Raw genomic sequence first — 57061 nt, 5'->3', positions numbered from 1 at the left:
TCGGTCGTGAGCAGCTCGCCCTCGGGCCAGGCCGCCGCGAGCGCGGCACCCACGGGGTACGGGACCTCCTTGTCGGCGCGGTCGTGCACGACGAGCGCCGGCGGCACCGGGTGGGTGCGCAGCGTCTCGCGCACGTCGAGCTCGGGCAGCGGGCGCCCGGCCAGGTCGGAGAGCCGGCTCTGGAGGAGCTCGCGCGTCGGGCGCGACAGGCCCAGCAGGTCGGCGAACCCGTCGAGCTGGCCGAGGACGTCGGCGATCGCCGCGACGAGCACGAGACGCCCCGCGGGCAGGCCGTCGCGCACCGCGAGCACGGTCGTCGCCGTGCCGAGCGAGTGCCCGACGACGGCCGTCGCCTCCCCGTGCTCGCGCACCACCGCGGCGAGGGCGTCCGCGAGCTCGGGCATCGTGCTGCGCCGCGGACCGAGGCGGCCGGGCCCGGAGTCCCCGTGGCTCGGCGCGTCGAACGCGACGACGCGGTGGCCCGCGGCGCGCAGGGGCTCGACGAACGCGCCGAGCTGGCCACGCCGCCCGCCCCACCCGTGCGCGAGGTAGACGACGCCGGTCCCCGTCCTCCGGCCGACCGTCCCGTCGTGCGCGTCGTCCGCGGAGGCGTGCGGGTCCCACGTCTCGACGACGACCCGCGCGCCGGACGACGTCGTCACGGTGCTCAGCGCACCGGCGACGGCGCGGTCGTCGCGGCGACGACCTGCGCCGTCGGGCGGGGTGCACCACAGGTCGAGGGCGAGCCGGGCGGCACGCCGGGGCGACACCGTCTGGAGCACCGCGAACCGGGCGCGCACGAGCGCGAGTCGAGCCGCGGCCTTCCGACGACGCGCGGCGCGCCGTCGGTCCAGGCGAACGGTCGTGCTTTTCTCGGCTCGCGAGGTGGTCACGAGGATCCTCTCCGTCAGGATGGGTCGGGTGCGGGGCAGGTGCTCAGGCGACGGGCACGGGTGCGCGCGACCCGTCGAGGAGCGCCTCGAACGCGCGACGCGCCCGGTCCTCGGCCAGCGGGTCGGCCATGAAGACGTGCGCGTGGTGCAGCGCGAGCATCACCCCGTACAGCTCCGACGCGAACTGCTGGGGGTCTACGTCGTCGCGGAAGCCGCTCTCCGCGACGCACGTCCGGTAGACCTGCGCGACGGTGTCGTACAGGTCCTGGTGGTCGCGCACGAGCTGGTCGCGGACCGGCCCCTCCTGGGCGGCGAGCTCGGTCGCCGCCTTGACGAACAGGCAGCCGCCGGGCTGCTGCCGCAGGTCGCACACGAGCCAGCGCTCGAACAGCTCGCGCAGGCGGCGCTCGCCCCGAGGTGTGCGCAGCGCGGGCGCCACGACCGTGTCGACGAACTCCGCGCGCGCCTGGTCGAGCACCGCGAGCTGGAGCGACTCCTTGGAGCGGAAGTGCGCGTAGAGCCCGCTCTTCGACATGCCCGTGGCACGCGCGAGCTCACCGATCGTCAGGCCCGCGAGGCCGACGCGGTACGCGGCCTCCACGCCGCGGTGCAGGATCGCCTGCCGCGTGTCGTCGCCCTTGGTCACCCGGCGAACGTAGCACGACCGTGCGGAAACCGAGAGAGTCGGCCGCCCGGCCGCGGCGTCACGAGACGCCCGGAAACGACGAACGGCCCCACCCGTCGGGTGAGGCCGTTCCGCTGTGCGCCCGGAGGGATTCGAACCCCCAACCTTCTGATCCGTAGTCAGATGCTCTATCCGTTGAGCTACGGGCGCTGGTCGTGCTGGCCGTTGATCGCTCACCGGCCGTCGAGAACACTACCGCGTCCTCGCCCTGATCCCAAACCGGATCCGGGCCCGGAGGCCGCGGCGTGACGGACGCCACGCCGTCCGACCGTCGCCGCACGGACAGCGCCGCACGGTCCCCCCACGGTCGGACCCGCGCCGGGCGACGTCCCGTCCCCAGCCCGACGCGGCGGCACCGCTCCCCGGCGGACGATCGACGCATGACGTTCACCGGCCCCACTCCCGTCCCCGGCGGCTCGCCACTCGTCGCGAGCGCGCTCACCAAGGTCTACGGCTCCGCGCAGACCGCGACGCACGCCCTCGCGGGCGTGAGCCTCACGGTCCGTCCCGGGGAGTCGCTCGCGATCATGGGCCCGTCCGGGTCCGGCAAGACGACGCTCCTGCACTGCCTCGCGGGCATCATCACGCCGACGTCCGGCTCGGTGTCGTGGCGCGGCGAGGACGTCGCGACGCTCTCGGAGGCGCGGCGCACGATCCTGCGCCGCCAGGACTTCGGCTTCGTCTTCCAGTCGGGCCAGCTCCTGCCCGAGCTGCCCGCCGTCGAGAACGCGGCGCTGCCGCTCATGCTCGCCGGCACGGCCCGCGCGGAGGCCACCGCGGTCGCCGCCCGCTGGCTCGCCCACCTCGGCCTCGCCGGGATGGAGCAGCGCCGGCCGGGCGAGCTCTCCGGCGGGCAGGCGCAGCGCGTCGCGATCGCGCGCGCCCTCGTCGGGTCGCCGGGCGTCGTGTTCGCCGACGAGCCGACGGGCGCCCTCGACCAGTCGACCGGCGCGGAGGTGCTCGACGTCCTGACCCGCGCGACCCGCGACTCGGGTGCCGCGCTCGTCGTCGTGACGCACGACGCCGGGGTCGCGCGGCACTGCTCGCGCACGGTGACGATGCGCGACGGGGTCATCTCCGGCGAGTTCTTCGCGCCCGGCCACGACGTCGCCGCCCCGGCCGTCCCCGGTCAGGAGAGCGCCCGATGAGGACCGTCGACCTCTGGTGGCTCCTGCGCCGCCGCAGCGCCGACGAGCGCGACCCGCAGGGCCTGACCAACGTGCTCGCCGTCATCGCGTTCGCCACGACCACCGCTATCCTGCTCGTCGTCGTGGGCGGGTTCGGGGCGTTCCTCGGCCGCGCGGGCGGGATCGAGGGCATGCAGGAGGGCGTGGACGCGGCCGTGACGTCCTACGACACGCAGTACCCGATCTTTGCCGGCATCGCCTCGCTCCTGCTGCTCATCCCGCTCGTGACGCTCGGCGGGGCGGCCGCGCGGCTCGCCGTCGCGCGCCGCGACGCGCGCCTCGCGGCGCTCCGGCTCGCAGGGGCGACGACCGGCCAGGTCACGTCCCTCACGGTGCTCGACGCCGCCGCCCAGGCCGTCACGGGCGCGCTCGTCGGCCTGGTCGGCTACGGCGCCCTCCTGCCGCTCGTCGCGCAGCTGCGCTTCCAGGGCCGCACGTTCGACGTCGCCGAGCTGTGGGTCGGCGTGCCCGCCCTGCTGGGCGCCGTCGTCCTCGTGGTCGCGGTCGCGCTCGTGTCCGCGCTCGTCAGCCTCCGGCGCGTCGCGATCACGCCGCTCGGCGTCGCCGCGCGCGTCACTCCCCCGGGCCTCAAGGCGGTGCGCCTGCTCGCGACCGGGCTCGCGGCCGTCGCGATGATCGTCGCGACCAACCTGTCGTTCGGCTCGGCCGCGGTGGGGATCACCGTCGTCGTCGTCATCCTGCTGATCGGCTTCGCGACGCTCAACCTCGTCGGGCCGTTCGTCATCTGGGTCGTCGGCAGGATCACCGCCGGCTCCGCGCGCCGCGTGCCCACGCTGCTCGCCGGACGGCGGATCGTGGACAACCCGAAGACCGCGTGGCGGTCCGTGGGCGGGGTCGCGCTCGCGACGTTCATCGCGGGCCTCGCGAGCATCTTCGCGCTCTTCGACCCGGGCATGGCGTCCGACCCCGCGGAGGCCCAGTTCCTCGTCGACATCAAGACGGGCGGCTTCCTCACCCTCGCCATCGCGGGCGTCCTGGCCGCCGTCTCGACGGGTGTCATGCAGGCGGGCCGGGTCATCGACCAGCGCGGCGAGTACCGCACGCTCGTCCTCGCGGGCACCGACCTGCGGACGCTCGACCGGGCGCGCTTCCGCGAGACGCTCGTGCCGCTCGTCGTCAGCGTGGGCGTCGCGACCGCGGCCGTGCTGCTGTTCATGGTGCCCGTCCTCGGCATCAACGCCTTCACGAACGCGAGCGTCGCCCTGCAGTTCCTGCTGTGCGTCCTGGGGGCGTCCGCGCTCGTGCTCGCCGGGGCGGGCGCGTCGCGGTTCGTCGTGCGGTCGGCGCTCGCGACGACCGGCACGGCGTAGGGCACGGCCCACGGCGCAGGGCCGACGTCGGGGCGTCACGCAGGGCCGGTGACGGCACCGGGGCGGCTGGGGCTCGCCACGAGCCCGGCCGCCCCGCCCGCGCGTCGGGCGGTAGGGGCCGCACGATCCCGGGCAACAGAAAAGGCCCCGGGTGCGTGCACACCGAGACCTTCCTGAGCGGAGACGGAGGGATTTGAACCCTCGAACGGGTTGCCCCGTTACCACCTTAGCAGGGTGGCGCACTAGACCTGACTATGCGACGTCTCCTCGCAGGACTCTGCGGAGAGCCTGCGTCGCCCAGGGTACAAGGGCGTCGCCACCAGACCAAACCGCTGGCCCGACGGCGTCCCCTCCTACCGCTCGAAGGTCCACTCGCGGTCGGTGAGCATGCGTGCGACGGCAAGCCCGATCGCGAGCGCGACGATCACCAGGCCCGCCTCCACGGCGTAGGCGAGGGCCTGCGCCGTCGCCCCGGTGTTGAACTCGTACACCGCCCGGTACGCCGTGACGCCGGGGACCATGATGACCACGGCCGGGACGGACACCGTGATGCGGGGGACGCGCAGCGCGGGCGCGACCGTCGCCGCGAGGAGCCCCACGAGCAGCGCCGCCGCCGCGGCGGCCGCCTGCGGGACGACGTCGGCGTCGACGAGGAGCAGGCGCCCCACGTTGGCGACCATGCCGATCGAGGCCGCCCCCAGCGCCATCGCCCAGGGGCTGTTGAACATCAGCGCGAACCCGAGCACCCCGAGGAAGCTCGCGACCGCGCGCAGGCCGAACAGCAGCGGCTCCGCGAGGACCGGTGCGGGCACCGGGTCCGGGGCGAGGCCCGCGGCGGCGGAGACGCCCCACACCGCCAGCGCCGCCGACGCGAGGATCATCAGCGCGTACGTCACGCGCGCGACGCCCGCCGAGAAGTCGAGCTTCGCGAGGTCGAGCGCGCCCGTCACGAGCGCGAACCCGGGCACGAGGAACAGCACCGCCGAGACGTACCCCGCCTCGTGGCCGCCCTCGACCCCCGCCAACTCCGAGAGCCCCAGCACGAGCCCCAGGTACGCGACGCTCGCGACCGCGGCCGCGAGCATCGTCACGCCGAACTGGTTGATGCCGCGGTGCAGCATCGCGCGCCGGACGCCCTGCCCCAGCGCCGCCGCGACGAGCACGGCGCCGCACTCGACGAGGCCGCCGTGGTTGAGGAACGCGAACGCGGCGCACGCGATCCCCGCCCACAGGGCGTTGAGGAACGCCCCGTAGAGCGGCGGTCGGCGCGCGATCCGGTCGAGCTCCGCGTCGACCTCGTCGAGGTCGGCCCCCGCCGGCAGCGTGGCCGAGAAGCGCTCGAGCTGCGCGAGCCGGTCCGCGTTGATCCCGATGGAGCGCACCTCGGTGAGCTCCGTGCGGAAGATCGGCCCGCGGTAGGACGTCGCGGTGATCTCCGTCAGCGTCACGTGCGCCGCGATGCGGTCCAGGCCCAACGCCCGGGCCGCGCGCGTCATGTGCGACTTCACGCGGTAGCTGCCGGTGCCCGCGGACAGCGCGAGTCGACCGATCCGCAGCACGGTGCCCGACCGGCGGATGAGGTCGACGGGCTCGAGACCGGCTTCGTCGGCCGGGGAGGGCTCAGGCGTCACGACGCCATGATCCCGTACCGCCCCGCGACCGGCACTCGCCGAAGGTCCCGGACCTCCCGGCCAGAGCCCCGCGCCGTCGTGGCGTACCGTCTGCCCATGGCCGCCGACGTCCCCCGCACCGCCCCCGCCGACGTACCCGGGCGCGGTGGCCCGCGCGTCCCGACCGACTTCGACGTGCTGGTGGTCGGCTCGGGGTTCGGCGGCAGCGTCGCCGCCCTGCGCCTCACCGAGAAGGGCTATCGCGTCGGCGTCCTCGAGGCGGGCCGCCGCTTCACCGACGAGGAGCTCCCCCGCACGTCGTGGCGTCTCCGGTCGTTCCTGTGGGCACCCGCCCTCGGGTGCTTCGGGATCCAGCGCATCCACCGCCTCCGCGACGTGCTCGTCCTCGCCGGCGCCGGTGTCGGCGGCGGCAGCCTCGTGTACGCGAACACGCTGTACGAGCCGCTCGACGACTTCTTCACGGACCCCGCCTGGGCCGACGTCGCCGACTGGCGGTCCGAGCTGGCGCCCTGGTACGACCAGGCGCGCCGGATGCTCGGCGTGACCACCTACGCCGGACGCACCCCCGCGGACGACGTCCTGGAGGACGTGGCCCGCGAGACCGGGGTGGGCGACACCTTCGTGAAGGCGCCGGTCGGTGTGTTCTTCGGCCGAGGCGGGACACGGGAGCCGGGGGTCACCGCCCCCGACCCCTACTTCGGCGGGGCCGGGCCCGAGCGGCGCGGCTGCACCGAGTGCGGCGCGTGCATGACGGGGTGCCGGGTCGGGGCGAAGAACACGCTCGTGAAGAACTACCTCTACCTCGCCGAGCGCGGCGGCGCCCAGGTCCTGCCGCTCACGACCGTCACCGAGGTGCGGCCCGTGCCCGACGGCGCGGGCGGCGTCGTGCACGAGGTCCTCGCCCATCGCTCGGGGCGCCCCTGGGCAGGACGGCGGCGCTACACGGCACGACACGTCGTGCTCTCCGCGGGGGCGCTGGGCACGCAGAGACTCCTCCACGCCATGCGGGACTCGGGACGCCTGCCGGGGGTCTCCGAGCGACTGGGACACCTCACGCGCACCAACTCCGAGGCCCTGCTCGGCGCCACGGTCCGGCGTCGCGACCACCAGCGACGGTCCGACGCACCCGACTACTCGCGCGGCGTCGCGATCACGTCGTCGTTCTACCCGGACGCCCGGACCCACGTCGAGCCCGTGCGGTACGGGAAGGGGTCGGGGGCCATGGGGCTGCTCCAGACCGTCCTCACGGACGGTGGCCCGGGCAGGTGGCGCACCTGGATGCGGGAGCTGTGGCGCCGACGTCGGGACCTGCCGGCGATGGCCGACCTGCGCGGCTGGTCGTCGCGGACGATCATCGCGCTCGTCATGCAGAGCCACGACAACTCGCTCACCACCTCACTGCGGCGCGGGTTCCTCGGCCGCAAGGTCCTCACGTCCCGCCAGGGGCACGGCGCGCCCAACCCGACCTGGATCCCGGCCGGGAACGACGCCGCGCGCCGCATGGCCCGGCGCATGGGCGGCATGCCGGGAGGGACCGTCGGCGAGCCCTTCGACGTCCCGATGACGGCCCACATCCTCGGCGGGTGCGCGATCGGCGCCTCGCCGCGGACGGGTGTGATCGATCCGTACCACCGTGTCCACGGTCAGCCCGGCCTGCACGTCATGGACGGGTCCGCGGTGAGCGCGAACCTCGGGGTGAACCCGTCGCTCACGATCACGGCGCTCGCGGAACGGGCCTGTGCGCTCTGGCCCAACGCGGGGGACGAGGACGGGCGCCCGCCGCTCGGCGCTGCGTACGCCGTGCTGGACCCGGTGGCACCGCGGCACCCGCTGGTCCCGGCGCACGCCCCGGCAGCACTGCGCCCGGCGCGCGTCAGGCCGGGACGGAGCACGGCTCCCGACCCGGCCTGACGGCACGACTGGCGGAGGGCGAGGGATTCGAACCCCCGGTGCGTCGCCGCACAACGGTTTTCAAGACCGTCACATTAGGCCGCTCTGTCAGCCCTCCCGGCGAGCCATTGTGGCACGCCCCGCCCGTGCACGACGACGGCGGGCCGACCCGTGGAGGGCGGCCCGCCGTCGTGCGGTGGCGCGGGGTGCGGGAGCGGTCAGGCCGCGCCGCGGAGCTGGCGCATCGCGAGCTGGACGAGCGCGATGAGCGTCTGCTTCGTCGCCGCGCGCGAGCGCGCGTCCGTGTAGAGCATCGGCACGTGCGGCGGGATCTGCAGCGCCTCGCGGACGTCCTCGAGCTTGTGCTTGGCCACGCCGTCGAAGCAGTTGACGCCCACGACGAACGGGATGTTGCGCGACTCGAAGTAGTCGATCGCCGGGAAGCACTGCTCCAGGCGGTCGGTGTCGACGAGCACGACGGCGCCGATCGCGCCGCGGACCAGGTCGTCCCACATGAAGAGGAAGCGGTCCTGGCCCGGCGTGCCGAACAGGTAGAGCCACAGGTTGCCCGGCAACGAGACGCGGCCGAAGTCCATCGCGACGGTCGTCGTCGTCTTGCGGTCGGACACGCCGCCCGCGTCGTCGACGCCCACCGAGTGCTCCGTCATCGCGGCCTCGGTGTTGAGCGGCTCGACGTCCGAGATCGAGCCGATGAACGTCGTCTTGCCGACGGCGAAACCGCCCGCCACGACGATCTTCACGACCGTCGGCGCGGTCCGGGACGCCGTCGCACCCCCGGGCTGCGCCGCCGCGGCGGGCGGAGCCACGGGCGCTGCCGCGACCGGGCGCGCGGGGGCCGCCTGCTGCACCGGGGCGACCGGCTGAGCAGGCGCCTGCTGAGCAGGCGCCTGCTGAGCGGGAGCCACGGGCTGCGCGGCAGCCAGGGGCTGCGGCGCGGTGCGCGGCTGGGCCGCGGCCTGCGCGACGGGAGCCGACGCAGGCTGCGCGGCGGCCGGGGACGGCTGCGCGGCGGCCGGAGCCGGGGCGGGCTGCGCGGCGGCCGGAGCAGGGGCGACCGGCTGCGGTGCGGCCGGAGCCGTCGCGGGCTGCGGTGCCACCGGCGCAACGGGCTGCGGTGCCGCCGGCTGCGGCGCCGCCGGAGCGACGGGCTGGGCCGCGGCCGGCTGCTGCGGTGCCGCAGGCTGGCCGGGCGTCGCCGGAGCCGCCTGGGTCGGCACGCCGACGGGGGCGCTCACCGGAGCCCACGCCGTCTGGCGCAGCGCCGGCTGACCGCCGGGCGCACCCCCGCTCGCCCCGGACGGCTGCCCTGCCTGCGGCCCGCTCCCCGAGCCGTCAGAGGGTGGAAATGCCATTGAGAACACTCTCCAAGACGCTCAGGGACAGACCCGAGTGGTTGCTGCCGTGACCCGTGTGGACGTTGAGCGGGGTCGACGTGTGGACGGTGATGTAGTTGTCCTCCTGCAGGTCCGCGACGAGCACCTTCGTCACGCCGAGCGGCAGGCGCAGGAGCGCGGAGAGCTCGGCGATCGAGACGTACGTGTGCGCGGCGTGCTGGAGGATCGAGCGCTTCTCGGGCGGCAGCCCGAAGCTGTTCACGGCACCCGGCATGACCTCGACGAGCGCCTCGAGCGGGAGGTCGGACGTGGCGGACCGCACGCGACCACCCGTCACCGCGTACGGGCGGACGGTCGCCGCCTCGTACCCGTCGTGGGCTCCCATGCTGCCGAAAGGTACGTTCGTCATCGATCAGTCCTCATCCCACCGGGGTTCGGGTCGCACCGTCGACCGGAAGGCTACCCCGCATCTCCGAGATGAGCTGCGGCGTCAGGGTCGCCTCCGTGCGCGAGACGAGGAGCGCCATCTCGTAGCCGATGAGGCCGATGTCGCAGTTCGCCTCGGCCACCACGCCCAGGACGGAGCCGTTCGACACGTTCATGAGGAACAGGAACCCGTTGTCCATCTCGATGATGGCCTGCCGGACGTTCCCGCCGTTGAGCTGGCGGGCCGCACCGCGGGTCAGGCTCGACATGCCCGAGACGATCGCGGCGAGCTGGTCACCGCTCGTCCGGTCGAGCTGGTCGGACATCGCCATGAGCAGGCCGTCCGCCGACACCACGAGCGTGTGCCGGCTGCCCGGTACGGTCCGCACGAAGTTGTCGAGCAGCCACCCGAAGTTCGTGGCCTCGGTGCTGAGCGCGTTCACTGTTCCTCCTCGTCAGTTGCCGCAGACGGCATGTCGTCACCGCGCCTGCGGCGCTGAATCAGGGACATAATCCATGGCCTCGGGGTTCCACGTCGAACTCGTCTCGTCCTGCCCCTCGACACGCCCGCGGGCGGTCGCCGACTGGAACGCCGAAAGGCGCGCCCGCAGCTGCTCCGGGTCGCGGTCGATCCGCGCCGTGAAGCGGTCGACGTACCCGTCGCGCTCCTCGCCGCGCGAGCGTCGCGCGAGGCCCGACGCCGCGGCGTCGACCTTGAGCGGCTGGTAGATGCCGTCGTTCGGGTCCGCCAAGGTCGCTTCCTGGAAATCGGTGCTGCCCTGCAGCAGGGTGGACATCTCCTCGTACAGCACCGCCGACGCCATCCAGTCCGACCGCGCCTCGACCGAGTCGGACACGTACCCCGCGTCCAGTGGCTCGAGGGACTCCGCGACCGGGCGCCGGGCGAGCGGGCTCGGCGGACCGTAGCCCGACGCCGCGTCCCTGGCGGGAGCGGCGTCCCACGCGGCGGCGGGGGCCGGCTCGGGCGCGGACGGTCGGACCGCGGGGTACGGGTCGTCCTGGACCGGGGGGAGGCTCCGCGTCTCCTGCACCGGGGCCGCCGGCGCCTCGGGGGCGAAGGACGGCGTGGGTGCAGCAGGGAGGTCGGCGCGCGGCGCGAACGCGGACGTGCGTGCCGGCGCGCCCGGCTCCTGCCGCGCGGCCGGGGCCGCCTGGACCGGGGCGGGCGCCGCGGGCGCAGGTGCCACCGGGTTCGACGCCGCGGGTGCGGCCGCCGCGGGTGCGGCCGCCGCCGGTGCCGGCGCCGGCGTCGAGACCGCCGGGCGCGAGGCGAGCGCCTCCGCCGAGGGGCCGGCGGGTCGCGTCGCCTGCGGCGTGGCGGTCGTCCGCGGACGACGCCCGAAGAGACCGCGCTTGCGCGCCTGGCTCTCGCGCAGCGATCGGCGCGTCGGGAGGTCGGCCATGAGCTCCTCGAAGCGGGGAAGCGCCTCGAACGAGAGCTCGGCGGGGATCTCCTCGGCACCGTCCGCGGCACGGCCCTCGGCCACGACCGGGACGTCCGTCTGCTCCGGGGCGGAGGGCGCCACGGGCCGGACCTCGGTCGCGGCCTGGTTCCGGTCGGCGAGCGGCGCGCGCTCGGCCGCGGGCTGCTCGGGCTGCGGCGCCACGGGCGGGACGACGCGGGTCGCGTCGAGCGGCGCGTCGGCGAACGACGACGGCGCCCAGCCCGCGGACGCGGTCTCCTGCGCAGGCTCGGGCTCCCACGTCTGCTCGGCGGGCTGCTGCGGCGTCCACGCCTGCTCGGCGGGCTGCTCCGGGGTCCACGCCTGCTCGGCGGGCTGCTCCGGGGCCCAGGCCTGCTCGGGCGCCCAGGCCTGCTCCGTGCCCGTGGCCGCGCTCGGGGCGGCCGGCTGCTCCGCGACCTCCGGCGGGGTCCAGACGACCTCGTGGTGGACGGCGGCCTCGGCCGTCGGCACGTCGCTCACCAGCGGGATGTCGGTCGCCGTGACGTCCGGCGCGACCGGCAGCTCGACCGGGTTCTCGGTGACCGGTCGCTCGCCCACGGGGCGGAAGCTCGAGAAGAGCGCGCTGCGGGTGCTGACGTCGAGCACCGGGATCTCGGCCGAGACGGGCTCGACCGGGGTCGTGGCGGCACGGGACCGGCTCGGGAGCGCCGACGCGGCGGGAGCCACCTCCGCGGGCGGGGTCCAGGCCTCGTCCGCGGCGGGCAGCTCGTCCGGGAGGGCCGGGGTCGCGAGCGGCGGGAGCACGATGGCGCCCGTCTGCGGGCCCGACGCGAACGACGCGCTGGGCGCGGCCGCCGCCGGGTCGACCGTGCGGGAGCGACGGCGCGGCATGCCCGTCTGCGTGGTCCCGTCGGTGAGCGCGTCGAGGTCGACCGGCACGGCGGCGGGGGCCTCGGGCTCCACGGCCGCGACGGACGCCGTCGGGGCGGGGGCGGCAGCGGCGGGCTCGGCGGGGAGCGCCGGCATCACGCCCGTGCTCGTGAGCTGCTGCGCGGCGGCCTGGGTGCTCGTCTCCAACGGGTCCGTCGGCTGCGGGAGCGGGACGTTCGAGTCGGGCACGAAGAGGACGGCCGGGAAGGACACGACGACCTCGGTGCCCTGCTCGTCGCCCCCGGCGCTGAAGCGGACCTTGGCTCCGAGCCGCTCCGAGAGGCGGCCGACCACGAACAGGCCCAGGCGCTGGGCGCCGACGACGTCCGAGGCCGCGTGCGTCGCGACCTTCCGGTTCGCCTCCGCGATCTCCTCGGCCGTCATGCCCAGACCGTGGTCCCGGACGGTGATGTGCACGAAGTCCGCGTCGCGGCCGGTGGTGACCTCGACGGGCGTGTGCGGCTCGGAGAACATCGTGGCGTTCTCGAGGAGCTCGGCGAGCAGGTGCGCCGCGTTGAGCGCGTTGTGCCCCAGCATGAGCGGGTCGACGACGAGGTTGAGGCGCACGCGGTCGTACAGCTCGATCTCGGAGGACGCGGTACGGATCACGTCGGAGGCCGGCATCGGCTGGCGCACCCGACGGCCCGAGTCGATGCCGGCGAGCACGAGCAGCGACTCTGCGTTGCGGCGCATCCGGGTCGCGAGGTGGTCGAGGCGGAAGAGGTTGGACAGCGTGCCCGCGTCCTCCTCGGAGCGCTCGAGGTCGTCGAGGAACGCGAGCTGGCGGTTGAGGAGCACCTGGTCGCGGCGGGCCACGTTGACGAACATCTCGGCGATCGAGCCACGCAGCGCGGCCTGCTCGCGGGCGACCTTGATCGTCGTCTGGTTCACGTCGTTGAACGCGGTGGCGAGCTGGCCGACCTCGTCGCTGGACTCGACGGTGATCGGCGCGAGGTCGATGCCCGGACCCTGGCCAGGCACGGCGACCTGCTCGACGAGCTTGGGGAGCTGGTCACGGACGTCCTCGGCGGCGTCGGTGAGGCGCCGCAGCGGGTTGACGATCGCACGCGCGATGAAGCCGGCCACGAGGATCGAGGCGACGACCGCGGCGAGCGTCACGAGGATGGTGATCACGGCGCGCGTCGTGGCGGCCCCCGCGAGGTCCGAGGCCTTCTCCGCGGTCTCGGTGCGCACCGCGTCGCGCACGGGGGCGGTCTGGTCGCGGTCCTCCTGCGAGAGCGTCGGCCACTGCGCCGCCTGGCTGGGCGGGGTGGCTGCCGGGCGCGACCCGATGAGGTTCTGCCGGATCTGGTTGTAGGTCGCCGTCGGCGTCTCGAGGCGGAACTCCCCGGGCAGCTGGCGGACCGCGGCGCGCGCGCGGGCGGCGAGCGTGTCTCCGGTGGTGACGAGGACGGCGGCCTGCTGGTTGGTGACGGTGTTCTGCTGGCCCGCCTGCGCGGCCTGGAGCACCGCTCCAGCCAGCGGCTGCTCGAGCGCCTGCTGGGCGAGCAGCTCGTCGAGGAGCACGTAGGTGTCGAGGTACTGCGCGAGGCTGCGGTCGGGAGTGGTGTCCGCGAGCGTGCGCGGCACGTCCAGCGCCGCGTCGATGAGGTCGCTGTACATCGAGTTGCGCTGCAGCTGGCCGAGACCGGACCGGTCGATCGCCTGGCGGACACCCACGAGCTCAGACCGGTCACCGATCGTGTCGGCCACGGCCTTGCGCACGCGGGGGTCGAGTGCGGAGGTGTTGAGCCGCTCGTACGCGCGGTCGCGCGCGTCGAGCGCGCGGTCGGTCTTCTCGCGCTGCGCCATCATCTGCGCCTCGGCCTCCTCGGCCGTGTCGCGCGTGCTGTTGGCGTCGAGGAACGAGTACGTGCGCTCGGCCGCGATCTCCGTCCCGGCCGCGTCCTGCGCCGCGAGCGCCGCGACGAGCGCGCTCGTCTGGCTCGCGTCGCGCGCGGTCCCGATGGCCTGGGCCGAGATGATCGCCGCGGCGGCGAAGAGGACGAGGACGGGCACCGCGAGTGCCGCAAGGATCTTCCCGCGGACGCTCAACCTGCGGAGCATACGAACCTGCCTCCATCACCTGGTCCACCCGTTCGGCGGCATGGTCGACGCGCGTGGCAGCGGCGCCTCCCGGGCTCGCTCCCCGGTCGTGCGTACTAACTATCGGTGCACTTCCCCCGGACACCTAATCCGCGAGGAGCACGAACAATCGCCCTCGTCACGCGGTGCCCCCGTCGGTGATCCGGCGCCTCCCGGGCCCTCCGCGTAGTCTCGGCGAGATGCGAGGCGTCACGATATCGGGCTCCGGTGGCCCTGAGAAACTAACGGTTTCCACGCTCCCTGACCAGACCCCTGGGCCGGACGAGCTCGTGGTCGACGTCGCTTCCGCTGGCGTGAACCGTGCTGACCTGCTACAACGCGCTGGATCCTACCCTCCCCCGCCCGGCGCACCCGACTGGCCGGGCCTCGAGGTCTCGGGCACCGTGGCCCGCGTCGGGGACGCGGTGTCGGGCTGGTCGGTCGGCGACGGGGTGGTCGCGCTGCTCGACGGCGGCGGGTACGCGGAGCAGGTACGGGTGCGCGCGACGCAGGTGCTCCCCGTCCCCGACGGCGTCGACCTCGTGGACGCGGCCGCCCTCCCCGAGGCGGTGTGCACCGTCTGGAGCAACGTGGTCGACGTGGGCCGCCTGGCGCCCGGCGAGTGGTTGCTCGTCCACGGCGGCTCGGGCGGCGTCGGGACGGTGGGCGTCCAGCTGGGCGCGGCGCTGGGGGCGCACGTCGCGGTGACCGCGGGCGGTCGCGACCGCGCCGACCGGTGCCTCGCGCTCGGGGCGAGCCTCGCCGTCGACCACCGCGAGGAGGACTTCGTCGCCGCGGTGCGGGACGCGTCGGGCGGCCACGGCGCGGACGTGGTGCTGGACGTCGTCGGGGCCGCCTACCTGCCGCGCAACCTCGAGGTCCTCGCCACGGGCGGTCGCCTCGTCGTCATCGGCATGCAGAAGGGACGACGCGCGGAGCTCGACCTCGGCCTCCTCCTCGCCCGGCGTGCCACGGTGGCCGGCACGACGCTGCGGGCCCGCCCGCCGCAGGAGAAGGCGCGCATCGTGCACGAGGTGCTGACGCACGTCTGGCCGCTGGTGGAGGACGGCCGGGTGCGGCCGGTCGTGCACGCGCGCCTGCCGCTCGACGAGGCGGCGCGCGCGCACGAGCTGCTCGACTCGGGCGAGGTGTTCGGCAAGGTGCTGCTCGTCCCATGACGGCGGGTCGCGCCCGTCGGTGCGCGCGGGGGTGGCACGCGCAAGACTGGACCCATGGCTGACGAACCGCGCGACCCCCGTCCCGACGAGCCCACCGCTCCCGACCCTGCCGCGAACGCGCAGGGCGACGACGAGCCCGGCCGTTCCACCGTGGTCATGCCTGACGGCACGGGGGTGAGCGTCGTCGAGAGCGACGACTCGACCGACCCCGACCGCAACCCGGCGACCGTCATCGAGGAGCCGGCCAAGGTCATGCGCATCGGCGGCATGATCAAGAAGCTCCTCGACGAGGTGCGCGACGCCCCGCTCGACGAGGCGGCGCGCTCGCGGCTCGCGGAGATCCACGAGCGGTCCCTCACGGAGCTCGAGGAGGGCCTCTCGCCAGACCTCGTCGACGAGCTGCACCGCATCACGCTGCCGTTCTCGGACGACAGCGTCCCGACGGACGCGGAGCTCCGGGTAGCGCAGGCGCAGCTCGTGGGCTGGCTCGAGGGGCTGTTCCACGGCATCCAGACGGCGCTCGTCGCGCAGCAGATGGCCGCGCAGGCGCAGCTCTCGCAGATGCGCCGGGCTCTGCCGCCCGGCTCGCTGCCGCCCATGGGCCACGGTGCGCCCGGCGGGATGCCGGGGCAGCAGCCGCGCCCGGACGAGCACGACGGACGCCCCTCGCCCGGCCAGTACCTCTGAGGCCCCGGTCCGCTCAGGCGGGCGGGGGGTCGGTCGGCAGCACGCCGTCCGGCTCCCCGCGCCCGCTCGCGCCCGGGCGCGCGGCGGTCATGGCGATCGCCCCGGAGACGAGCACGAGGCCGACCAGCTCCAGGGGGCTCGGGACCTGCCGGAGCACGACGGCGCCCACGACGGCCGCCGTCGCCGGGAGCAGCGCGAGGAGCACCGAGAACGTCGCCGCGCTGACGCGGCGCAGGATCACCTGCTCGAGCGCGTAGGGCACGACGGACGAGAACAGCGCGATCCCCGCGACGGCCAGGGCGTGCCGCCAGTCGCCGAGCACCGGGACGGCGTCCGGCGCGAGGAACGGCGCGAACGCGAGCGCGCCCACGGCCATCCCGACCGCGAGCGACGTGACGCCCGAGCCCCCGACGGCGACCCGGCGGCCGAGCACGATGTACGCGGCCCAGCACGCGGCGGCGACGGCGATCGCCGCGAGGCCGAGCACGGCGTCGTCGTGCGGGAGGTCGGACCCGACCGTCACGCCGGCGAGCAGCACGACCCCGGCCGCCGCGACCGCGATGGCGCCGCGCTCGCGCCAGCCGCTGCCCGTGACCGCCGCGACCGCGACCGGGCCGAGGAACTCGATCGCGACGGCGGTGCCGAGCGGGAGGTGGTCGATCGCGACGTAGAACGCGAGGTTCATCGCCGCGAGCGCGACCCCGAAGACCGCGGCCCACGCGAGGTCGTGCCGCGTCCAGCGCCGCCGCCACGGGCGGCGCCAGGCCAGCAGGAGCAGCGCGGAGGCCGCGATGCGCAGCCAGCCCACCTCGACCGCCCCGGCGACGGCGAACAGCCCGACGGCGATCGCCGCGCCCAGGTACTGCGTGAGGCCCGAGACGACGAACAGGGCCGGTGCCGGGACGCGGTCGAGGGCGGCGGTTCGGGTGGGCACCGACCGACTCTACGACCGCGCCCGCCCGGAGACGTCGCACGCCGGTCGTGCGACGGCGGGCCGCCCGCCGTGCGGGACGGGCCGCCGCCACCGGCTCGCCGCGGCCGGCGTCAGCCCTTGACCGAGCCGGCGAGCAGGCCGCGCACGAAGTACCGCTGGAGCGCGAGGAACACGACCACGGGCACGACCATGGAGATGAACGCGCCCGCCGGGAGCAGGTGCCAGCTCGCGCCGCGCGAGCCGGACAGCTCGGCGAGCCGCACCGTGATCGGTGCGGTGTCCTGGCCGGACGCGAACGTCAGCGCGACGAGCAGGTCGTTCCACACCCAGAGGAACTGGAAGATGCCGAACGCCGCGATGGCGGGGACGAGGAGCGGCATGAGGACCTGGAAGAAGATCTTCACGTGCCCCGCGCCGTCGACGCGGGCGGCCTCGACGAGCTCGCGCGGGATGTCCTTCATGAAGTTGTGCAGCAGGAAGATCGCGAGCGGCAGCGCGAAGATCGAGTGCGACAGCCACACGGGCCAGAACGAGCCGTCGATCCCCCAGTCCACGTACTGCGTGAGCAGCGGGACGAGCGTGACCTGGATGGGCACGATCTGGAGCGCGAAGACCGCGACGAACAGCAGGTTGCGGCCCTTGAAGTTCACCCACGCGAACGCGTACGCGGCGAGCGACGCGAGCGTGATCGGGATGATCACCGCGGGCAGCGTGATGACGAGGGAGTTGACGAAGTAGGTCGCGAAGCTCGTCGAGCCGCCGAACAGCGCGTCCGTGTAGTTGTCGACCGTGAACTCGGGGTTCGCGAACGCCTCCCACCACCCCGACCGGCGGATCTCGCGCGGCGGCCGGAACGACGTGACGAGGAGCCCGAACGTGGGGATCGTCCACAGGACGGCGAGCACGATCGCGATGATCGACGCCGGCCGCGACGAGACCTTGCGGCGCACCTTGTCGGCGCGCGCGTCCAGGCCGGCGACGACGCCCTTGCCGCTGCCCTCCTCGACGGTCTCGTCGACGAGCGGGGCGTCGGGCACGGAGGCGGACAGTGGGGTGCTCATCGGATCTCCTCCGCCTGCTTCAGCTGCCGCACGTTGTACACGATGATCGGGATGACGAGCACGAAGAGGATGACGGCGAGCGCGGCGCCCAGGCCCTGCTCGCCCTGGCGCAGCGCCTGCGTGTAGAACTCGTTCGCCACGACCGACGTCTCGAACCGGCCGCCCGTCATCGTGCGGACGATGTCGAAGACCTTGAGCGTGCCGATGGCGATCGTCGTGAGGACGACCACGAGGGCCGGGCGGATGCTCGGCACGGTGATGTAGCGGAACATCCGCATGCCGCCGACGCCGTCGAGCCGGGCCGCCTCGACGATGTCGTCCGGGATGGCGCGGATCGCGGCGGCGAGGATCGTCATGGCGAACCCGGCCTGGATCCAGATCATCACGAGGATGAGGAAGAACGTGTTCGCCGGCGCGCTGAGCAGGAACTGCTGCGGCTCCAGCCCGAGCCACACGAGGACCTGGTTGAACAGGCCGATCTGCGGCTGGCTGGCCGGCTTGTACTCGTACATGAACTTCCAGATGATGCCCGCGCCGACCATGGAGATCGCCATGGGCAGGAAGATCAGGGTCTTCGCGAGCTTCTCGAAGCGGGACCGGTCGACGACGACCGCGTACACCAGCCCGAGGAACGTCGAGACGAGCGGGACGACGATGACCCAGATCGCCGTGTTGCGCAGGACGATCTGGAACTCGTCCCGCGTGAACGCGGTGACGTAGTTGTCGAGCCCGACGAACGCGGAGCCCGTGCGGTTGTAGAACGAGTCGCGGATGGTGCGCAGCCCTGGGTACAGCAGGCCGAACGCGAGCATGACGACCGCGGGCCCGGCGAACGCGATCGCGACGACCCAGCCGGGCACGCGCTTCGGCCGGTCGACGAGGAAGAGGATCAGACCCATGACGACGACGAAGAGCAGGATCGCGACGACCATCACCGCGAGCTTGCCCCCCGTCCCGGAGGGTTCGAGCAACCAGTCCATGTGAGGCTCCTGAGGTGGCCGGCGGCGGCCGGGAGGACGAGGTGGACGACGAGGGACGGTCGGCGAGGGCGGGCCGCCCGGGTCCTGCCAGGGCGACCCGCCCCCGGGTCGACGCGCGGGCCCGGGGCCCGACGACGGGGCTCGCGCCGCGCCGTCAGCCCCCGGGCCGCCCGCAGGTCAGGACGTCGGCCAGGACGCCTCGATGGCGTCGAGCACGGCCTGGTCGGACTTGTCGCTCGCGATCCACTCGGTCATCTCGGACCAGAACGAGCCGGCGCCGACGGCGGCGGGCATCATGTCCGAGCCGTCGAAGCGGAACGTGTAGCTCTCGTCCGTGAGCAGCTCGTACGCCTGCTGGTCCATCGGCGACTGCAGCAGCTCGGGGTCGAGGCCGTTGTTGGCGCTGATCCAGCCCTGCGGGGTCACGCTCGCCTTGGCGTTGGACCACTCGGGGCTCGACAGGTACGCGTGGAAGGCCTGGACCTCGGGACGGTCGTTGAACGCCGCGACGAACTCGCCGCCACCGAGCAGCGGCTTGTCGTCGGCCGACTCGCCCGGCAGGTAGAACGCCCACACGTCGCCGTCCTCGGCCACCTCGAGGTCGGGGTCGAGGGTCGTCCAGTTCGCCTGGTAGAACGTGGCCTGGCGGTGCATGTAGCACAGGCCGTCGATGATCGGGTACCCGCCCTCGGTGAACTCGGTCGTCGCGATGCTGCTCACGTCGCCCAGGCCGCCGTTGACGTAGTCCTCGTTCTTCAGCACGTCGCCGACCGCAGCGAGGGCCGTGGCGATCTGCGGGTCGTTGAACGGGATCTCGTGGTTGACCCACTGGTCGTAGACGTCAGGGCCGGCCGTGCGCAGGACGACGTCCTCCATCCAGTCGGTGGCCGGCCAGCCGGTCGCCTCGCCGGACGCGATGCCGGCGCACCAGGGCTTGACGTCGCCCTCCGGGTTGTCGGCGACGATCTGGTCGGAGAGCTCCATGAGCTCGTCCCACGTCGTCGGGACCTCGTAGCCCGCCTCCTCGAACATGGACGGCGAGTACCAGACGAACGACTTCACGTTCGCGCCGAGCGGCGTCGCGTAGAGCGTGCCGTCGACGGTGCCGTAGTCCTTCCAGGACTCGGTGTAGTACTGGTCGACGTTGGCCGCGGCCTGGTCGCCGACCGGCTGGATCGCGTCGGGGAAGTCCGCGACGATGCGGCGCAGGAGGCCGGGCTGCGGCAGGTACGCGATGTCGGGCGCGCTGCCGGACTGGATGCGGACGGGGAGCTGGGCCTCGAACTCCTTGGAGCCCTCGTACTCGATCGTCGCGCCGGTGCACTCCTCGAACGGCTCGTACGACGCCTGCTGCTGCTCGGCCTCGGTGTCGACGATCGTCGAGTAGACCGAGACGGTCTTGCCGGACAGGTCGCCGTACTGCTCGAAGTCGGCGCAGTCCACCTCGGCGCTGGGCGACTCGTCGTCGCCTCCGCCGCCGCCCCCGCTGCTGCACGCCCCGAGCACGAGCGCGAGGCTCGCGCCGCCGGCGGCGACCGCCAGCGTGCGGCGACGCGCCGCGCTGGTCCTCGTGGTCCTGGTCATCTCAGCCTCCACCTCGTCGTGGGTCCGGACGTCGTCACCCCGGTCCGGTGAGGACCGGGCGCATCGCGACGTCGCGAGCGCGGGTGCGCTCTCGCCCTCCCCCCATGCAAGCGGTTGCATCCTCGGGGTGCAAGCACAGCGGAGGTGAGTTTGCGTAACGATTCCGTCACGCGCGGCGGGTGCGCGCTCTCTCGGGGCCTGGACGGCTGGCCGCGCTCCCACACGGTGCGCGCGCACGGGCGTCCCGGCGTGGACCGGGGACGCGGCCGGGCCTACGCGCCCGGGGCGAGCGGCGCCGTCGAACCGCGCCGGACGAGCTCCGTCGGGTACGTCAGGCTCTCGGGGACGGGGGCACCGTTGATCATGTCGAGGAGCAGGAGCGCCGCGTCGAAGCCCTGCTGGTAGGCGTCCTGCGCGATCGTGGTCAGACCGACCAGCTCGCCGAGGTCGTGCCCGTCCACGCCCACGACGGACAGGTCCTCCGGCACGCGCAGGCCCAGGTCGCGCGCCGCGAGGATCGCCCCCATCGCCATCTCGTCCGACGCCGCGAACACCGCGGTCACGTCCGGACGGCGGCGCAGCAGCTCCGCGGTCGACTCGCGGCCGCCCGCGACGTCGAAGTCGCCGTTCACCTCGAGGTCCGGCTGCACGACGACGCCCGCCTCCTCGAGCGCCCGCACGTACCCTCGCGCGCGCTCCACGGGCGGGGACCACGACGACACCAGGTCCGGGACCCCGGTCACGTGCCCGATCACCCGGTGCCCGAGGTCGAGCAGGTGGCGCGTCGCCGCCCGCCCCGTCGCGACGTCGTCGAGCCGGACCGTCACCTGCTCCGCCGGCCCCGACCCCACGAACGCCAGCGGCCGCGCGAGCCCGACGAGCGAGCGCACCTCGTCGTCGTCCAGCGGCAGCCCGACGACGAGCGTCCCGTCCACGCGGTGGCGCAGCACGCTCGGGTCGACCCGGCGGCGCGACGACGTGCGGCGGACGTCGAACGTGTAGAGCAGCACGTCGTAGCCGAGGTCGCGCAGGGCGCGCTCGGCGCCCTCGATGACGTTGGCGAAGAACCATCGGTTCACCCACGGGGTCAGCACGCCGATCGTGCGGGTCCGCCCCGTGGCCAGGGACGACGCCGACGGCGTGGGCACGTACCCGAGCCGCGCCGCCTCCGCGAGCACCCGCAGGCGCGTCGCCTCGGAGACGTTCGGCAGGCCGCGCAGGGCGCGCGAGACGGTCGCCGTGGACACCCCGGCGGCCTGGGCGACGTCGTCGATACCTGCCACGACGGGTGATGCTGCCACGCCGGGACGGACCCTGGCGAGGCGCCGTGCCGCATCGCGAGCAGATCGATGCAAGCGCTTGCCCTCGCCGGACCGATATCGTGGTCGGGCCCGCCCCCGGCACCGCTCGGCACGCCCGAGCCCGCCGTGCCGTCGTCGGGCACCACGACCTGCGAACCGGAAGGACCACGATGATCGAGCTGAGGACCCCGCGGGAGATCGAGCAGATGCGGCCCGCCGGACGGTTCGTCGCCGACGTCCTCACCACGGTGCGGGCCGCCACGAAGGTCGGGACGAACCTGCTCGAGCTCGACGAGATCGCGCACCGGATGATCCGCGACCGCGGGGCCGAGTCCTGCTACATCGACTACCACCCGTCGTTCGGCGCCAGCCCGTTCGGCAAGGTGATCTGCACGTCCGTGAACGACGCCGTCCTGCACGGCCTCCCCCACGACTACGCGCTGCGCGACGGCGACCTGCTGAGCATCGACTTCGCCGCCTCCGTCGACGGGTGGGTCGCGGACTCGGCGCTGTCGTTCGTCGTCGGCACGCCGCGCGCGGGCGCGCTCGGCGAGGCGGACGCCCGGCTCATCCAGACGACCGAGCGCGCGCTCGAGGCGGGCATCGCCGCCGCGCAGCCGGGCAAGAAGGTTGGCGACATCTCCGCCGCCATCGCCGACGTCGCGCACGCCGCGGGCTACTCGGTGAACACCGACTTCGGTGGGCACGGCGTCGGCCGCACCATGCACGGCGAGCCCCACATCCCCAACGACGGCCGCCGCAAGCGCGGGTTCCCGCTCAAGCCGGGCCTCGTCATCGCGATCGAGCCCTGGTTCCTCGAGACCACCGACGAGATCTACACCGACCCCGACGGCTGGACCCTCCGCTCCGCCGACGGGTCGCGCGGCGCGCACAGCGAGCACACCGTCGCGATCACCGAGGACGGCCCCGTCGTGCTCACCGCGCGCGAGCCCCGCGACTGACCGTCCCCGAGGGAGAGCCCCGGTACCGCGAGGTAGAGCCCCGGTCCGCCGAGGTAGAGCCGCGGTACCACAGGTCGGCGGGCATCGTCGCTGCGGGCGCCGAGCGACGTCCGAGCACCGCCAGACGTCGCCACCCGCCCCCTTCCGCCGCACCGTCCGGGACGCGCCTGACGCCATGGCGTCGTGGCGCCACGTTCCCGTCGTCGATCGAAGAGGATGCAGGGATGACGTACGACGCTCACGGACGCGACCTCGACCGAGGCTCCGGGGAGCCGCGGACCACGGTGGCCGGCCGCCCCCGTGACGCTCGGCGGCGGCGAGCCGCTGCCCGCCTCACCGGCGGTCTCGCCGTCGCCGTCGTGCGCACCGGGCGCGGTCGACACCGACACCACCGAGAGCGTCGCGGTGGTCGAGGACTTCTTCGCAAGCCTGGAGGCCGGGAGGGCGAGCGACGCCGCGGCGCTCACCACGATCGACCTCGACGAGGATCTCGTCGACGACGACTTCTACCGCGCCTCCGTGGCCCGGCCCACCGACGCGCGCGTGGTGGCGTCCTCCGGCTCGTCGGCCGGCGCGAGCGTGACGGTCGAGTTCACCCTCGACGGCGTCGACGGCCCCGTGAGCCTGGAGGTCCGGACGACCCGCGACGGCGACCGCACCACGATCAGCGACCTGGGCACCGCCGACACGATCGGTGCGGGTCAGCCGGTGTCCGGCACGCTGACGGTCAACGGCCAGGTCGAGTACCCGGCGGCAGAGCTCACTCCCGTCACGTTGCTCCCGGGTGCCTATGCCGTCGAGTACACCGACCCGACCGGTCTCCTCGAAGGGTTGCGCCGGGGCTCGTCGTTCACGGCCTTCGCGCCCGACGTCGTCCGGGAGGACGGGGTCGTGGCCGAGGGCTTCGCGTTCACCCCGACCCTGCGGCCCGACGTCGAGCCGGGGGTGGAGGAGGCGGTCGAGGGACTGCGGGCCGCCTGCGAGGACGAAGGCCTCGCCGGTCCGTCCTGCCCGTCGGAGCTCGTCGAGAACGCGCGCGAGACCTCCCGAACGGAGTGGTTCGCCGAACCCGGGCCAGAGATCCGGTACGTCGACGGGGCGTACGAGGCGACGGCGGAGTACACCGTCCTGCTCTGGGACGACGGCGACCTGCCCGTCGAGGTGCGCGCCTCGTACACCGGGACCGTCGCACGCGACGCAGCGGGGAAGATCACCTTCACCCGACCCTGAGGCGTGCGGCCCCGGTCGGGCGCCTCTCCCCCGGCGCCCGGGCGCTACCGCGCGGGCAGGAGGCTCTGCAGGACGCGCGCCGCGCCGTCGTCCTCGATGGTGCCGGTCACCTCGTCGGCCGCCGCCTGCACGACGTCGTCCGCGTGGCCCATCGCGACGCCGCGGGCCGCCCAGCGGAGCATCTCGACGTCGTTGCGCCCGTCGCCGACGGCCACGGTCCGGTGCGGCTGGACGTGCAGGGTGCGACGCACGAGCTCCAGGCCGGTCGCCTTCGTGACGCCGAGGGGCGCGAGATCCATCCATGCCGTCCAGCCGACGGCGTACGTGACGTCGTCGAGGCCGAGCCGCTCCACGAGCTCGTGGAACTGCTCGCTCGTCGACCCCGGCGCCCGCACGACGACGCGCGTCACCTCGCCGGACCACAGCTCGTCGAACTCGACGACGCGATGCACGCCGTCGAGCTCGCCGTCGGGGAAGAGCTCGTTCATGCGGAACCCGACGCCGACGTCCTCGACGGCGTACCGCGCGTCGGGCAGGTGCTCGCGCAGGAGCCGCAGGGCCGGGCCCGGGTCGAACGTCACGACGTCCTCGAGGACGTACCCGTCGGGCTCGTCGGGGTCCAGCCGCGCGGTCACGGCGCCGTTGGACGCGACGACCCAGCCGCGGTCGATCCCGAGGATCTCCGCGACGGGCGTCATCGCGATGAGCGACCGGCCCGACGCGAGCACCACGTGGTGCCCCGCGGCGCGCAGGTCCGCGACGGCGTCGCGCACGTCCTCCGACAGCTCCTGGTCGTAGGACATGAGCGTGCCGTCGATGTCGAGCGCGACGAGCAGCGGCTCGGCCGCATCGGTGGTCTCCCGGGCGTCCGTCACGCCACCACCGGCTCGAGGACCTCGAGGCCGCCGAGGTACGGCCGCAGCCCTTCGGGCACGCGGACCGACCCGTCGGGCTGCTGGTGGTTCTCGAGGATCGCGACGATCCAGCGCGTCGTGCCGAGGGTGCCGTTCAGCGTGGCGACGGTGCGCGTCTCCGTCTTGCCGTCCGCCTCGACCCGCTCGCGGACGTTGAGGCGGCGCGCCTGGAACGTCGTGCAGTTCGACGTCGACGTGAGCTCCAGGTAGCGCTGCTGGGTGGGCAGCCACGCCTCGCAGTCGAACTTGCGCGCGGCGCTCGACCCGAGGTCGCCCGCCGCGGTGTCGATGACGCGGTACGGCAGGTCGACGAGGCGCAGCATCTGCTCCTCCCAGCCGAGCAGGCGTTGGTGCTCCGCGGCGGCGTCGGACGGGTCGCAGTAGGAGAACATCTCGACCTTGTGGAACTGGTGCACGCGGATGATGCCGCGCACGTCCTTGCCGTGCGAGCCGGCCTCGCGGCGGTAGCACGCGCTCCACCCGGCGTACCGCAGCGGGCCGCCCGACAGGTCGACGATCTCGTTCGCGTGGTAGCCCGCGAGCGCGACCTCGCTCGTGCCGACGAGGTAGAGGTCGTCCTTCTCCAGGCGGTAGATCTCGTCCGCGTGCGCGCCGAGGAACCCGGTGCCCTGCATGACCTCGGGCCGCACGAGGGTCGGCGTGATGACGGGCGTGAAGCCCGCCGCGACCGCCGTGTCCATCGCCGCGTTGAGCAGCGCGAGCTCGAGGCGCGCGCCCACGCCCGTGAGGTAGTAGAACCGGGCGCCCGAGACCTTCGCGCCGCGCTCGGTGTCGATCGCGCGCAGGCCCTCGCCCAGCTCCAGGTGGTCGCGCGGCGTGAACCCCTCGGCCGCGAAGTCACGGATCGTGCCCTCCTCGCGCAGCACGACGTAGTCGTCCTCGCCGCCAGGAGGCGCCCCCTCGACGACGTTCGAGATGCGGAACAGCAGCCCGCGCAGCTCCTCCGACGCGGCGTCCGCGTCGGCCTGGCGCGCCTTGACGTCGGCGGCGAGCTGCTTGGTGCGCGCGAGCAGCTCCTGCTTCTCCTCCCCCTGCGCCTGCGCGACCTGCTTGCCGAGGGACTTCTGCTCGGCGCGCAGGCTCTCGAACTCGCTCAGCGCGGCACGGTGACGCGCGTCGGCGTCGAGGGCGGCGTCCACCAGCGCGGGGTCGTCACCACGGGTGACCTGGCTGGCACGGACGATGTCGGGGTTGTCGCGCAGGAGGCGGAGGTCGATCACGCCAGCAGCCTAACGAACCCGGCGGCGCAGCGGTCGTGGTCCTCCACAGGCGGAGGTCGACCACGCCAGCAGCCTCACGAACCCGGCGGTGCGGCGGTCGTGGTCCTCCACAGCCACGACCCCGCTACGGTGTCGCCATGGCCTGGACCCTCTGGGTCGCGATCGCGGCGCTCGCCGTCGCCGTCGTGGCCCTCGTCGTCGCGCTGGGGCTGCGCGCCCAGCAGTCGCGCCTGCGGCGCGCGCACGGCGCGGACCTCCCCGTCGAGGAGACGCCTCCCGACGACGACCCGCGCGAGCTCGTCGCGTTCGTCGCGAACCCGTCGAAGCCCGACGTCGTCGGGCTGGAGGCCGTGGTGCGCCGCGCCTTCGCCGACGCGGCGCTCCCCGACCCGCTGTGGTTCGAGACGACGATCGCCGACCCGGGCGTCGGGCAGACGCGCGCCGCGCTCGCCCAGGGCGCGGACGTCGTCGTCGCCGTGGGCGGGGACGGCACGGTCCGCGCGGTCGCGGAGGGCATGGTCGGCAGCGGCCGCACGATGGGCCTCGTGCCCGTGGGCACGGGCAACCTCCTCGCGCGCAACCTCGACCTGCCCGTGGGCGACGCCCGCGCGGCGCTCGCCGTCGTGATCGCGGGGTCGGACCGCCCGATCGACGTCGGCTGGGTCACGGTCCTGCGGTACGCGGACCCCGCAGGCCCCGGGGACGTGGAGGGCACGGCCCTCGACCCCGCCCGGGCGCCCGGCAAGGAGCACATCTTCCTCGTCATCGCCGGCCTCGGGTTCGACGCCGCGATGGTCGCCGACGCCGACGACGAGCTCAAGGCCAAGGTGGGCTGGGTCGCGTACTTCGTGGCCGGGATCCGCCACCTGCACGGTCGGCGCATGCGCGCCCGCATCCAGCTCGACGACTCGCCGCCCGTCGACGCGCGGCTGCGCTCCCTCATGATCGGCAACTGCGGGCGGCTCCCCGGCGGCATCACGCTCCTGCCCGACGCCGTGATCGACGACGGCGTGCTCGACGTCGCCGCGGTCGACACGCGCGGCGGAGTGGTGGGCTGGGCGCAGCTCTTCGGCGAGGTCGTCATGCAGGGGCTCGGCGTCCGGAACGACCTGCCCGCCAAGATCGGGCGCATCGACCACGCGCGGGCCCGGCGCGTCCGGGTGCGGGTCGAGGAGGGCGAGCAGGCGCAGGTCGACGGCGACGTGCTGGGCCTCGCGGTCGAGATCGAGACCCGCGTCGACCCCGGCGCGCTGGTGGTGCGCACGGCCTGAGTGCGCGCACGGCGCACGCGCCGTGGAGGCGGCGTGAGCGTCCGGCGCGGACCTGCGACGACGCCGCCGCCACGGTCGGGGGCGGCGGGACGCACCCCCGTAGGCTGGTCCGGTGACGTTCCCGGCCGCCGCGCTCCCCCCTGCCCGCACCCAGCCCGCCCGCCGGGACCGGGGCCTCGGGCCGCGGACGGCGGCGCTCGCCACGGCCGTCGCCCTGCTCCTGACGCTCCTCGCCACGGCCGGCCCGGCGGCGGCGACCACCGCGGCCGGATCGGCGGCGGCGACCACCGCAGGCCCCTCGGCGGCGACGACCACCGCGGCCGCCCCGACGGTCACGCAGGGCGGCCCGGCGACCACCGGGGCCACCGTCGCCTCCGGCTCGCTCGCCGCCGCGCCCGCGCACGACCCGCGGCCCGTCGTGCTGGTCGCGGTGGCCGGCCTGTACTGGAGCGACGTCTCCCCCACCGCGACGCCGACGCTGTGGTCGATGATCCGGACGGGGTCCGTCGCGTCGCTCAACCTCGGGCGCACGGCGTGCACGACCGACGCGTGGCTCACGCTCTCCGCGGGGCGCATGGTCTCGGCGCAGGCGGAGGAGGCGCCCGTGGAGCCCCTCCCCGCCGACGCCGAGGAGCCCGCGAGCGGCTGCCTCCCTCTGCCCGTGCCCGCCGTCGCGACGACCGGCACGACCACGCCCGACGCACGCCCCGCCGACGTCCCCGGCTGGGCCGTCCTCACGACGCCCGCCACGGAGGAGACGCCCGCCCAGGCGGCGCGGCACGACCCCGGGACCGCCGCGGCCCGGCTCGTCGAGACGGGCGTCTGCACGACCGCCGTCGGGCCGGGTGCCGCGGTGATGCTCGCGGACGCCGTCGGGCACGTCGAGCGGTACGCGCCCTCGCTCGCCGCCCTCCCCGACGGCGGGCTCGACGCGTGCGACGTGACGGTCGTCGACCAGGGCGAGATCGTCGACTCGGCCACCGGCCGCGGCGAGAGCCTCGACGAGCTCGACGAGGCGCTCGCCCGGGTCATGGACGAGGTCGACCGGGGCACGCGCGTCGTCGTGGCCGGCGTGTCGGCCGGACCGGTCAGCGAGGCAGGGCTCCAGGTCGTCGTCGACTGGCGCAAGGGACAGCCGACGAGCCGCTGGCTCCACTCGCCGAGCACGCAGCAGGACGGCATCGTCCAGCTCGCCGACCTGACGGCGACCGTCGTGGAGTCGGCGGGCGGCAGCACCGAGGGGCTCGAGGGCGCCGCGCTCGAGCAGGGCGAGGTCCGGCGCATGGACGTGGCCCGCACGGTCGAGAACCGGCAGTACCTCAACGTCCTCACCAGCACCATCCCCACGCTCTACCCCGTGCTCGTGGGCCTCCTCGTCGCCACCCTGGTCCTGGCGCTCGGCGGCGTCCTGTGGGCGCGCCGCGCCGCCGTCCGCCGCGGGCGCGAGCCCGGCCCGGGGCCGCGCGGCCTGCGCGTGCTCTCCGCCGTGCTCATGGTGGCCGCGGCGGCTCCCGTCGCGGCGTCGCTCGCGAGCCTGTCCCGCTGGTGGGTGTGGAGCGCGCCCGCCCCGGCGCTCACGCTCGCGCTCGCGGTGAGCGCGGTGGTCGTCGCCCTCGTCGCGTGGGTCGTCTCGCGCCTCCTCCCGCGGCGCCCCTGGGCGCTGCCGTCGGCCCTCGCCGGGGTGACGTGGCTCGTGCTCACCGTGGACGGCGCGACCGGCACGACGCTCCAGCAGGCCTCCCTGCTCGGGACGTCCGCCGTCGTGGGCTTCACGCGCTTCTACGGCTTCAACAACGTGACCTTCGCCGTGTACGCCGTCGCCGGCCTCGTGCTGGCGGGCGGCCTCGCGTCGGCCGCGACCGCCCGCGGACGACGCCGGCTCGCGGCCTGGTCCGTCGTCGCCGTCGGGGTCGTCACGGTCGTCATCGACGGCTGGCCCGCGTTCGGCGCCGACTTCGGCGGCATCCTCGCCCTCGTCCCCGCGTTCGCCGTCCTCGCGCTCCTCGTGGGCCGCATCCGCATCACGTGGCTGCGCGCGCTCGTCGTCGCGCTCGCGACGGTGCTCGTGGTCGTGGTCGTCGCGGTCGTCGACTGGCTGCTGCCGGGCGGGCGGTCCCACCTCGGCGGGTTCGTCCAGACCGTCGTGGACGGCGCCGCGCTCGACGTGATCGGCCGCAAGGCGCTCGGCGCCTGGGCGACCCTCGCGAACCCGCTCGGCGCGGTCGCCGCGGTGCTCGTGGTCCTCGTGGCCGTCGCCGTGCTGCGCCCCGAGCGCTTCCGCCTCCCGGAGGTCGCGCGGGCCTACGAGAACTGGCCGGTGCTGCGCCCGCTCGTCGTCGCGCTCGTCGTCGTCGCGGGCGTCGGCTCCGTCCTCAACGACTCGGGCGTCATCATCGCCGTCATGGTCGTGGTGGTCGCCACCGCGATGATCGTGCCGGGGTTCCTCGCGCGCCCCGCGCCCCGGCAGACCACGGGAGCCGTTCCCGAGCCGGGGATCCGGCGCATGCCGACGATGCTCGCGACGGTGGGGGGCGGGCTCCTGCTCGTCGTCCTGCTCGCCGCCACGGTGCTCGCCTCGACGGGGCTCCGACCGGCGGCCAGCGCCGCCCCGGCGGGCGGCGAGGCGTCGGTGACCCGCTCCGACGCGATCGCGACGGACCGGCCGGTCGTCGTCGTCGGGACCACGGGCGTCACGTGGAGCGACGTCACGTCGTCCGCCACCCCGACCCTCCACGCCCTGCTCACCGACGGCGCGGGAGCCGGCGGCGTCTCCCAGCCCACGGGCGCGGCGAGCCGCTGCACCGTCGGCGGCTGGCTCGCGCTCTCCGCCGGGCAGCTCGCCGAGGTCACGACCGAGCGCGCACCCGACGGCGCGTGGGCGTGCCCGACGGCGCAGCCCGCCCCCGACGGCGCGGACGGGGCGCAGGTCGAGGGGTGGGACGACCTGGTCGCCCTCCAGCGCGGCTCGGGCTACCAGGCGCGCCTCGGCGTCCTCGGCGACGCGCTCGCCGCGGCCGGCGCCGACGGCGCGGTGTGCGCGACGGCGGTGGGCCCCGGTGCGGCGGTCGCGCTCGCGGACTCCGCGGGCCAGGTCGCGCGCTACCGCGACCTCGCGGACACGACCGCACCCGGCTCCGACGCGTTCGCGTGCCCCGTGACCGTCGTCGACGCGGGCGACGCGACCCCGCCGGTCGTCGACCCCGATCTCCCGGCGGACGAGCGCGCGACGCTGCGCAGCACCCTGCGCGCCGACCGCCTCACCGCGGTCGACGCGACCGTCGGCGCCGTGCTCGACGCGGCCCCGAGCGGCACGACCGTGCTCGTCGTGGACGTCGCCGGCGCGCCCGGCACCCGTCCCGCGCTCGGCACGACGCTCGTGCGCCCGTCGTCCGACGGCCCCGACCAGTCCCGCTACCTGACGAGCGCCGCCACGCGGACCGACGGCGTCGCGCGCGTGCTCGACGTCCCCGCCACGGTGCTCGACGCCGCGGGCGCCGCCACCCCGGCGCGGATCCAGGACACGCCGCTGGCCTGGGGCTCGCCGCGCCCGGCCGACGCGACGTCGACCGCCGACGCCCTCGCCGACCTCACGACCCGCGACCACGTGCGCCGCGCCGTGTACACCGCGTTCGTCGACGTGCCGCTCTACGCGGGGCTCGTGATCGCCGGGCTCTGCCTCCTGCTCGCGCCGCGCGCCGCGCGCGCGACGGGCGACCGTGCGCGCGCCCGCTGGGCCCGGGCGGCGCACTGGGCCCGCGGGGCCGCGCTCGTCGTCGCCGCGGTGCCCACCGCCGCCTTCCTGGTGTCGCTCACGGGCTGGTGGCGGTTCGGGAACCAGACGCTCGCGATCGTCGTGTCCACGGTCCTCGCGACGGCGGCCGTCGCCGGCCTGGGCGCGCTCGCCCCGCGTCGGCCGGTGTGGCTCGGGCCCGGGATCGTCGCGGGCATCACGTTCGCCGTGCTCACGCTCGACGCGCTCGTCGGCACCCCGCTCAACCGGGCGAGCCCGCTCGGCTCGGCACCGACGTTCGGCGCGCGGTTCTACGGGTTCGGGAACCCGACGTTCTCCGTGTACGCGGTCGCGGCGCTCGTCGTCGCCGCGGCGCTCGCGCAGTGGCTCGTCGCGCGCGGCCACCGGTACGCCGCCGCCGCGACGGTGGGGGTCATCGGCCTCGTGACGATGGTCGTGGACGTGTGGCCGACGCTCGGCGCCGACCTCGGCGGCGGCCTCGTCGTCGTGCCCGCGTTCGCGGTGCTGGGACTCGCCGCCTCGGGCGCGCGCGTCACGTGGCGCCGCTTCCTGCTCGTCGCCACGGCGGGCGTCGCGCTCGTCGCCGCCATCGGCGTGCTCGACTGGCTGCGCCCGGCCGACGAGCGCTCGCACCTGGGCCGGTTCGTCGGGCAGGTCGTCGACGGGTCGGCGTGGGAGACGCTGCTCCGCAAGGCGGGCTACGCGGCGCGGTCGGTGCTCGGCGGGGTGCCGGTGTGGCTGACGATCGCCGTGCTCGTCGCGGCCGCGCTGCTGCTGTTCTGGCCCCGACGCTTCACGCCGCGCTGGTTCGCGCGCACGGAGGCCGCGTGGCCGCTCGTGCGCCCGACCCTCCTGGCCCTGTGGATCGTGGCCGTCGCGGGCTCCCTCGTCAACGACTTCGGTGTGCGGATCGCGCTCATCGCGCTCATCCCGGCGGTGCCGCTGCTCACCGTCGCCGCGCTCCACGCGGCGGACGCCGGCGACCGCGACGGCGAGCGCGAGGACCCGGACGAGCGCGCCGGGGCGGGCTCCGCGTCGCGAGTCGAGAGCGCCACGTCGTGACGCGCTACACGAGGACGAGCTCCGTGCCGCCCGTGGCGTGGTCACCGAGGGCGACGCTCCGGATCGCCGGGTCCTCGTAGGTGTTCCAGTAGTACGTCGAGGTGCGGGACGAGAAGAGCCCGGTGTACACCGTGATCTCGAACTCGCCCGACCCCATCGCGGCGCAGCCGTCGACCATCGCGACCTGCTGCAGCGTGTGGAAGGCGCGGCTGACGTTCTCCTCCTCGGTGCCCTTCGTCGGGTAGTGGGAGTTGACGTACGCGGCCCGGACGAACCGGGACGGCGAGTAGTAGTCGCCGGGGACGCCGCGCATGTGCGAGCCCGAGCCGAACGGGGCGAGGTGGGCCCGGCCCACGACCGTGTCCTCGGGGAAGTCCGGCGAGACGTTGAGGTAGTTGCGCAGGTTCTCGTGGTGCCAGTCGAACCCGGGCTGGTTCGTGAGCACGTCGACGTCGTCCTGGAACACGTGCAGGCCGTCCGCGGTGTGCTCGAGCACGATCGCCCGCTGCGCGTCGGCGACGATCCAGTGCAGCAACGAGCTGGGGTACTTCTCGTTGATGGGACGGTCGACGACCACCACGTCCGCGAGGGCCGCCTCGACCTCGTCCACGCTCGCGAACTGCGCGCACACCCACAGCGGGAGCTCGAACGCCGCGACGTTGACCGCGCCGTCGACCGGTCCGGGCGCGTAGGCCGCGTAGCCCGGGAAGTTGAGCCCCGCGACGGCCAGGCCCGCGTCGTTGCCGCAGTCGAAGTAGAGCGGGGTGTCCTCCTCCACGATGCCCATGCCGATGACCGCGTGCTCGATCGAGCGCACGGCGCCGAACGGCGAGCGCGGCGCGTAGCCCGTGGGCGTCACCACGACCTGCTGCCCGTAGCCGCTCGTCCAGTCGAGGTTGCGTGCCAGGTACACGCTGCCCTGGTCGTCCGAGAACCTGATCCCTGTGCACATCGCGCTGCCCCCGTCGTCGTCGGCACGGCACGCGGGACCGCGCGCCGCCGGGTCACGACGTCGTGCCCCGTCCTCCCATGGTGCGTCCGGGCTCCGGATGGGGCCACCGGCAGGGGCGCGCCTCAGGGCTGCAGGTAGACGGCGATGTGCTCCTCGACCGCGCGCTCCGCGCGGTCCGGGTCGGCCGACCGCAGCGCCGCGAGCAGGTCCCGGTGCTGCTCGACGACGGCGTGCGGGTCCTCGTGGTGCGGCGCGTCGCGGACGAAGTACGCGCGGACGCGCGGCTGGATGAGCCGCCAGATCTGCAGCGACTGCGTGTGGCTCGCGGCGGCGATCACCGCCTCGTGGAACTCGAGGTCGAGGTCGGCGAGGCGACGGGCGTCGAGCGGGTCCGCCGCGCGCTCCATCGCTGCCACCGTGCGGTCGAGCGCGTCCAGGAGCGCGGGGTCCTGCGCACGCGCCGCCGAGCGGAACGCGACCTTCTCGATGACGGTCCGCACCGGGACGAGGATCTCGGCGATCTCCTCCTGGGAGATGTCCACCACGACGGCGCCGCGGTACGGGTGGGAGACGACGAGCCCTTCCTGCTCGAGCACCATGATCGCCTCGCGCACCGGGCCGCGGCTGATGCCGTAGGCGGCGGAGAGGTCGCGCTCGACGAGGCGGTCCCCGGCGGCCAGGTCGCCGGAGGCGATGCGTTCGCGCAGGTGGCGCAAGACCCAGTCGCGCCGGGACTCGGGCGGCGATGCGGGCAGGACGGGCACGACGGCGACCTCTCACTCGGGAGGGCTCCACCCTAGTGGGTGGCCGATGGTTGACCATCTACCATCGAGCGACCTAGAGTCGCGGTCCACGGCACCGACGAGAGGACACCCATGAGGATCACCGCCATCACCGCCGCCGGGCTGCGCGGCGCCACCCCCGAGGGCGGCTGGCAGGAGGAGCTGCGGCAGGACGACGTCGTGCACACCCTCGTCGCCGTCCACACCGACGAGGGTCTCGTCGGCGTCGGCAGCGTGTTCACCACGGAGGACCTCGTGCGCGGCGCGCTCGACGTCCTGCGGTCCTTGCTCCTGGGGGCGAACGCGCTCGAGCCCGAGCGCACGAGCGAGCGGCTGCACCGCACGACGTTCTGGATGGGCCGCGGCGGGTCGATCACGCACGCGATCAGCGGCGTCGACACCGCGCTGTGGGACCTCCTCGGCCAGGCGACGGGCCAGCCCGTCGGGCGCCTCCTCGGTGGGCGGTACCGCGACCGGGTGCGCCCGTACGCGTCCCTGCTCATGGACGAGCCCGACGCGCTGCGCGACCACCTCACCGCGCTGCGCGCCGAGGGGTGGACCGCGTTCAAGATCGGCTGGGGTCCCTTCGGCCGGGTCGACGAGCGGCTCGACGAGCGCATCGTCGCCGCGGCGCGCGACGCCGTCGGCCCCGACGCGATGCTCATGGTCGACGCGGGCGGCAGCGACAGCGCGTGGAGCCAGGGCTACAAGTGGGCCCTGCGCACCGCGCGCATGCTCGACGCGTACGGCGTCGCGTGGTTCGAGGAGCCGCTCCCGCCGGACGCGATCGAGGACTACACGCACCTGCGCAGGCGCTCGCCCGTGCCGATCTCGGGCGGCGAGGTGCTCACGCGTCGGCAGGCGTTCCAGCCGTGGATCGAGGGCGGCGCCCTCGACATCGTGCAGCCCGACGTCACGAAGGTCGGCGGGACGAGCGAGCTGCGGCGCATCGCGTGGTCCGCGCACGACCACGGCGTCAAGCTCGTTCCGCACGGGTGGAACACCGCCGTCGGGCTCGCCACGGACCTCCAGCTCGCCTCCGCCCTGCCAGATACGGACCTCGTCGAGTACGTCACCGGCTCGCCCTACATCGACGACCTGACGACCGACCGCTGGACGCTCGACGCGGACGGGATGCTCCCGATCCCCGACGGTCCCGGGCTCGGCATCACGCTCGACCGCGACCGCCTCGCGCGCTACTGCGACGTCGACGCGCTGCTCAGGAGCGCGTCGTGAGCCCGCGGTCGCTCGTCGTGACGGGCGCGGCGTCGGGGATCGGCCGCGCGGTCGCCGTGGGCGCGGCGCGCGACGGCTGGTTCGTGCACGTGCTGGACCTCGACCCCGACGGCGCCGCGGCCACCGTGGACCTCGCCCGGCAGGCGGGCGGGGACGGGCGCGCGCACGTGCTCGACGTGACCGACGCCGCCGCCGTCGCGGCGGCGGTCGGGACGGTCGCGGAGTCCGGACCGCCGCTGCGCGGCCTCTTCGCGGGCGCCGGGATCGACGTGGGCGGGGCGGCGCACGAGCTCGACCCGGCCACGTGGCGCCGCGTGCTCGACGTCAACGTGACGGGCACGTTCCTCGTCGTGCGCGAGGTGCTGCGCGCGATGATCGACGGCGACGGCGGGAGCGTCGTGCTGTGCGGCTCGCCCGCCGCGACGGTCGGCTTCGCGGCCGGGGGCGCGACGGCGTACGGCGCCTCGAAGGGCGCGGTGTCGTCCATGGTCCGCACCCTCGCGGTCGACTACGCGCGCCACGGCGTCCGGGTGAACGCGATCGTCCCCGGCCCGACGGAGACCCCCCTCATGTGGGCCAACGTGCCCGCCGACGAGGTGGCCGCCACGCGCGCGCAGATCGAGCACGAGGTCCCGCTGGGTCGGCTCGCGCGGCCCGAGGAGATCGCCGAGCCCGTGCTCTGGCTGCTGTCGGACCGCTCGTCGTACACGACCGGGTCGCTCGTCGGGTGCGACGGCGGCGTCCTCGCCAAGTCGTCGATCAGCGTATGAGTGCGCCGGACGCCCCGGCACGTCGCCCCCGGGTCGGGGCGACGTGCTGGGCGATCGGCGACGGCTGGATCCCGCCGTACGGCACGGGCGACGACCCGACCCTCGCAAGCCACGAGAGCCTGTGCCTGCTCAACGCCGGTCCCGACGACGCGCGCGTCGAGATCCGTCTCTACTTCGCCGACCGCCCGCCGGCCGGCCCCTACGTCGTGGTGGTGCCCGCCGAGCGGGTGCGCCACGTGACGCTCAACGACCTCGACGACCCCGAGCCCGTGCCCCGCGGCACCGACTACTCGGCCGTCGTCGTCGCGTCGGCGCCCGTCGTCGTCCAGCACACGCGGCTCGACTCGCGGCAGGCCGCCAACGCCCTCTTCAGCACGATCGCCCACCCCGTCGACACCCTTCGAGAGGACCTCCGATGACGCAGACCTCCACCCCGACGACCGCCCGCCGGGGCACGCCGTGAACGCCGCGACGGGCCGGCTCGGCCACGGCGCCCTCACCCCGCTCGTCGTCGCGTCGACCGTCGGGGCGGCGCTGGGCGGGTTCATGTTCGGCTTCGACACGGCCGTGGTCAACGGCGCCGTCGACGCCCTCAAGGCCGAGCTCGGCGTCGGGAGCGCGCTCGTCGGCGTGATCGTCGCGAGCGCGCTGCTCGGCGCGGCCGTGGGCGCCTTCGCCGCGGGCACGATCGCGGACCGCTTCGGGCGACGGCGCCTCATGATGGTCGCCGGGACCCTGTTCGTCACCACGTCGATGCTGTGCGCCGTCGCGCACGACGGCCCGACCCTCGCGCTGTGGCGCTTCCTGGGGGGCGTCGGGGTGGGGATGGCGTCCGTCGTCGCCCCGCTCTACATCGCCGAGATCGCCCCCGCCCGGCTGCGCGGGCGGCTCGCGACGGCACAGCAGATGTCGATCGTCCTGGGCATCTTCGCCGCGCTCGTCTCGAACGCGTCCCTCGTCCGCGCGGCGGGCGGGGCCGAGGCGGAGCTGGCCCTCGGCCTGCCCGCCTGGCGGTGGATGTTCCTCGTCGCGGTCGTGCCGTCGCTCGCGTACGTGGTCGCGGCGGTCCTGCTGCCCGAGTCGCCGCGGTACCTCGTGATGCGCGGCGACCGGGACGGCGCCGCCCGCACGCTGCGCCGCCTCCACCGCGTCCCGGAGGGCGACGCGCTGCTGGGCGTCGCGACCATCGAGGGGACGCTCCACGAGGCGCGGCCGGCGTGGTCCCACCTGTTCTCCGGCCCGGGCCGCCTCAAGCCCATCGTCTGGCTGGGGATCGCGCTCGCCGCGCTCCAGGCGCTGGTCGGGATCGACGTCATCTTCTACTACTCGACGTCGCTCTGGGCGCAGGTGGGCTTCGGCGAGCAGCAGGCCTTCTGGCTCTCGGCCCTCACGTCGCTCGTCAACGTCGCGGCGACCGTCGTCGCGATCTTCCTCGTCGACCGCGTGGGTCGGCGTCGCCTGCTGCTCGTGGGGTCGGTGGGCATGACGGTCGCCCTGGCCGTCATGGCGACCGGGTTCGCCCAGGCGCAGCAGACCGCGGACGGCGTCGCGTTCGTCGACGCGTGGGGCGTCGTGACCCTGGTCGCGGCGAACGTCTTCGTCGTGGCCTTCGCCGTCTCGTGGGGTCCGGTGGTGTGGATCCTCGTCGGGGAGATGTTCCCCAACCTGCTGCGCGCCCGCGCCGCGTCGCTCGCCGCCGCTGCGAACTGGGCGGCGGGCATCGCCGTCAACCTCACGTTCCCCTCGCTCCGGGACCTGTCGCTCCCCGGCAGCTACGCCCTCTACGCGGTGTTCGCGGCGGCGTCGTTCGTGCTCGTGCTCCGCGCGCTGCCCGAGACGGCGAACCGCCCGCTTGAGGAGATGCGGGAGGACACCGCGTCGGGTGGACAGCAATCACTTTAGGAGTGTTAAAGTGATTGCATGATCCCGAACTCCATCACCCCGGAGCAGGCCCGCCGTCAGCTCGGCCAGGCGGAGGAGGTCGCCGCCCAGGCCCACCGCGCGACCCGCTGGTACCCCTGGCTCAGCGTCGGGCACGCCGTCGCCGCGCTCGCGTACACGATCGCGATCGACGCCCTCGACGCACCGTGGTGGCCCGCCACCACGGTGCTCGTGGTCGTCCTCGCGCTGCTGTGGTCCGCCGTCGCGCGGCACCACCGGACGGCGCCCCGGCACTGGGTGCGCGACATGGGCATCGCCCTCATCACCTGGGCGGTGCTGTACTTCGTGATGCTCGACCCGGCGCTCCAGCTCGTCGGCGCGACGTCGCCCGCCTGGTGGGTCGTCGCCGGCGTCGTCGCCGCGTCCCCGTTCGCGGCGTGCGCGTTCGCGAGCGCACGCCGGTGAGCCACCCGCGCAAGGGCCTGGACGCGCTCATCCACTCGCCCGTGCGCTTCTCGATCCTCGCCGCCCTGGCGAACGTCGAGAGCGCGGACTTCCGCTTCCTGGCCGACCTGGTCGAGCTGAGCGACTCGTCCCTCTCCCAGGCCCTCACCGCGCTCTCCGACGCGGGCCTCGTGGAGATCCGCAAGGAGGCCGCCGGACGCCGGACGCGCACGTGGGTCCGCATCAGCGACCGCGGGCTCGACGCGTTCCGGCAGCACGTGCGCACCCTCGAGCAGATCGCCCGCACCGGTGCGATCGAGCCCCAGCCCGACCCGACCCCGAGAGGCACCGCACCATGACGCCGACGTTCCGTCGAGCCACCGCCGCTGACGTCCCCGCCGCGGCCCGCACCCTCGCCGCCGCGTTCCACGACTACCCCTGGACCCGCTGGGCCGTCCCGGAGGACGACTACCCCGAGCGTCTCGCCGCGCTCCAGGAGATCTACCTTGAGCACGCCCTCGCGCACGGGATCGTGGTCGTCCACGACCCGGCGGACTCCGTCGTCGCGCTCATGCCGCCCGACGCCCCCGCTCCCCCCGATGACGTCCAGGAGCGCGTCGCCGCGCTGCACGGCCCGCGCCTGCAGGCCGTGGCCGCCGCCGAGCTCCCGCCGTCCCCGCCGGACGCGTGGACGCTCGCGACGGTGGGGGTCCTGCCGTCGCTCCAGGGCACCGGGCTCGGCAGCGCGGTGTGCCGGGCCGCCCTGCGCGACCCCGCCCTCGGGGACGCGCCCGTCGCGCTCGAGACCTCCGACGCGCGCAACGTCACCTTCTACGAGCGGCTGGGCTTCGTGCGCACCGCGACCACGCAGGTGCACGACGGTCCCGTCGTGCACGGCATGGTCCGCACGCCGACGCCCTGAGCGCCGCCTCGGTCAGTGGTCGCCCGCGCGCACGCGGTCGACGGCGGAGCGCATCTTGCGCGCGTTCACCGCCAGCAGCACGTCGCGGTACTGGGCGGCGCGGTGGAGCTGGCCCTTGAGGTCGTTCGACGACGCGCGGTGGCGCAGGTCGCACGGCACCTCGACCGCCACGTACCCCTTGCGGAGCAGGTCGATCGTCATGCCCGTCTCGACGCCCCACCCGCGCGCGAGCGGCGTCGCGGCCTCGAACGCCTCGCGCGTGAGGCACCGCATCCCGGAGAGGGGCTGCGTCGGGGTCCACCCCGTGAGGGACTGGATCGCGCGGCGCGCGGCCCCCACGACGATCCCCCGGCCGCCCGCGCCCGGCTGCGGCGGGAGCAGCGCGATGGCGACGTCGGCGTACCCGTCGAGCACGGGCGCGACGAGCGGCGCGGTGTTCACCGCGGTCTCGCCGAGGTCGCCGTCGATGAAGAGCAGGAGGCGCGGCGGGCGGTCGGCCGCGTCGCGCATCGCGACGACGGCGGCGCCCGTCTCCATGGCCGCGGCCTTCCCGCGGTTGTGGGAGTGCCGCACGACGACGGCGCCCGCCTCGCGCGCGACGTGCTGGGTGTCGTCCTCGCTCCCGTCGTCGACGACGAGCACGAGGTCGACGTGCGGGATGGCCTTCGCGGCGCGCACGGTGGCGGCGATGCGGCGGGACTCGTCCTTCGCGGGGATGATCACCGCGACGCGCTGGCGGACGGCGCGGCCCGTGCGCCCGTCACCGGCCACGGGGCGCGGCGTGCGCGCCCGCGTGCCGGACGCCGACAGGTACGTCGGCGGCGTGCTCGCCGTGCTCGTGGGGGCACTCCCCGTGTTCTTCCCCGTATCGGTCGACCGATGGTCCGCGTTCACGCCGTCCAGCCTAGTAGTGCAAAGAGTTGGCCGCAGATGTGTCGTCGTTCCACCAGCGGATCCGCTCGGGATCTCCGCAGGACGACCGGGCTGCGTTCCCAGGTCTCCCGGATCCTACTCGACGCGAGAGCCCGCCGACAGGGGCGTCGGCGGGCTCTCGGCGTGGTCACGCTCCCGCGTCGTGCGCTCGCGCGGGGGCTCCGGATCAGCAGAGCATGCGCGGGGTCAGCGGAGCGTGACCTGCCGGGACACGATGCCCGCGCGCGCACGGCGCTCGTTCGCGTCGAGCGGCTCCGTGACCGCGAGCGCCTCGGTGAGCCGCGCGTCGAGCTCCGCGACCGGGCCCTCGAGCTCGTCCGCCTCCGTGCCGCGGGGCAGCTCCCAGACGGGGACGAGCAGGCCGCTCGACCGGAAGGCACCGACGAACTTGCCGCCCGCGAGGCCGGACTCGCGCTTCGCGTGCAGGCGCGAGATCGCGTCGATGAGGGCGTCCTCCGGCTCGGGGCGGGCCCAGCGCAAGAACTCGCGCGACATGCGGCACCAGTACGCCGACTCGACGGCGTCGAGCTTGACGGTGGGCACCATCGACTCGGCCGCCTGGTCGAGCGAGGCCCGCAGGTCGGGCGTGATCTCCGCCGACGGGTCGAGCCAGAACGCGAAGTCCTCGTGCACGGTGACGTCGAACGGGACGGAGAGGTCGAGCACGTCCTGCAGGCGCGGGCCGGCGTCGGGCAGGGCGCTCGTCTCGATGGACGTGCCGGGCTCGGCGTCGATCGCCTCGAGGAGCGCGGCGGCGAGGTCGCGGCTCGTGTCGCCCGAGCCGGCGAGGGTCTGGACGGCGAGGAGGATCGTGCCGTCCTGACGGTGCAGCGCGGCCCAGCCGGCAGGCAGGACCGTCACGACGAGGACGTCGCGCGCCCCGTGCTCGGCGGTCGTGCGCGCGGTCGCGGTGGCCGAGGGGACGACCTCGCGCATCGCGACCCAGTCGGTCTCGCCGGGGAGCCCCTCGAACGGGCGCAGCACGAAGTCGGGCGTGGTGTTCTTGGCCATGCGCGGCAGTCTACTGGCGCGGCCTACCGGCGCGGCGGCGTGGCGGGCCGGGTGCGCGGGCGCAGGCGGACGTCGGGCAGCGCGGGCGCGGGCAGGGGTCCGCCGTCGTACCCGACGACCTCGCCGTAGCGGCGCTCGCGCGCGCCGTCGGCGTACCGGGTGCCGCCGCGGTTCGGACCCTGGTCCCCCGTGACGACGAGCTGGGCCTGCCAGTCCGCGCGGGCGCGCGCGACGTCGTCGTGCGAGCGGCCCACGAAGTTCCACCACATGACGATGTCCTCGCCGAACGGCTCGCCCCCCACGAGCACCGCCCGCGCCGGGGCGTCCGGCCCTGCCTCGACGACGAGCGTCGTGCGGCCGGGCTCGACGTACCCCAGCGACGACGGCGGCACGGGCGAGCCCTCCAGCCGCACGGCGCCCTCGTCGACGAGGAGGCCGTGCTCGAACGTCGGGTCCACGTCGAGCGTGACGCGCGCGCCGGGCGCGAGGTCGAGCTGCGCACCGACGATCGGCGTGTAGGTCGTGGCGGGCGAGCGCAGGGCGGCGCCGCCCACGCGGAGCGCGCCGAGGAAGACCTGCACGCGCGCGCCGTCGACCGTGGCGACGGGGAGGTCGGCGTGGTGCTCGAACGCGGGCGGGTCCGCGAGGCGGTCGCTCGGGAGCGCGACCCAGAGCTGGACGCCGTGCAGGACCGGGGGCCGCTCGCCGCGCGGCGACTCCTCCGAGTGCGAGATGCCGCGACCCGCGGTCATGAGGTTGAGCTCGCCGGGCCGCACCGTCTGGAGCGACCCGACGGCGTCGCGGTGCAGGATCTCGCCGGCGAACAGCCACGTGACCGTCTGGAGCCCGGTGTGGGGGTGCGGCGGCACCTGCATGCCGTCGGTGCCGTCGCCGATCGCGGGCAGCGGGTCCGGCCCGTAGTGGTCGAGGAAGCACCACGCGCCGACGAGCGACCGCGCGCGCTGCGGGATCGTGCGCCGCACCCGCATCGCCCGGGTGCCCCCGAGCGGGACGTCGCGGTGCTCGAGGATCTCGACCGCGGCGCCTCCGCCGTCGTCGTGGGGCGCGCCCGCCGAGCAGACGCGCTCCTCGGGCCGGGTCTCGAGGTTGCTCATGGCACGAGCGTAGGCGCGCGGGGCGGAGCCGTCCTGCGCCTGTCGACGGTCTTCGCGTCGGGCCGTGCCCGCGGGAGAATGGGGACGAGGCCCCTCGGAGCAGGATTCCGAGGGGCCTCGCCGTGTCCGCGCGACCCCGGGGCGGTCGGGCCGGGTGGCCCGTCGGGGCGCCGCTCGCGACGTGGCGGCCCGGCGCCCTCGCGTCCGCCCGGGTGCCCGGGCAGGTGCGGTGACGCCGATCGCGGTCGGCCTTCCGGGTCCGGTAGGAACCTGCGCCGTCGCGCGCAGCCCCGCAGCAGGGGGTGGCGGGTCGTCCACCGTTCTCCGGTCGGCCGTGCCCTCGCGTGCGCGGCGAGACGTCGTGCGGTCCTGGCGAGGCCCTCAGACCCCTGCGTGCTGCGTGCCGGAACCCCGTCGTCCGTGTGCGCCCGTCCGGGCCGTTACGGACGTTTGTAGTCCTCGGCCCGGGGGTCTGCAAGAGTTCCCACCGTTGTCATTTGGGCCGGCCGGATCACCACAGGTTCGTCCACAGGACGGCCCGCGCCGTTCCCACGCCGCCCACAGGCCTGTGGATGAATTCTGTGGACAGGCCTCGCCGCGAGCCAGGCCCGTCCGACCCCGCGGCGCGGCCCGTGCGCACGCCCTCAGACCCAGAACCGCGCCGACGGTGCCGCCGCCGGGGAGAGCCGCTCGTCGAGGTCGAGGTCGCGCACGACGAACCCGCCGTCGTCGACGAGCGTCCCCGCGAGCCGGCCCTGGAGCATCGCCGCGAGCCGGGCGAGCAGCACCCGGGCACGCGAACGCGCGATGACGTGCAGCCCCGAGGGCCGCTCGACCGCGAGCTCGTCCGGCTCGGTCGGCACCCACGTGAGGCGGTAGGCGTGCGGCCCGTGCTCGCGCCAGTCGAGGCCGTCGAGCGCGAGCGGGACCCGCGCGACGCGTCGGGCCTCGAGCCGCACCGCGCCGTCGTACGGGGTCTCGCCCGACAGCACGTACTCCGCGAGGCCGTCCGCGCCCGGCCGCACCACGACGACCCCCGCGCCGGGGACCGTCGTGCGCAGGACGCCGAGCGCGTCGTCGGGCCCGAGCACGTGGGCGCTGTAGAGCGTGAGGTCGACGCCCGATGCCGGGTCGGGCGTGAGCACGGTCCGGCCGTCCGCGACGACCGCGCCGCCGACGCGCCGGGCCGCGGCGACGGCCCAGCCCAGCACGCGGAGCTCGAGCCCCTGCGGCAGCCCAGCCGGGAACGCGCGCACCAGCCCGTCGCGGTCGTCGGTCACCGAGCCGGTCGACGTGCCGGTCGACGTGCCGGTCGACGTGCCGGCCCAGGCGCCGGTCCGCGCGACGGGCGCGAGCCGCGCGTCGGGGTGGTCGACGTGCAGCGCGAACGCCTCGGCGCCCCCGCCCGCGAGGCCGAGCGCCTGCGTCTGCGGCGGCGTGAGCGCGAAGGGCCCGACGACGCGCGCCCCCTCGGCGAGGCGCAGCTCGCCCGGTGCGACGACGCCGTCGGGCACCACGCCACGGAACCGCGCACCGGCCATGGGGCGCGCCGCTCCCCCGCCGCCCGGCGGGGTCGTCCAGGCCGCGCCGACGAACCAGGCGCGCGCGAGCGCGTCCACGGGCGTGCGGGCCGCGCCGCGCGAGCGGGGCGTCGCGAGCAGGTGCGCACCGGCGTGCGCGTCCGGCACCAGGCCGGCGACGGGGGCGTCCATGACCGGAACGTAGAGCGCCCCGGAGGCGACGGTGTTACGGCGGTGTCACGAGCGTGGGTCCGCTCACCGGGACCCCGCGGGCGTCAGGCGCCGACGTCGTGGAGGTGGTGGACGACGTCGTGCACGAAGTACTGCCCCAGCGTCCGGACGGTGAAGACCGACCCGTTCGAGCGCCGGCCGGGACGCTCCCACTGGTCGGGGACGAGCGCGTCGAAGCGGCCCGCGACGCGGTCGCCCGCGATCCGGAGCTCGCGCGCGACCACGGCCGGGTCCTGGTGCGCGTAGTCCTCCGCGACCGCGGTCGCGTCCTGGTCCCAGTTGGCGAACCGCGGGTCGTCGCCCTCGACCATGGACTGCACGCGCACGTCGAACACCGTGAAGACGTCGCGGACGTGCGCGGCGTACTCGAGCACCGACCACGTCGTCGGGTCAGGTCGGGTCCGTGCGTCGGGGCGGCCCAGGGCCGCGACGTAGCGCGGGACGGCGTCGCGGACCGCGGCGCCCACGCGGTCGGGCGTGACCTCGGCGGCGACGAACCCGCACTCGGGGCACGGCCGCTCCATGACCCACGTCCAGTCCTTGGTGTCCGCGGGGACGGGCGGGAACTCCGGGTCCGGGGCGGCGGCGGGGACGCCCTCGGGCGACGCGGTCGTGTCCATGGCGGCAGTGTGCCAGACGGCGCAGCGCCCTCTCCGGGGCCCGGATCGTCGGGGATTAGCGTTCTGACACGACCTGCCTATGATGTCAGCATGCCCAAGATCATCGGAGGGTCCCTCCACGAGCACCGCGCCCAGACCCGGCAGAAGCTCTTCGCGGCGCTCTCGACCCTCATGATGGACCGGGGCTTCGACGCCATCTCGCTCGCGGACATCGCCGCCGCCGCCGGGGTCGGCCGCACCGCGGTGTACAACCACTTCCCCGACAAGGAGGCCCTGCTCCTCGGGTTCATCACCCACGAGACGGAGCAGTACGTGGGGACGCTGGAGCGCGCGCTGGAGCACGTGGACGACCCGGTCGAGCAGCTGCGCACGTACATCCGCCAGCAGGCCCAGCTCAAGCGCATCTTCCACCTCGCGCCGGGGCCGGACCTGCGCACCGTGCTCTCGCGCACCACGCGCCAGCGGCTGCGCGAGCACGCCGAGCTCGTCGAGGCGATCCTGCGCCGCATCGTCCGGTCGGGGATCGAGGCGGGCGAGTTCCCCGCGCAGGACATCGACACGACCGTCCAGCTCGTCAACGCGTGCCTGTCCGGGCGGCTCGTGCCCGACGACCCGGTCGCGCGCGAGCAGGCGATCGAGGCGACGGAGGCGTTCGTGCTGCGCGCCGTGGGGGCCGACGCGACCTCGCCCGCGCTCGCGGGCTGACGACCGGAGCGCCGCCGAGCCGCGCCGCGGGCCCTCCGGTCCGCTGCCCGCAGAAGCCGCCCGGCTCTGGTCCTGCCCGCGACGGCCGTCACCTAGCCTCGGTACGTGCCGATCCTCCGCCGCCGCAGGCCGCGCGACGCGCCCGCCCGAGCGCGCTCAGGGCTCGGCGCACCGTTCCGGAACGTCTTCGCCGCCAACCTCAGCTCCAGCCTCGGCGACGGCATCGCGCGCGTCGCCGCACCCCTGCTCGCGGCACGGCTCACCGACGACCCGTTCCTCGTCTCCGGCGTCGCCGCCGTCTCGCTCCTGCCGTGGCTGCTCTTCGCCATCCCCGCGGGCGTCCTCCTCGACCGCGTCGACCGGCGCCGCGCGCTCGCGGCCGCGAACGCCGCGCGCACGCTCCTCGCCGGCGGGCTCGTCGCCCTCGCCGCGACGGGCACGCTGACGATCTGGTGGCTGTTCGCCGTCGTGTTCCTCTACGGCGCGCTCGAGACCGTGTACGACGGCGCGATCCGCGCGGTGCTGCCGTCGATCGTGGGCCCGGTCGACCTCCCCCGCGCGAACTCGCGCATCGAGGCGGGCGAGATCACCGTCCAGAACTTCCTCTCCGCGCCGCTCACGTCGGCGCTCTTCGCCGTCGCCGTCGTCGTGCCGCTCGGCACGGGCGCCGCCGCCTACGCCGTCGCGGGTGCGCTCGCCCTGTTCCTGCCCGCCGTCGCGGCGGGCGAGCACCGCGCCGCGCCGGCCGACGGCGTGGAGACCGCACCACCGTGGTTCCGCCAGCTCGGCGACGGCTTCCACTACCTGTGGGCGCACCCGACGTTGCGGCCCCTGTGGATGCTGTCCGTCGTCGTCGGGCTGTGCTTCTCCGCCGCGACGGCCACGACCGTGCTCTACGTCCTCGACGTGCTGGACGTCCCGGAGGCCTGGTACGGCACGTTCCTGCTCGTGGGGGCCGCGGGGTCGCTCGTCGCGGCGGCCCTGGCGAACCCGACGAAGGAGCGCTTCGGGACGGGGCGGACCGTCGCGGTCGCGAACCTCGTCACGCCCGTCTCGCTCGTGCTCCTCGGCGTCGTGCCACTCCTGCCCGCCGGGGGCGTCGTCGCCGCCGCTGTGCTGCTCGGGGTGGGGTTCGGCGCGGTGACCCTCTGGAACGTGCTCGTCATGTCGTTGCGGCAGGCGATGATCCCCGGTCGGCTGCTCGGCCGGGTCCACGGCACCTGGCGCACGCTGCTGTGGGGGGTCATGCCGCTCGGGTCGTTCCTCGGCGGGCTCCTCGCGCGCTCCGACCTGACGGCGCCGCTCGTCGTGGGCGGTGCCCTGGGCACGCTCGCGGCGGGACTCGGCTTCCGGTTCCTCACGAGGCTTCCCGACCCCGAGGACGTCGACCGGATGGCGGACAGAGGATAGGCAAGCCTCACCTCTGTGGGTTACAGTTCCTGACGCATCGTCATGACACCGCGTCAGGACGTGCTGTCCCGCCCCGACGCACCCGCAGGAGCCACCCCGTGACTGCCCTCACCCACGACCTCCACCGCGCCGACGAGTCCGTCCCGCTGTCGCAGCGGCTGCGCGAGGGCACGCGCCCCGAGCACGAGCAGGCCGAGGGCTCCGGGTTCGTCGAGCGGCTCATGACCGGGCGCCTCGACGTCGCGGCGTACGCCGACCTCGCCGCCCAGCAGTGGGCCATCTACGGCGCGCTCGAGGACGCGAGCGCCGCGATGCGCGACGACGCCCAGGGCGCGAGCCTCGTGTTCGACGAGCTGACGCGCACCCCCGAGATCGAGAAGGACCTCACGTTCCTCGTGGGCGCCGACTGGGCCGAGCGCGTGACGATCCACCCCGCGACGGAGCGCTACGTCGCCCGCCTGCGCACGGTCGGTCGGTCCCTGCCCGCGTACGCCGCGCACGCCTACACGCGCTACCTCGGAGACCTCTCGGGCGGCCAGATCATCAAGCGCATGCTCGAGCGCCACTACGGGCTCTCGGGCGACGGCCTCGCCTTCTACACGTTCGTCGAGATCCCCAAGTCCAAGCCGTTCAAGGACGTCTACCGCGAGCGCCTCGACGCCCTGGTCCTCACCCCCGAGCAGCTCGACGAGACCGTCGCCGAGGCCAAGCACGCCTTCCGCCTCAACAGCGACCTCTTCGCAGACCTCGGCACCGCCCACCCGTAACCCGATGACCGCCCGGCGCACCATCCCGGCTCCGTCGACCATGCGGTTGCGGCTCGTCTGATCCGACTGACGGGCCAGAACCCCATGCTCGCCGGGGGCGGGCGGGCAGGCTCCGGGCGGCGGGCGGGGAGCGGGCGACCGCGCGCGGCGTGAGGTGACTTACCTCCACGACGGTCGAGAAACGTCCGCGGGTCAGGTTAGGCTCGTCTTACCTGGTGGCGGCGGCCGTGGCGGCCGCGCCCTCGGACCGCTTCCTGGAGAACTCCCCATGCCTCACGCTGCCCGCCCTGCGCCGCACCCCGGCTCGTCGCCGCGCCGCCCGACGTCGCCCGCCGGCACGCCGGGTGCCGCGCCCCGCCGCGCACGCCGGACCGTGACCGCGCTGGCCGGGGCGGGCGCCGTCGTCCTGCTGGGCCTGGTCGCCGCGTGCGCGCCGCTCCCCTACGAGCCCCCCGCGACGCCGTCGGCCGCGGCGAGCCAGGACGCGGAGCCCGTCGAGGCGACCCCGACCGAGACCCCGACGACCACGGCGCCCGCCTGCACGACGCTCGAGGAGTCCCGGGCCGCGGGCGGCGGCTCCGACGTCGACCCCGCATCGTTCCCCACCGGGCCCACGAGCGCGACGTTCGCCGACGACGCGATCCACCCGGTCGCCGAGGCGCCCGCCCCGCAGCTCCCGGTGACGGTCGAGTCGGTCGACGGGCGCCAGGTCGAGATCACCGACGTGAGCCGCATCATCCCCGTCGACCTGTACGGGACGCTCGGCGAGATCGTCTACAGCCTGGGGCTGGGCGCGAACGTCGTGGGCCGCGACCTGCCGACCGGCTTCCCCGAGGCCGCGGACGTCCCCGTCGTCACGGGTGCCGGCCACGCGCTCGACGTCGAGGCGATCCTCGGGCTGGACCCCTCCGTGATCCTCACCGACGCGACGATCCTCACCGACGACGTGCGCGGCCAGCTCGAGAGCTCGGGCATCCCCGTCGTGTACTTCGACGAGGCCCGCACGCTCGACGGCGTCGACGACCGGATCCGCGCCGTCGCGACAGCGCTGGGCGTGCCCGAGCAGGGCGAGGCGCTCGTCGAGCGCGCGGACCGGCAGATCTGCGCGGCCCTCGCCGCGGTGCCGCAGGACACCGGGACGCCGCGCGTCGCGTTCCTCTACCTGCGCGGGGCGAACATCAAGATGCTGTTCGGGCCCGGCTCCGGCGCCGACGACCTGATCCGCGAGATCGGCGGCGAGGACGCCGGGACCGCGATCGGCCTCACGCAGCAGTACGCGCCGGTCACGAGCGAGGCGATCATCAGCGCCGCGCCCGACGCCTACCTCGTCATGACCGACGGGCTCGAGTCGATGGGCGGCCTCGACGCCATGATGGCGATCCCCGGCCTCGCGCAGACGCCCGCGGGCGAGGCGCGGCGCGTCGTCGACATGGACGGCTCGCGCCTCCTCACGTTCGGCCCCCGCACCGGCTCCACGATCGCGGCGCTCGTCGAGGCCTTCTACGGCGTGCCCGCGCCGGAGCTCCCGGCGTCGTGAGCGCGCCCGCCACCCGCCCCCTCGGCACGCCGGAGGGCGCGCCCGGTCCCGAGGGCGTCGCCGTGCCCGACGGCGCCCCGCGCCCGGGTGGTCGGCCCGCCCGGGTGGGGCCCGCCGTCGGGCAGCAGCGCCGCCACGCCGCCCGGTGGCTGATGGTCGGGCTGGGCGTGGCGCTCGCGGTGCTCACCGTCGTGTCCGGCATGACGGGTCAGGTGCCGGTGTCGCCCGCGGAGGTGCTCGGCTCGCTCGCGCACCACGTCGGGCTCGACTGGGGGCCCATGCCGTCGCACCCGCAGGGCGAGAACGCGCTGTGGGTCGTGCGGTTCCCGCGCGTCGTCCTGGCGATCGTCGTCGGCGCGGCGCTCGCGTGCTCGGGCGCGCTCATGCAGGGCGTGTTCGGCAACCCGCTCGCCGAGCCCGGCGTCATCGGGGTCTCCTCGGGCGCGGCCGTGGGCGCGTGCGCGGTCATCGTCACCGCGGGCGCGCTCGTGCCCGGCACGTGGGTCGCCGCGGCGGCGTTCGTCGGCGGGCTCGTCACGACGTTCGTCGTCTACGCGCTCGCGCGCGCCGGCGGTCGCACCGAGGTCGTGACGCTCGTGCTCACGGGCATCGCGGTCAACGCGTTCGCGGGCGGGATGCTCGCGTTCTTCACGTTCGTCGCCGACCCGGCCGCGCGCGAGCAGATCGTCTTCTGGCAGCTCGGCTCGCTCGGCGGCGCGACGTGGCAGTCCGTCGCGGTCGTCCTGCCGATCGCCGTCGTCGGCGTCACCGGCGCGATGCTCGTGCGCCGCAAGATGGACCTGCTCGCGCTCGGCGAGCGCGCCGCGCAGCACCTCGGGGTCGACGTCGAGCGGCTGCGCCAGCTCGTCATCGTCCTCGTCGCGCTCCTCGTCTCCGCCGGGGTCGCGTTCACGGGGATCATCGCGTTCGTCGGGCTCGTCGTGCCGCACCTCGTGCGCATGGTGTGCGGGCCGAGCCACCGCACGCTCGTCCCCGCGTCCGTGCTGGGCGGCGCCGTCGTGCTGCTCGCCGCCGACCTCCTCGCGCGCAGCGCCGTCGCGAACGTCGAGCTGCCGCTCGGCATGATCACGTCGCTCGTCGGCGGGCCGTTCTTCTTCTACCTGCTGCGCCGCACGCGCTCGCGCCAGGGAGGCTGGGCATGAGCGACCTGCGCCACGAGGGCTCGTCGTTCCTCGGCTCCCTGCGCACCGCCGTCACCGGTGCCCGACGGCGGTCCCGCCTCCCGGGGCGTGCCGCGCCCGGCGACGTGGTCACCGCCGCGCACGGCGTGTCCCTCACCCTGGGCGAGGCGCCGATCCTGCGCGACGTGTCGGTCGACGTGCGCGCGGGCGAGGTCCGCGCGCTGCTCGGCCCGAACGGGGCCGGGAAGTCGTCGCTGCTGGGCGTCCTCACCGGCGACCTGCGCCCCGAGGCCGGAGACGTCACCGTAGCCGGCCGCCCGCTCGCCGCGTGGACCCCGACCGAGCTCGCCCTGCGCCGGTCGGTCATGCTCCAGCAGGTCTCGCTGAGCTTCCCGTTCACCGCCGTGGACGTCGTGCGCATGGGCCGCTCGCCGTGGCGCGGCACCCCGTTCGAGGACGACGACGACGCCGCGGTCGCCGAGGCGCTCGCCGCGACCGACGTGGAGCACCTCGCCGACCGGCACTTCACGTCGCTGTCCGGCGGGGAGAAGGCCCGCGTCGCGCTCGCGCGCGTGCTCGCCCAGCGCACCGCGCTCCTCATGCTCGACGAGCCGACCGCCGCGCTCGACCTCAAGCACCAGGAGCTCGTGCTCCAGCTCGCCCGGGCGCACGCCGCCGCCGGCGGTGCGGTGGTCGTCGTCGTGCACGACCTCTCGCTCGCGGCCGCGTACGCCGACCAGGTCACCGTCCTCGCGGGCGGGCGCGTCGTCGCCGACGGCGGTCCGCGCGACGTCCTCACCGCCGAGCTGCTGAGCGGCGTCTACGACTACCCCGTCGAGGTCGTCGAGCACCCCGGCGGCGGCGCGCCGATCGTCGTGCCGCGCCGCTGAGCGCGGGCGGTCGGCGCCCGGCAGCGCGTGGTGAGGCACCGCCGACCGCCGCCCTTGTCCGCCGTCCTCGAGGACGATAGGGTCGGGATCACGACATCCCCCACGCCTCTCAACGATGCGCAACCCGGGGGATTTTCTCTGCGCGGGGGGCGAAGAGAGCAGATGCCAGCACGACCGACGCGACCTCGGGGGCCGCACCGCTACGCCAAGCCAGCGCTCACGCACGACGAGCTGGTGGCGAGGATGATCGAGCGCGGGCTCGTCGTCCCGGAGCCGGAGCGCGCCGCCCGGTACGTCCGCCACGTGGGCTACTACCGGTTCTCGCCGTACCTCATCCCTTTCCGCAAGGAACCGGGCGCCGAGGCGCTGCGCGGCGGAACGACGTTCGACCAGGTGCTCGACCTGTACGTCTTCGACCGCAAGCTCCGTCTGCTCGTCATGGACGCCCTGGAGCGCATCGAGGTCGCGGTCCGGTCCAGTCTCACCGACCACATGTCCGTGCACCGCGGTGGTCCTTCGTGGTACCGCGAGCCGGAGCACTTCAGGGACGAGCGTCGGCATCAGCGGTTCTTGGAGATGGTCCGGAAGACCTGTGAGGACCGGCTGGCGAGCGCACCCGAGAGCGCTGGGGGCGACCTCGCTCATGCCTCTGCGCTGGAGCACTACCTGACGACCTACGGCGAACCAGCTCTGCCGCCGTCGTGGCTGATGGTCGAGACGCTCACCTTGGGCCAGCTGTCTGGCCTCGTCGGCAACTTGCGTCGCGCCTCCGACGTCGGCCGGGTGGCGCGCCCGCTGGGCCTTCCCGGCCCATTGCTGCTGTCCTGGCTGCGCACGTACGTACGGGTGCGGAACGTCTGCGCTCATCACGGGCGGCTCTGGAACGTCGGCCTCGGCGTCTACCCCGCGATCCCGACCTCGTCCTCGGTTCGGTGGCTCACCGACGAGGAGGTCCTCTCGTCGTCTGATCGCCGCAAACGCCTCTATCCGGTACTGGCCTCGCTCCAGAGCGTTCTGGCGGTGGTGTCACCCCGCTCCTCGTGGGCTCGGCGGTTGGGCCTCCTCCTCGACCAGCACCCCGACGTGCCGCTCGCAGGTATGGGCATCCCGCAGGGCTGGCGCTCCGACCCGTTCTGGTCGCACCACCTCGCTGCCGTGAGCACCACCCGTCGAGAAGGCCGTCCCTAGCGACTCGCCCCGACGCCGCCGGGGAGCACCTCGTAGCGGTCGGGCGCGGCCGTGAACGACCCTCGCCCGCCGGTGATCGAGCGCAGGTCGAGGACGTAGCGGGTCAGCTCGGCCTCGGGCACGAGCGCGTCGACGCGCACGCGGCCGTCGGGCAGGGAGTCGGTCGCGGTGATGTGGCCGCGCCGCGCGGAGAGGTCGCCCATGACGTCGCCCTGCGCGTCGGGCGGGACGGTCACGGTCACCGCGGAGACGGGCTCGAGCACGACCGTCCCGGCCGTGGCGAGCGCCTCCCGCACCCCCACGCCGCCCGCGGTGCGGAACGCCATGTCGGACGAGTCGACGGAGTGCGCCTTGCCGTCGAGGACCTCGACGCGCAGGTCCACGACGGGATAGCCGTGCGGTCCGCCGCTCTCCATGGCCTCGCGGGCGCCGCGCTCGACCGCGGGCAGGTACTGGCGCGGCACCGACCCGCCGACGACGGAGCTGACGAACGCGAACCCCTCGCCGCGCGGCAGCGGGGAGACGCGCAGCTGCACGACGGCGAACTGCCCGTGCCCGCCGGACTGCTTCTTCACGCGTCCCTCGACCTCGACGGCGCGCGTGATCGTCTCCCGGTAGGCGACCTCGACGGGCTCGGTCGTGACGCGGACGCCGAAGGACCGTTCGAGCCGTTCGACGGCGACGGCGAGGTGCGTGTCCCCGAGACCGCCGAGGACCGCCTGGGAGCCCGTGAGGTCGACGTGCAGCGTCGCGTCCTCGGCGCGCAGCCGGGTGAGCGCGGCGGACAGCTTGTCGTCGTCGGACTGCGACACGGGCCGCAGCGCGAGCGTGTACACCGGTGGCCGGGGTGGCAGGTCTCGCGCCGCGACGGGCATCCGGCGGCCCGCGAGGAGCGTGCCGGTCGACGCGGCGGAGAGCTTCGCGACGGCGGCGACGTCGCCCGCGACGACCCGGTCGACGGCCAGGTGCTCGCGGCCGCGCAGCCGGAAGAGCCCGTGGACGCGGTCGTCCGCGCCGGTCGCGGTGCTCACGAGCCGGTCGCCCGTCGCGACGGTCCCGGACAGCACCTTGAACACCGACACCTGCCCGACGAACGGGTCGACGACGGTCCGGAAGACGTGGACGAGCGCGTCGCCCGCGGGGTCGGCCGCGACCTCGGACGTCACGGCCTCGCCCGACCCGGCGGCGTCGGGCAGCGCGACGACGGCCGGGCGGTCCGCGGGCGACGGCCCGAGCTCGCACACGAGGTCGAGGACGCGGTCCACCCCGACGCCGGTGACGGCGGACGCGAGCAGCACCGGCACGGCCTCGCCCGTCAGCACCTCGTGCGCGAGCGTGCGCTCCAGGTCGGCCGGGCCCGGCTCGTCGCCCCCGAGATAGGCCTCGAGCTGGTCGTCGTCGTGCGTGACGATCTCCTCGACGACCTCGTCGTGCAGCGCGTGCTCCTCGTCGCGGACGTCGGCGGGGACCTCCTCGTCGTGGCCCTGCCAGACCCCCTGACCGCCGCCCCCGTACTCGCGGGCGCGCTCGGTGAGGACGTCGGCCACGCCGTGCAGCGTCTGCTCCTCCCCGAGCGGGAGCTCGAGCGGCGCGAACGGCGCGTCGAACGCGGCCCGGAGCGCGGCGAGGACGGTGCGAAAGCTCGCCCGCGCGCGGTCCTCCTGGGAGACGACGACGAGGCGGGGGATCCCCGCCTCGTCGCACCGTCGCCAGACCTCCTCCGTGCCCGACTGCACCCCGTCGACGGCGCTCACCACCACGACCGCGAGGTCCGCCACCGCGAGCGCCGCGTCCACGGACCCCGCGAAGTCGGGCGAGCCGGGGGTGTCGAGCAGCGTGACCTGGTAGGTCGTGCCGTCGGGCGCGCGCCAGTCGAGGTGCGCGACGCCGAGGCTCACGGAGATGCCGCGCGCGACCTCCTCGGGCTCGTGGTCGCACACGGTCGTGCCCTCCGCGACGGAACCCGGGCGCGGGACGGCGCCCGCACGGTGGAGGAACGCCTCAGCGAGCGTGGTCTTGCCCGAGCCGCTGTGCCCGACGAGGGCGACGTTGCGGGTCGTGGCCGGGCCGGTGGACGTCGACGTCGTGGCCATGGCTGCCTCCTGGCGGCGGCGGGGCGCCGTGTCCCGCCGGGGTTCCAGGCTAGTGACGCCGAACGGATCGCGCCCGGGCCGGAGGTCCCGGCCCGGGCCCGGGGCTACAGGTGGGCGTCCGCGTACACGCGCAGGGCGTCGCGCACGAGCGTCGCACCCTCGACGCCGCCGTAGTTCTTCGCGAACCGCTCGTCCGCGACGTACATCTCGCCGAGGCCGACGACGTACTCCTTGACCGGTGCCGCGCCGGCACCCGGGGTTCCGGGGATGCCGCCGAGCCACTCGACGTGGCGGCGCGCGAGCTGTTGCGCCTCGTCGGACGCCGGGTCGACGCCCCGGGCGGCCGCCGCGGCCCAGTCCTCTCCGAGCGCGCGCGTGCGGTCCTGCCAGACGGCGCGGTCGTCGTCGGACATCCCCCGCCACCAGGTGTCGCTCCGCGCGTACGCGTCCTTCCCCCAGCGGGCCTCGACCTCGTCGCGGTGCTGCGTGTGGTCGAACCCGTCGAACATGTCGTCCGCCATGAGCTCGCCACCTCCTTCCATCGTGGTGATCGTCCGTTCGACCGACGCGATCTGCCGCGCCAGCCGCTGCCGCTCCGCCCGCAGCCACCCGAGGTGGCCGCGCAGCGCCCGCACCTGGGCCTCCCGCCGGGCGCTGGCCGACGGCGGCCCGTCACCCTGCCGGGCGGGCGGGCCGTCGAGCGCCTCGCGGATCGCGGGGAGGCCGAGACCGAGGTCGCGCAGGAGCAGGATCCGCTGGAGCCGGACGAGCGCGTCGGCGTCGTAGTGGCGGTAGCCGTTCGCCGCGACCCGGCTCGGGGGCAGGAGCCCGACCGCGTCGTAGTGACGCAGCGTGCGGCTCGTCGTCCCGGCCAGGCGCGCGACCTCCTGGATGGACCAGTCGGCCGTGCGGGTGCCCGTCGCGCTCATCTCCCGCTCCTCCCGTGCGTCGGTGGTGCTCTCGTGCGGCACCGGGACCACGGTAGAAGTTGACGTCACGTCAAGGTCAACTGCTTCGGGCTGTCGGAGTTCTCGAGGCTGCTCGCGGGACCGGTCGCGGGCGCGTCCTCGGTCGCGCTCCCGGACGCGGTCGCGTGCGCCACGTGGTGCCACCCGGCGTCGCGCGACGTCGCGGCGAGGAAGCATGCCCGGACGAACGCCACCTGGAGGAACAGGTCGTAGAGCAGCTCGGGCAGCACGAGGACGGCGAGCAGCCGGCCCCTCGGCCCGTTCCGCCACACCGTCACGACCCGTTCGAGCACGAGGACCCCGCCCACGGCAAGCCACGCCGGGACCACCCGGAACGTGCCCGCGACGACCGTCAGCGCCGTGAGGACGAGGAGGCTCGCGAGCATGAGCGTGCTCAGCACGAGCATCGCCTGCTGCCCGACGTACCGGGCGGTGACGCGCGTGAACCCGTACGCGTGCAGGTTGTCGAGCATCCCCTTGTACCAGCGGACGCGCTGGCGGTGCAGGTCGCGGCACGTCGGCATGAGCTCCGTCGTGCAGGACATCCGCACCGGCGACGCGAGCTCGTAGCCGAGCGTGCGCAGCGCGAGGGTGAGCTCGGAGTCCTCGGTGATGGCGCCGACGTCGTACACGTCGCCGCGCCGCCCCGGGAGCCGGTCCCCGCGCGCGGCGGCGACCGCCCGCAGCGCCTCGGTCCGCACGAGCGCGGCCGTGCCCGTGAGGACGGACGTCCGCCCGGTCACGTCGATCTGCACGCCGTACCGCTCGTACTCGTCGGACTGGAGCTGCTCGAGCATCGAGCGCGGCGGGGTGCCGCGGAAGACACCACCGACCGCGCCGAGCTCCGGGCGCGCGTCGAGCAGGGCGAGGCCGTCCTCGACGAACGTCGGGGCGATGGTCGTGTCCGCGTCGAGCACGAGGACGTTCTCCGCCTCCACCCCGCGCAGCGCCTGGTTCAGCGCCCCGGCCTTGCGGCCGGTGTTGCCGACCGTCTCGACGACGTCGGCGCCCAGGCGGCGCGCGGTCTCGACCGTCGCGTCGGTGCTGCGGTCGGACACGACGACGACCCGGTCGACCGGGCGCGTCTGCGCCCGGACCGACGCGAGCGTCGTCGGCAGGGCCGCGGCCTCGTCGTGCGCCGGGACCACGACCACCACCCGTGGGAGCGTCGCCGCGCTCATCGGTGCTCCGCGAGCCGCCTGCGCAGGACGCGCGCCGTCATGACGAGCGCGAGCCCCGCCACGACGAGCGTCCAGGCTCCCACCACGTAGAAGCCCGCGATCGCTCCCGTCGTCGCGAGCACGGTCCCTGCCTGAGTCGTACCGAGCTGGTACACGATCCACCTCCTGTCGTCGTCGGTGGTTCCACCGTCCGTCGCGGAGGCCGGTACCCATCCGGGCCCGGGCGGCGGTGGAGCACCGCCCGGGACGTCGGGTGAGCACGCGGGGGCCGCGGAGGAGTGCCCTGCCGTCGGGCGGTGGGTACACGACGACGCCCGGCCTCCGCGGGGTGCGGGGACCGGGCGTCAGTGGTGGCGCGTCAGGCGGTCGGCGCCGTCCCACCGTCGGACGGGGCGGAGCCGGGGCCGGGGCCGTCGGACGGTGCTGGCGAGGGCGCCGAGGTCTCCTGCGACGGGGCGGCGCGGCGCCGTCCGAGGACGAACCCGACCGCCCCGCCCACCAGCAGGGCTCCGGCTCCCGCGAGAAGCGCCGCGGCACCCGGCGGGTACGCGCCCACGGGGACGAACGTCGTCCCGGAGACCGGCGCGTACGCGAACCAGCCGAACGACGTCGGGCGGCTCGCGACCCAGAGCGCGGCGAGCAGCAGGCCCACCCCCAGCACGACGAGCGCCACCAGGGCGACGGCGGCGACGCGCGGACGGACCGGACGGGGCGCGGGCTGCTCGGGGGCGGTCACGTCCGCCATCGTCCCGGGCGACGGCCCCCGC

Annotated in this window: 49 protein-coding genes and 3 tRNA genes (1 of these 52 running past the window's edge); 23 read left to right on the top strand and 29 right to left on the bottom strand. The window is 74.9% G+C overall.

Going from position 1 to position 57061, the window contains the following annotated elements; translation table 11 throughout:
* The 3 genes from HKK73_RS02350 to HKK73_RS02340 form a co-directional block, all read right to left on the bottom strand.
* On the bottom strand, positions 1 to 800 hold the 5' portion of the coding sequence (locus HKK73_RS02350; protein ID WP_171467359.1) for an alpha/beta fold hydrolase. It extends 127 nt beyond the left edge of the window; 800 of the gene's 927 nt are visible here — the first part of the coding sequence; the start codon lies at positions 798 to 800; the stop codon falls past the left edge of the window.
* 136 nt (positions 801 to 936) lie between these two features.
* Complete coding sequence (locus tag HKK73_RS02345; protein WP_085386677.1) at positions 937 to 1539, bottom strand: TetR/AcrR family transcriptional regulator; 603 nt, start codon at positions 1537 to 1539, stop codon at positions 937 to 939.
* Between the two features lie 116 nt (positions 1540 to 1655).
* Positions 1656 to 1728 (bottom strand) — tRNA-Arg (locus tag HKK73_RS02340).
* A 230-nt stretch (positions 1729 to 1958) separates the two neighbouring features.
* Between HKK73_RS02340 and HKK73_RS02335 the strand changes: the two genes are divergently transcribed.
* Together HKK73_RS02335 and HKK73_RS02330 are read left to right on the top strand one after the other, a co-directional pair.
* Positions 1959 to 2726, top strand: a complete 768-nt coding sequence (locus HKK73_RS02335; protein WP_076403718.1) for an ABC transporter ATP-binding protein — start codon at positions 1959 to 1961, stop codon at positions 2724 to 2726.
* The gene (locus HKK73_RS02330) at positions 2723 to 4096 is read left to right on the top strand and encodes a hypothetical protein (RefSeq protein WP_061267187.1); all 1374 of its coding nucleotides are present in this window, start codon (positions 2723 to 2725) and stop codon (positions 4094 to 4096) included. The genes HKK73_RS02335 and HKK73_RS02330 overlap by 4 nt, the downstream gene beginning before the upstream one ends.
* A gap of 178 nt (positions 4097 to 4274) precedes the next feature.
* Here HKK73_RS02330 and HKK73_RS02325 read toward each other — a convergent pair.
* Together HKK73_RS02325 and HKK73_RS02320 are read right to left on the bottom strand one after the other, a co-directional pair.
* Positions 4275 to 4363: transfer RNA gene (locus tag HKK73_RS02325), tRNA-Ser, on the bottom strand.
* A gap of 86 nt (positions 4364 to 4449) precedes the next feature.
* Complete coding sequence (locus HKK73_RS02320) at positions 4450 to 5727, bottom strand: threonine/serine exporter ThrE family protein (protein WP_171467358.1); 1278 nt, start codon at positions 5725 to 5727, stop codon at positions 4450 to 4452.
* Positions 5728 to 5823: 96 nt separating this feature from the next.
* Between HKK73_RS02320 and HKK73_RS02315 the strand changes: the two genes are divergently transcribed.
* Complete coding sequence (locus HKK73_RS02315; protein ID WP_171467357.1) at positions 5824 to 7638, top strand: GMC oxidoreductase; 1815 nt, start codon at positions 5824 to 5826, stop codon at positions 7636 to 7638.
* A gap of 9 nt (positions 7639 to 7647) precedes the next feature.
* Here the strand turns inward: HKK73_RS02315 and HKK73_RS02310 are convergent.
* The 5 genes from HKK73_RS02310 to HKK73_RS02290 all read right to left on the bottom strand — a co-directional run bounded on the left by HKK73_RS02310 (position 7648) and on the right by HKK73_RS02290 (position 13810).
* Positions 7648 to 7735, bottom strand: a tRNA-Ser gene (locus HKK73_RS02310).
* A 100-nt stretch (positions 7736 to 7835) separates the two neighbouring features.
* Complete coding sequence (locus HKK73_RS02305; protein ID WP_171468648.1) at positions 7836 to 8444, bottom strand: ATP/GTP-binding protein; 609 nt, start codon at positions 8442 to 8444, stop codon at positions 7836 to 7838.
* Between the two features lie 526 nt (positions 8445 to 8970).
* Entirely contained in the window at positions 8971 to 9381 is a 411-nt protein-coding gene (locus HKK73_RS02300; protein ID WP_021483501.1) for a DUF742 domain-containing protein, read from the bottom strand.
* 10 nt (positions 9382 to 9391) lie between these two features.
* Complete coding sequence (locus HKK73_RS02295; protein WP_021483502.1) at positions 9392 to 9841, bottom strand: roadblock/LC7 domain-containing protein; 450 nt, start codon at positions 9839 to 9841, stop codon at positions 9392 to 9394.
* 36 nt (positions 9842 to 9877) lie between these two features.
* Entirely contained in the window at positions 9878 to 13810 is a 3933-nt protein-coding gene (locus tag HKK73_RS02290) for a sensor histidine kinase (protein ID WP_171467356.1), read from the bottom strand.
* Between the two features lie 230 nt (positions 13811 to 14040).
* On the opposite strand from HKK73_RS02290, the gene HKK73_RS02285 reads away from it, so the two are divergent.
* Positions 14041 to 15018 (top strand): NAD(P)H-quinone oxidoreductase, encoded by a 978-nt coding sequence (locus HKK73_RS02285; RefSeq protein WP_171467355.1) that lies wholly within the window; start codon positions 14041 to 14043, stop codon positions 15016 to 15018.
* A 54-nt stretch (positions 15019 to 15072) separates the two neighbouring features.
* Entirely contained in the window at positions 15073 to 15705 is a 633-nt protein-coding gene (locus tag HKK73_RS02280) for a bacterial proteasome activator family protein (protein WP_171467354.1), read from the top strand.
* Between the two features lie 13 nt (positions 15706 to 15718).
* Here the strand turns inward: HKK73_RS02280 and HKK73_RS02275 are convergent, their stop codons facing one another.
* The 5 genes from HKK73_RS02275 to HKK73_RS02255 all read right to left on the bottom strand — a co-directional run bounded on the left by HKK73_RS02275 (position 15719) and on the right by HKK73_RS02255 (position 21565).
* Positions 15719 to 16639 (bottom strand): DMT family transporter, encoded by a 921-nt coding sequence (locus tag HKK73_RS02275; RefSeq protein ID WP_076403726.1) that lies wholly within the window; start codon positions 16637 to 16639, stop codon positions 15719 to 15721.
* Positions 16640 to 16749: 110 nt separating this feature from the next.
* Positions 16750 to 17700: a carbohydrate ABC transporter permease gene (locus tag HKK73_RS02270; protein WP_021483010.1), complete on the bottom strand. Its 951-nt coding sequence runs from the start codon at positions 17698 to 17700 to the stop codon at positions 16750 to 16752.
* Positions 17697 to 18680, bottom strand: coding sequence for a carbohydrate ABC transporter permease (locus tag HKK73_RS02265; RefSeq protein ID WP_034652574.1), 984 nt, complete (start codon positions 18678 to 18680; stop codon positions 17697 to 17699). Before HKK73_RS02265 ends, HKK73_RS02270 begins: the two co-directional genes overlap by 4 nt.
* A gap of 177 nt (positions 18681 to 18857) precedes the next feature.
* Entirely contained in the window at positions 18858 to 20264 is a 1407-nt protein-coding gene (locus HKK73_RS02260) for an ABC transporter substrate-binding protein (protein WP_043655287.1), read from the bottom strand.
* A gap of 272 nt (positions 20265 to 20536) precedes the next feature.
* The gene (locus HKK73_RS02255; protein ID WP_253705751.1) at positions 20537 to 21565 is read right to left on the bottom strand and encodes a LacI family DNA-binding transcriptional regulator; all 1029 of its coding nucleotides are present in this window, start codon (positions 21563 to 21565) and stop codon (positions 20537 to 20539) included.
* Between the two features lie 170 nt (positions 21566 to 21735).
* Here HKK73_RS02255 and map point away from each other — a divergent pair, with 170 nt between their 5' ends.
* Together map and HKK73_RS02245 are read left to right on the top strand one after the other, a co-directional pair.
* Positions 21736 to 22527, top strand: a complete 792-nt coding sequence (gene map / locus HKK73_RS02250; RefSeq protein WP_171467353.1) for a type I methionyl aminopeptidase — start codon at positions 21736 to 21738, stop codon at positions 22525 to 22527.
* Positions 22528 to 22827: 300 nt separating this feature from the next.
* Positions 22828 to 23757, top strand: coding sequence for a hypothetical protein (locus HKK73_RS02245; protein ID WP_171467352.1), 930 nt, complete (start codon positions 22828 to 22830; stop codon positions 23755 to 23757).
* 44 nt (positions 23758 to 23801) lie between these two features.
* Here the strand turns inward: HKK73_RS02245 and HKK73_RS02240 are convergent, their stop codons facing one another.
* Both HKK73_RS02240 and serS read right to left on the bottom strand, forming a co-directional pair.
* A complete protein-coding gene (locus tag HKK73_RS02240; protein ID WP_255437965.1) occupies positions 23802 to 24632 on the bottom strand; it encodes an HAD family hydrolase in 831 nt (276 codons plus the stop codon).
* Positions 24629 to 25912, bottom strand: coding sequence for a serine--tRNA ligase (gene serS / locus HKK73_RS02235; protein ID WP_043655299.1), 1284 nt, complete (start codon positions 25910 to 25912; stop codon positions 24629 to 24631). Before serS ends, HKK73_RS02240 begins: the two co-directional genes overlap by 4 nt.
* Before the next feature lie 137 nt (positions 25913 to 26049).
* Here serS and HKK73_RS02230 point away from each other — a divergent pair, with 137 nt between their 5' ends.
* Positions 26050 to 27183 carry a diacylglycerol kinase family protein gene (locus tag HKK73_RS02230; protein WP_171467351.1) on the top strand — a complete coding sequence of 378 codons (1134 nt, stop codon included), beginning with the start codon at positions 26050 to 26052 and terminating at the stop codon, positions 27181 to 27183.
* Positions 27184 to 27295: 112 nt separating this feature from the next.
* The gene (locus HKK73_RS02225) at positions 27296 to 31996 is read left to right on the top strand and encodes a hypothetical protein (RefSeq protein WP_171467350.1); all 4701 of its coding nucleotides are present in this window, start codon (positions 27296 to 27298) and stop codon (positions 31994 to 31996) included.
* Positions 31997 to 32000: 4 nt separating this feature from the next.
* Here HKK73_RS02225 and bsh read toward each other — a convergent pair whose 3' ends face one another.
* Positions 32001 to 32948, bottom strand: a complete 948-nt coding sequence (gene bsh, locus HKK73_RS02220) for a choloylglycine hydrolase (protein ID WP_076403734.1) — start codon at positions 32946 to 32948, stop codon at positions 32001 to 32003.
* A gap of 122 nt (positions 32949 to 33070) precedes the next feature.
* Entirely contained in the window at positions 33071 to 33712 is a 642-nt protein-coding gene (locus tag HKK73_RS02215) for a GntR family transcriptional regulator (protein WP_021482493.1), read from the bottom strand.
* Positions 33713 to 33823: 111 nt separating this feature from the next.
* Here HKK73_RS02215 and HKK73_RS02210 point away from each other — a divergent pair, with 111 nt between their 5' ends.
* Genes HKK73_RS02210 through HKK73_RS02180 form a run of 7 tightly spaced genes read left to right on the top strand, consistent with a single transcriptional unit; the run spans position 33824 to position 38983 of the window.
* Positions 33824 to 34966, top strand: coding sequence for a mandelate racemase/muconate lactonizing enzyme family protein (locus HKK73_RS02210; protein WP_171467349.1), 1143 nt, complete (start codon positions 33824 to 33826; stop codon positions 34964 to 34966).
* Positions 34963 to 35736: an SDR family NAD(P)-dependent oxidoreductase gene (locus tag HKK73_RS02205; RefSeq protein ID WP_086149329.1), complete on the top strand. Its 774-nt coding sequence runs from the start codon at positions 34963 to 34965 to the stop codon at positions 35734 to 35736. Before HKK73_RS02210 ends, HKK73_RS02205 begins: the two co-directional genes overlap by 4 nt.
* The gene (locus tag HKK73_RS02200) at positions 35733 to 36155 is read left to right on the top strand and encodes a sensory rhodopsin transducer (RefSeq protein ID WP_076403736.1); all 423 of its coding nucleotides are present in this window, start codon (positions 35733 to 35735) and stop codon (positions 36153 to 36155) included. Before HKK73_RS02205 ends, HKK73_RS02200 begins: the two co-directional genes overlap by 4 nt.
* 40 nt (positions 36156 to 36195) lie before the next feature.
* Positions 36196 to 37638 (top strand): sugar porter family MFS transporter, encoded by a 1443-nt coding sequence (locus HKK73_RS02195; RefSeq protein WP_171467348.1) that lies wholly within the window; start codon positions 36196 to 36198, stop codon positions 37636 to 37638.
* 18 nt (positions 37639 to 37656) lie between these two features.
* Entirely contained in the window at positions 37657 to 38082 is a 426-nt protein-coding gene (locus tag HKK73_RS02190; RefSeq protein ID WP_171467347.1) for a hypothetical protein, read from the top strand.
* A complete protein-coding gene (locus tag HKK73_RS02185; RefSeq protein ID WP_021482310.1) occupies positions 38079 to 38420 on the top strand; it encodes a transcriptional regulator in 342 nt (113 codons plus the stop codon). The genes HKK73_RS02190 and HKK73_RS02185 overlap by 4 nt, the downstream gene beginning before the upstream one ends.
* On the top strand, positions 38417 to 38983 hold the full coding sequence (locus HKK73_RS02180; RefSeq protein ID WP_171467346.1) for a GNAT family N-acetyltransferase: 567 nt from the start codon (positions 38417 to 38419) through the stop codon (positions 38981 to 38983). Before HKK73_RS02185 ends, HKK73_RS02180 begins: the two co-directional genes overlap by 4 nt.
* A gap of 12 nt (positions 38984 to 38995) precedes the next feature.
* Here HKK73_RS02180 and HKK73_RS02175 read toward each other — a convergent pair whose 3' ends face one another.
* From HKK73_RS02175 to HKK73_RS02155, 5 genes are all read right to left on the bottom strand, one after another.
* Positions 38996 to 39877, bottom strand: coding sequence for a glycosyltransferase family 2 protein (locus HKK73_RS02175; protein WP_082774333.1), 882 nt, complete (start codon positions 39875 to 39877; stop codon positions 38996 to 38998).
* A gap of 225 nt (positions 39878 to 40102) precedes the next feature.
* Positions 40103 to 40927 carry a DUF5926 family protein gene (locus HKK73_RS02170; RefSeq protein WP_043656736.1) on the bottom strand — a complete coding sequence of 275 codons (825 nt, stop codon included), beginning with the start codon at positions 40925 to 40927 and terminating at the stop codon, positions 40103 to 40105.
* 23 nt (positions 40928 to 40950) lie between these two features.
* A complete protein-coding gene (locus HKK73_RS02165) occupies positions 40951 to 42042 on the bottom strand; it encodes a pirin family protein (RefSeq protein ID WP_171467345.1) in 1092 nt (363 codons plus the stop codon).
* 644 nt (positions 42043 to 42686) lie between these two features.
* Positions 42687 to 43754 carry a hypothetical protein gene (locus tag HKK73_RS02160; RefSeq protein ID WP_171467344.1) on the bottom strand — a complete coding sequence of 356 codons (1068 nt, stop codon included), beginning with the start codon at positions 43752 to 43754 and terminating at the stop codon, positions 42687 to 42689.
* Between the two features lie 83 nt (positions 43755 to 43837).
* Positions 43838 to 44413, bottom strand: coding sequence for a DinB family protein (locus HKK73_RS02155; protein WP_171467343.1), 576 nt, complete (start codon positions 44411 to 44413; stop codon positions 43838 to 43840).
* Positions 44414 to 44503: 90 nt separating this feature from the next.
* Between HKK73_RS02155 and HKK73_RS02150 the strand changes: the two genes are divergently transcribed.
* The 7 genes from HKK73_RS02150 to HKK73_RS02120 all read left to right on the top strand — a co-directional run bounded on the left by HKK73_RS02150 (position 44504) and on the right by HKK73_RS02120 (position 52052).
* A complete protein-coding gene (locus HKK73_RS02150; RefSeq protein WP_021483301.1) occupies positions 44504 to 45118 on the top strand; it encodes a TetR/AcrR family transcriptional regulator in 615 nt (204 codons plus the stop codon).
* A gap of 105 nt (positions 45119 to 45223) precedes the next feature.
* Complete coding sequence (locus HKK73_RS02145; protein WP_171467342.1) at positions 45224 to 46528, top strand: MFS transporter; 1305 nt, start codon at positions 45224 to 45226, stop codon at positions 46526 to 46528.
* Positions 46529 to 46626: 98 nt separating this feature from the next.
* Positions 46627 to 47295, top strand: coding sequence for a heme oxygenase (biliverdin-producing) (locus HKK73_RS02140; RefSeq protein ID WP_171467341.1), 669 nt, complete (start codon positions 46627 to 46629; stop codon positions 47293 to 47295).
* A 268-nt stretch (positions 47296 to 47563) separates the two neighbouring features.
* Positions 47564 to 48832 carry a hemin ABC transporter substrate-binding protein gene (locus HKK73_RS02135; protein ID WP_216608036.1) on the top strand — a complete coding sequence of 423 codons (1269 nt, stop codon included), beginning with the start codon at positions 47564 to 47566 and terminating at the stop codon, positions 48830 to 48832.
* A gap of 152 nt (positions 48833 to 48984) precedes the next feature.
* Positions 48985 to 49995 (top strand): iron ABC transporter permease, encoded by a 1011-nt coding sequence (locus HKK73_RS02130; protein WP_085388553.1) that lies wholly within the window; start codon positions 48985 to 48987, stop codon positions 49993 to 49995.
* Entirely contained in the window at positions 49992 to 50864 is an 873-nt protein-coding gene (locus HKK73_RS02125; protein ID WP_171467340.1) for a heme ABC transporter ATP-binding protein, read from the top strand. Before HKK73_RS02130 ends, HKK73_RS02125 begins: the two co-directional genes overlap by 4 nt.
* A 243-nt stretch (positions 50865 to 51107) precedes the next feature.
* Entirely contained in the window at positions 51108 to 52052 is a 945-nt protein-coding gene (locus HKK73_RS02120) for an Abi family protein (protein WP_253705883.1), read from the top strand.
* Here HKK73_RS02120 and HKK73_RS02115 read toward each other — a convergent pair.
* The 5 genes from HKK73_RS02115 to HKK73_RS02095 all read right to left on the bottom strand — a co-directional run bounded on the left by HKK73_RS02115 (position 52049) and on the right by HKK73_RS02095 (position 57030).
* The gene (locus HKK73_RS02115; protein WP_171467339.1) at positions 52049 to 54145 is read right to left on the bottom strand and encodes an elongation factor G; all 2097 of its coding nucleotides are present in this window, start codon (positions 54143 to 54145) and stop codon (positions 52049 to 52051) included. The two genes, HKK73_RS02120 and HKK73_RS02115, sit on opposite strands and share 4 nt — an antisense overlap.
* Positions 54146 to 54249: 104 nt before the next feature.
* Complete coding sequence (locus HKK73_RS02110) at positions 54250 to 55074, bottom strand: MerR family transcriptional regulator (protein WP_144721319.1); 825 nt, start codon at positions 55072 to 55074, stop codon at positions 54250 to 54252.
* Between the two features lie 65 nt (positions 55075 to 55139).
* Positions 55140 to 56294 carry a glycosyltransferase family 2 protein gene (locus HKK73_RS02105; RefSeq protein WP_171467338.1) on the bottom strand — a complete coding sequence of 385 codons (1155 nt, stop codon included), beginning with the start codon at positions 56292 to 56294 and terminating at the stop codon, positions 55140 to 55142.
* Positions 56291 to 56416 carry a hypothetical protein gene (locus HKK73_RS19285; RefSeq protein ID WP_256380365.1) on the bottom strand — a complete coding sequence of 42 codons (126 nt, stop codon included), beginning with the start codon at positions 56414 to 56416 and terminating at the stop codon, positions 56291 to 56293. Before HKK73_RS19285 ends, HKK73_RS02105 begins: the two co-directional genes overlap by 4 nt.
* Positions 56417 to 56652: 236 nt before the next feature.
* Positions 56653 to 57030, bottom strand: a complete 378-nt coding sequence (locus tag HKK73_RS02095; protein WP_137279832.1) for a hypothetical protein — start codon at positions 57028 to 57030, stop codon at positions 56653 to 56655.
* Positions 57031 to 57061: the final 31 nt, after the last annotated feature.

Source organism: Cellulosimicrobium sp. 72-3 (assembly GCF_013127315.1).
Lineage (GTDB): Bacteria > Actinomycetota > Actinomycetes > Actinomycetales > Cellulomonadaceae > Cellulosimicrobium > Cellulosimicrobium funkei.
Note: the sequence above shows the minus strand (reverse complement) of the source record. Positions and strands in the feature narration are given on the sequence as shown.

Coding starts and splice junctions, on each gene's coding strand:
- HKK73_RS02335 (WP_076403718.1), top strand. CDS start 1,959: ATGACGTTCACCGGCCCCACTCCCGTCCCCGGCGGCTCGCCACTCGTC.
- HKK73_RS02330 (WP_061267187.1), top strand. CDS start 2,723: ATGAGGACCGTCGACCTCTGGTGGCTCCTGCGCCGCCGCAGCGCCGAC.
- HKK73_RS02315 (WP_171467357.1), top strand. CDS start 5,824: ATGGCCGCCGACGTCCCCCGCACCGCCCCCGCCGACGTACCCGGGCGC.
- HKK73_RS02300 (WP_021483501.1), bottom strand. CDS start 9,381: ATGACGAACGTACCTTTCGGCAGCATGGGAGCCCACGACGGGTACGAG.
- HKK73_RS02285 (WP_171467355.1), top strand. CDS start 14,041: ATGCGAGGCGTCACGATATCGGGCTCCGGTGGCCCTGAGAAACTAACG.
- HKK73_RS02280 (WP_171467354.1), top strand. CDS start 15,073: ATGGCTGACGAACCGCGCGACCCCCGTCCCGACGAGCCCACCGCTCCC.
- HKK73_RS02270 (WP_021483010.1), bottom strand. CDS start 17,700: ATGAGCACCCCACTGTCCGCCTCCGTGCCCGACGCCCCGCTCGTCGAC.
- HKK73_RS02265 (WP_034652574.1), bottom strand. CDS start 18,680: ATGGACTGGTTGCTCGAACCCTCCGGGACGGGGGGCAAGCTCGCGGTG.
- HKK73_RS02260 (WP_043655287.1), bottom strand. CDS start 20,264: ATGACCAGGACCACGAGGACCAGCGCGGCGCGTCGCCGCACGCTGGCG.
- map (WP_171467353.1), top strand. CDS start 21,736: ATGATCGAGCTGAGGACCCCGCGGGAGATCGAGCAGATGCGGCCCGCC.
- HKK73_RS02230 (WP_171467351.1), top strand. CDS start 26,050: ATGGCCTGGACCCTCTGGGTCGCGATCGCGGCGCTCGCCGTCGCCGTC.
- bsh (WP_076403734.1), bottom strand. CDS start 32,948: ATGTGCACAGGGATCAGGTTCTCGGACGACCAGGGCAGCGTGTACCTG.
- HKK73_RS02210 (WP_171467349.1), top strand. CDS start 33,824: ATGAGGATCACCGCCATCACCGCCGCCGGGCTGCGCGGCGCCACCCCC.
- HKK73_RS02200 (WP_076403736.1), top strand. CDS start 35,733: ATGAGTGCGCCGGACGCCCCGGCACGTCGCCCCCGGGTCGGGGCGACG.
- HKK73_RS02190 (WP_171467347.1), top strand. CDS start 37,657: ATGATCCCGAACTCCATCACCCCGGAGCAGGCCCGCCGTCAGCTCGGC.
- HKK73_RS02180 (WP_171467346.1), top strand. CDS start 38,417: ATGACGCCGACGTTCCGTCGAGCCACCGCCGCTGACGTCCCCGCCGCG.
- HKK73_RS02170 (WP_043656736.1), bottom strand. CDS start 40,927: ATGGCCAAGAACACCACGCCCGACTTCGTGCTGCGCCCGTTCGAGGGG.
- HKK73_RS02165 (WP_171467345.1), bottom strand. CDS start 42,042: ATGAGCAACCTCGAGACCCGGCCCGAGGAGCGCGTCTGCTCGGCGGGC.
- HKK73_RS02160 (WP_171467344.1), bottom strand. CDS start 43,754: ATGGACGCCCCCGTCGCCGGCCTGGTGCCGGACGCGCACGCCGGTGCG.
- HKK73_RS02155 (WP_171467343.1), bottom strand. CDS start 44,413: ATGGACACGACCGCGTCGCCCGAGGGCGTCCCCGCCGCCGCCCCGGAC.
- HKK73_RS02150 (WP_021483301.1), top strand. CDS start 44,504: ATGCCCAAGATCATCGGAGGGTCCCTCCACGAGCACCGCGCCCAGACC.
- HKK73_RS02135 (WP_216608036.1), top strand. CDS start 47,564: ATGCCTCACGCTGCCCGCCCTGCGCCGCACCCCGGCTCGTCGCCGCGC.
- HKK73_RS02130 (WP_085388553.1), top strand. CDS start 48,985: ATGGTCGGGCTGGGCGTGGCGCTCGCGGTGCTCACCGTCGTGTCCGGC.
- HKK73_RS02125 (WP_171467340.1), top strand. CDS start 49,992: ATGAGCGACCTGCGCCACGAGGGCTCGTCGTTCCTCGGCTCCCTGCGC.
- HKK73_RS02120 (WP_253705883.1), top strand. CDS start 51,108: ATGATCGAGCGCGGGCTCGTCGTCCCGGAGCCGGAGCGCGCCGCCCGG.
- HKK73_RS02115 (WP_171467339.1), bottom strand. CDS start 54,145: ATGGCCACGACGTCGACGTCCACCGGCCCGGCCACGACCCGCAACGTC.
- HKK73_RS02110 (WP_144721319.1), bottom strand. CDS start 55,074: ATGAGCGCGACGGGCACCCGCACGGCCGACTGGTCCATCCAGGAGGTC.
- HKK73_RS02105 (WP_171467338.1), bottom strand. CDS start 56,294: ATGAGCGCGGCGACGCTCCCACGGGTGGTGGTCGTGGTCCCGGCGCAC.